Origin of the sequence: Enterobacter sp. LM3, from assembly GCF_046622475.1 — a bacterium.
Classification (GTDB): domain Bacteria; phylum Pseudomonadota; class Gammaproteobacteria; order Enterobacterales; family Enterobacteriaceae; genus Enterobacter; species Enterobacter cloacae_P.
The window spans coordinates 1-57100 of record NZ_JBJURN010000002.1; the positions used below are offsets into that span (position 1 = coordinate 1).

General features: G+C 53.8%; 55 protein-coding genes and 2 pseudogenes (1 of these 57 cut by a window edge). 25 read left to right on the forward strand and 32 right to left on the reverse strand.

The genetic code is table 11. From position 1 onward, the window contains the following. Positions 1–67: 67 nt before the first annotated feature. The 4 genes and pseudogenes from ACJ9N4_RS02095 to ACJ9N4_RS02110 form a co-directional block, all read right to left on the reverse strand. Positions 68–1159, reverse strand: a pseudogene (locus tag ACJ9N4_RS02095) (DotU family type VI secretion system protein); the annotation flags it as partial. Positions 1160–1176: 17 nt separating this feature from the next. Beyond that, positions 1177–2520 (reverse strand): type VI secretion system baseplate subunit TssK, encoded by a 1344-nt coding sequence (tssK, locus tag ACJ9N4_RS02100; RefSeq protein ID WP_182271744.1) that lies wholly within the window; start codon positions 2518–2520, stop codon positions 1177–1179. Positions 2521–2548: 28 nt separating this feature from the next. Then, positions 2549–3052 carry a type VI secretion system lipoprotein TssJ gene (tssJ, locus tag ACJ9N4_RS02105; RefSeq protein ID WP_182271745.1) on the reverse strand — a complete coding sequence of 168 codons (504 nt, stop codon included), beginning with the start codon at positions 3050–3052 and terminating at the stop codon, positions 2549–2551. A gap of 23 nt (positions 3053–3075) precedes the next feature. Beyond that, the gene (locus tag ACJ9N4_RS02110) at positions 3076–3570 is read right to left on the reverse strand and encodes an SH3 domain-containing protein (protein WP_182271746.1); all 495 of its coding nucleotides are present in this window, start codon (positions 3568–3570) and stop codon (positions 3076–3078) included. 875 nt (positions 3571–4445) lie between these two features. On the opposite strand from ACJ9N4_RS02110, the gene ACJ9N4_RS02115 reads away from it, so the two are divergent. Together ACJ9N4_RS02115 and gap are read left to right on the forward strand one after the other, a co-directional pair. After that, a complete protein-coding gene (locus ACJ9N4_RS02115) occupies positions 4446–5426 on the forward strand; it encodes a GlxA family transcriptional regulator (RefSeq protein ID WP_182271747.1) in 981 nt (326 codons plus the stop codon). A gap of 81 nt (positions 5427–5507) precedes the next feature. Continuing rightward, positions 5508–6518 carry a type I glyceraldehyde-3-phosphate dehydrogenase gene (gene gap, locus ACJ9N4_RS02120; protein WP_182919903.1) on the forward strand — a complete coding sequence of 337 codons (1011 nt, stop codon included), beginning with the start codon at positions 5508–5510 and terminating at the stop codon, positions 6516–6518. 50 nt (positions 6519–6568) lie between these two features. Here gap and ACJ9N4_RS02125 read toward each other — a convergent pair whose 3' ends face one another. Beyond that, on the reverse strand, positions 6569–7756 hold the full coding sequence (locus ACJ9N4_RS02125) for an MFS transporter (protein WP_182919902.1): 1188 nt from the start codon (positions 7754–7756) through the stop codon (positions 6569–6571). A gap of 116 nt (positions 7757–7872) precedes the next feature. Between ACJ9N4_RS02125 and ACJ9N4_RS02130 the strand changes: the two genes are divergently transcribed. After that, positions 7873–8829 (forward strand): AraC family transcriptional regulator, encoded by a 957-nt coding sequence (locus tag ACJ9N4_RS02130; RefSeq protein WP_182919901.1) that lies wholly within the window; start codon positions 7873–7875, stop codon positions 8827–8829. A 126-nt stretch (positions 8830–8955) separates the two neighbouring features. Continuing rightward, complete coding sequence (locus tag ACJ9N4_RS02135; RefSeq protein ID WP_411500211.1) at positions 8956–10638, forward strand: alpha,alpha-trehalase; 1683 nt, start codon at positions 8956–8958, stop codon at positions 10636–10638. 74 nt (positions 10639–10712) lie between these two features. On the opposite strand, the gene ACJ9N4_RS02140 is transcribed toward ACJ9N4_RS02135, so the two are convergent. After that, on the reverse strand, positions 10713–10967 hold the full coding sequence (locus ACJ9N4_RS02140; protein WP_182271751.1) for a GlsB/YeaQ/YmgE family stress response membrane protein: 255 nt from the start codon (positions 10965–10967) through the stop codon (positions 10713–10715). A 208-nt stretch (positions 10968–11175) separates the two neighbouring features. Between ACJ9N4_RS02140 and ACJ9N4_RS02145 the strand changes: the two genes are divergently transcribed. Continuing rightward, entirely contained in the window at positions 11176–11907 is a 732-nt protein-coding gene (locus ACJ9N4_RS02145; RefSeq protein WP_182271752.1) for a flagellar brake protein YcgR, read from the forward strand. A gap of 35 nt (positions 11908–11942) precedes the next feature. Here the strand turns inward: ACJ9N4_RS02145 and emtA are convergent, their stop codons facing one another. Beyond that, on the reverse strand, positions 11943–12554 hold the full coding sequence (gene emtA / locus ACJ9N4_RS02150) for a membrane-bound lytic murein transglycosylase EmtA (RefSeq protein WP_182271753.1): 612 nt from the start codon (positions 12552–12554) through the stop codon (positions 11943–11945). A gap of 107 nt (positions 12555–12661) precedes the next feature. Between emtA and ldcA the strand changes: the two genes are divergently transcribed. Beyond that, a complete protein-coding gene (ldcA, locus tag ACJ9N4_RS02155; protein WP_411500212.1) occupies positions 12662–13576 on the forward strand; it encodes a muramoyltetrapeptide carboxypeptidase in 915 nt (304 codons plus the stop codon). A gap of 97 nt (positions 13577–13673) precedes the next feature. After that, positions 13674–15407 carry a potassium/proton antiporter gene (locus tag ACJ9N4_RS02160; RefSeq protein ID WP_411500213.1) on the forward strand — a complete coding sequence of 578 codons (1734 nt, stop codon included), beginning with the start codon at positions 13674–13676 and terminating at the stop codon, positions 15405–15407. Between the two features lie 46 nt (positions 15408–15453). On the opposite strand, the gene dadX is transcribed toward ACJ9N4_RS02160, so the two are convergent. Both dadX and ACJ9N4_RS02170 read right to left on the reverse strand, forming a co-directional pair. Continuing rightward, the gene (gene dadX / locus ACJ9N4_RS02165; RefSeq protein ID WP_182919898.1) at positions 15454–16524 is read right to left on the reverse strand and encodes a catabolic alanine racemase DadX; all 1071 of its coding nucleotides are present in this window, start codon (positions 16522–16524) and stop codon (positions 15454–15456) included. 14 nt (positions 16525–16538) lie between these two features. Then, the gene (locus tag ACJ9N4_RS02170) at positions 16539–17837 is read right to left on the reverse strand and encodes a D-amino acid dehydrogenase (protein WP_182271757.1); all 1299 of its coding nucleotides are present in this window, start codon (positions 17835–17837) and stop codon (positions 16539–16541) included. Between the two features lie 320 nt (positions 17838–18157). Here ACJ9N4_RS02170 and ACJ9N4_RS02175 point away from each other — a divergent pair, with 320 nt between their 5' ends. Further along, positions 18158–19690 (forward strand): SpoVR family protein, encoded by a 1533-nt coding sequence (locus tag ACJ9N4_RS02175; RefSeq protein ID WP_182271758.1) that lies wholly within the window; start codon positions 18158–18160, stop codon positions 19688–19690. A 68-nt stretch (positions 19691–19758) separates the two neighbouring features. Here the strand turns inward: ACJ9N4_RS02175 and fadR are convergent, their stop codons facing one another. Beyond that, the gene (gene fadR, locus ACJ9N4_RS02180) at positions 19759–20478 is read right to left on the reverse strand and encodes a fatty acid metabolism transcriptional regulator FadR (protein WP_182271759.1); all 720 of its coding nucleotides are present in this window, start codon (positions 20476–20478) and stop codon (positions 19759–19761) included. Positions 20479–20678: 200 nt separating this feature from the next. Here fadR and nhaB point away from each other — a divergent pair, with 200 nt between their 5' ends. Next, positions 20679–22217, forward strand: a complete 1539-nt coding sequence (gene nhaB, locus ACJ9N4_RS02185; protein WP_182271760.1) for a sodium/proton antiporter NhaB — start codon at positions 20679–20681, stop codon at positions 22215–22217. A gap of 143 nt (positions 22218–22360) precedes the next feature. Next, positions 22361–22891, forward strand: a complete 531-nt coding sequence (gene dsbB, locus ACJ9N4_RS02190) for a disulfide bond formation protein DsbB (RefSeq protein ID WP_032641201.1) — start codon at positions 22361–22363, stop codon at positions 22889–22891. A gap of 126 nt (positions 22892–23017) precedes the next feature. Here the strand turns inward: dsbB and ACJ9N4_RS02195 are convergent, their stop codons facing one another. The 3 genes from ACJ9N4_RS02195 to ACJ9N4_RS02205 form a co-directional block, all read right to left on the reverse strand. Then, entirely contained in the window at positions 23018–23458 is a 441-nt protein-coding gene (locus tag ACJ9N4_RS02195; protein WP_182271761.1) for a YcgN family cysteine cluster protein, read from the reverse strand. 93 nt (positions 23459–23551) lie between these two features. Beyond that, the gene (locus tag ACJ9N4_RS02200) at positions 23552–24211 is read right to left on the reverse strand and encodes a fumarylacetoacetate hydrolase family protein (RefSeq protein ID WP_182271762.1); all 660 of its coding nucleotides are present in this window, start codon (positions 24209–24211) and stop codon (positions 23552–23554) included. Positions 24212–24258: 47 nt separating this feature from the next. Continuing rightward, positions 24259–24534: a YcgL domain-containing protein gene (locus tag ACJ9N4_RS02205; protein WP_182271763.1), complete on the reverse strand. Its 276-nt coding sequence runs from the start codon at positions 24532–24534 to the stop codon at positions 24259–24261. 123 nt (positions 24535–24657) lie between these two features. Here ACJ9N4_RS02205 and minC point away from each other — a divergent pair, with 123 nt between their 5' ends. Genes minC through minE form a run of 3 tightly spaced genes read left to right on the forward strand, consistent with a single transcriptional unit; the run spans position 24658 to position 26471 of the window. Then, positions 24658–25365: a septum site-determining protein MinC gene (minC, locus tag ACJ9N4_RS02210; RefSeq protein ID WP_182919895.1), complete on the forward strand. Its 708-nt coding sequence runs from the start codon at positions 24658–24660 to the stop codon at positions 25363–25365. A 23-nt stretch (positions 25366–25388) separates the two neighbouring features. Beyond that, on the forward strand, positions 25389–26201 hold the full coding sequence (minD, locus tag ACJ9N4_RS02215) for a septum site-determining protein MinD (protein WP_182271765.1): 813 nt from the start codon (positions 25389–25391) through the stop codon (positions 26199–26201). 3 nt (positions 26202–26204) lie between these two features. After that, positions 26205–26471, forward strand: coding sequence for a cell division topological specificity factor MinE (minE, locus tag ACJ9N4_RS02220; protein WP_024909868.1), 267 nt, complete (start codon positions 26205–26207; stop codon positions 26469–26471). 91 nt (positions 26472–26562) lie between these two features. On the opposite strand, the gene rnd is transcribed toward minE, so the two are convergent. The 5 genes from rnd to ACJ9N4_RS02245 form a co-directional block, all read right to left on the reverse strand. After that, positions 26563–27678: a ribonuclease D gene (gene rnd / locus ACJ9N4_RS02225; RefSeq protein ID WP_182274529.1), complete on the reverse strand. Its 1116-nt coding sequence runs from the start codon at positions 27676–27678 to the stop codon at positions 26563–26565. Between the two features lie 83 nt (positions 27679–27761). Next, positions 27762–29447, reverse strand: a complete 1686-nt coding sequence (gene fadD / locus ACJ9N4_RS02230; RefSeq protein ID WP_182271766.1) for a long-chain-fatty-acid--CoA ligase FadD — start codon at positions 29445–29447, stop codon at positions 27762–27764. A 203-nt stretch (positions 29448–29650) separates the two neighbouring features. Continuing rightward, positions 29651–30232, reverse strand: a complete 582-nt coding sequence (locus ACJ9N4_RS02235) for a Slp family lipoprotein (RefSeq protein ID WP_182271767.1) — start codon at positions 30230–30232, stop codon at positions 29651–29653. Positions 30233–30270: 38 nt separating this feature from the next. Next, on the reverse strand, positions 30271–30966 hold the full coding sequence (tsaB, locus tag ACJ9N4_RS02240) for a tRNA (adenosine(37)-N6)-threonylcarbamoyltransferase complex dimerization subunit type 1 TsaB (RefSeq protein ID WP_182919894.1): 696 nt from the start codon (positions 30964–30966) through the stop codon (positions 30271–30273). Between the two features lie 66 nt (positions 30967–31032). Then, the gene (locus ACJ9N4_RS02245; RefSeq protein WP_196390098.1) at positions 31033–32943 is read right to left on the reverse strand and encodes an ATP-dependent DNA helicase; all 1911 of its coding nucleotides are present in this window, start codon (positions 32941–32943) and stop codon (positions 31033–31035) included. Positions 32944–33074: 131 nt separating this feature from the next. On the opposite strand from ACJ9N4_RS02245, the gene ACJ9N4_RS02250 reads away from it, so the two are divergent. After that, complete coding sequence (locus ACJ9N4_RS02250) at positions 33075–33419, forward strand: RidA family protein (protein WP_182271770.1); 345 nt, start codon at positions 33075–33077, stop codon at positions 33417–33419. 151 nt (positions 33420–33570) lie between these two features. Here ACJ9N4_RS02250 and ACJ9N4_RS02255 read toward each other — a convergent pair whose 3' ends face one another. Next, positions 33571–33753, reverse strand: coding sequence for a YoaH family protein (locus ACJ9N4_RS02255; RefSeq protein ID WP_008500497.1), 183 nt, complete (start codon positions 33751–33753; stop codon positions 33571–33573). Between the two features lie 61 nt (positions 33754–33814). Between ACJ9N4_RS02255 and pabB the strand changes: the two genes are divergently transcribed. The 4 genes from pabB to ACJ9N4_RS02275 all read left to right on the forward strand — a co-directional run bounded on the left by pabB (position 33815) and on the right by ACJ9N4_RS02275 (position 39023). Further along, positions 33815–35164 (forward strand): aminodeoxychorismate synthase component 1, encoded by a 1350-nt coding sequence (gene pabB, locus ACJ9N4_RS02260; protein ID WP_395121670.1) that lies wholly within the window; start codon positions 33815–33817, stop codon positions 35162–35164. A gap of 3 nt (positions 35165–35167) precedes the next feature. Continuing rightward, entirely contained in the window at positions 35168–35746 is a 579-nt protein-coding gene (locus ACJ9N4_RS02265; RefSeq protein WP_182271772.1) for a CoA pyrophosphatase, read from the forward strand. A gap of 183 nt (positions 35747–35929) precedes the next feature. Next, on the forward strand, positions 35930–37294 hold the full coding sequence (sdaA, locus tag ACJ9N4_RS02270; protein WP_182271773.1) for an L-serine ammonia-lyase: 1365 nt from the start codon (positions 35930–35932) through the stop codon (positions 37292–37294). A 130-nt stretch (positions 37295–37424) separates the two neighbouring features. Further along, complete coding sequence (locus ACJ9N4_RS02275; protein WP_411500214.1) at positions 37425–39023, forward strand: EAL domain-containing protein; 1599 nt, start codon at positions 37425–37427, stop codon at positions 39021–39023. Between the two features lie 6 nt (positions 39024–39029). Here ACJ9N4_RS02275 and yoaE read toward each other — a convergent pair whose 3' ends face one another. Both yoaE and ACJ9N4_RS02285 read right to left on the reverse strand, forming a co-directional pair. Continuing rightward, positions 39030–40589 carry a CNNM family cation transport protein YoaE gene (gene yoaE, locus ACJ9N4_RS02280; RefSeq protein ID WP_182271775.1) on the reverse strand — a complete coding sequence of 520 codons (1560 nt, stop codon included), beginning with the start codon at positions 40587–40589 and terminating at the stop codon, positions 39030–39032. After that, positions 40577–40786, reverse strand: a complete 210-nt coding sequence (locus ACJ9N4_RS02285) for a protein YoaL (RefSeq protein WP_395121671.1) — start codon at positions 40784–40786, stop codon at positions 40577–40579. Before ACJ9N4_RS02285 ends, yoaE begins: the two co-directional genes overlap by 13 nt. Before the next feature lie 267 nt (positions 40787–41053). Here ACJ9N4_RS02285 and manX point away from each other — a divergent pair, with 267 nt between their 5' ends. The 5 genes from manX to mntP all read left to right on the forward strand — a co-directional run bounded on the left by manX (position 41054) and on the right by mntP (position 45255). Further along, complete coding sequence (gene manX / locus ACJ9N4_RS02290; protein ID WP_182271776.1) at positions 41054–42016, forward strand: PTS mannose transporter subunit IIAB; 963 nt, start codon at positions 41054–41056, stop codon at positions 42014–42016. A gap of 47 nt (positions 42017–42063) precedes the next feature. After that, positions 42064–42864: a PTS mannose/fructose/sorbose transporter subunit IIC gene (locus tag ACJ9N4_RS02295; protein ID WP_182271777.1), complete on the forward strand. Its 801-nt coding sequence runs from the start codon at positions 42064–42066 to the stop codon at positions 42862–42864. Between the two features lie 12 nt (positions 42865–42876). Then, positions 42877–43728, forward strand: coding sequence for a PTS mannose transporter subunit IID (locus tag ACJ9N4_RS02300; protein ID WP_182271778.1), 852 nt, complete (start codon positions 42877–42879; stop codon positions 43726–43728). Positions 43729–43831: 103 nt separating this feature from the next. Beyond that, positions 43832–44290 carry a DUF986 family protein gene (locus ACJ9N4_RS02305; RefSeq protein ID WP_182271779.1) on the forward strand — a complete coding sequence of 153 codons (459 nt, stop codon included), beginning with the start codon at positions 43832–43834 and terminating at the stop codon, positions 44288–44290. A gap of 398 nt (positions 44291–44688) precedes the next feature. Beyond that, a complete protein-coding gene (gene mntP, locus ACJ9N4_RS02310) occupies positions 44689–45255 on the forward strand; it encodes a manganese efflux pump MntP (RefSeq protein ID WP_182271780.1) in 567 nt (188 codons plus the stop codon). On the opposite strand, the gene rlmA is transcribed toward mntP, so the two are convergent. From rlmA to mgrB, 7 genes and pseudogenes are all read right to left on the reverse strand, one after another. After that, positions 45252–46067 (reverse strand): 23S rRNA (guanine(745)-N(1))-methyltransferase, encoded by an 816-nt coding sequence (gene rlmA / locus ACJ9N4_RS02315; protein ID WP_182271781.1) that lies wholly within the window; start codon positions 46065–46067, stop codon positions 45252–45254. The two genes, mntP and rlmA, sit on opposite strands and share 4 nt — an antisense overlap. A gap of 68 nt (positions 46068–46135) precedes the next feature. Further along, positions 46136–47854 carry a peptidoglycan glycosyltransferase FtsI gene (ftsI, locus tag ACJ9N4_RS02320; protein WP_182271782.1) on the reverse strand — a complete coding sequence of 573 codons (1719 nt, stop codon included), beginning with the start codon at positions 47852–47854 and terminating at the stop codon, positions 46136–46138. 219 nt (positions 47855–48073) lie between these two features. Further along, positions 48074–48283 carry a transcription antiterminator/RNA stability regulator CspE gene (gene cspE / locus ACJ9N4_RS02325; RefSeq protein ID WP_001062678.1) on the reverse strand — a complete coding sequence of 70 codons (210 nt, stop codon included), beginning with the start codon at positions 48281–48283 and terminating at the stop codon, positions 48074–48076. Between the two features lie 12 nt (positions 48284–48295). Beyond that, positions 48296–48440 (reverse strand): annotated as a pseudogene (locus ACJ9N4_RS02330) (DUF2627 domain-containing protein). A 526-nt stretch (positions 48441–48966) separates the two neighbouring features. Continuing rightward, complete coding sequence (locus tag ACJ9N4_RS02335; RefSeq protein WP_395121614.1) at positions 48967–49956, reverse strand: MBL fold metallo-hydrolase; 990 nt, start codon at positions 49954–49956, stop codon at positions 48967–48969. A gap of 23 nt (positions 49957–49979) precedes the next feature. Next, positions 49980–50270, reverse strand: a complete 291-nt coding sequence (locus ACJ9N4_RS02340; RefSeq protein ID WP_182271784.1) for a YebO family protein — start codon at positions 50268–50270, stop codon at positions 49980–49982. Positions 50271–50344: 74 nt separating this feature from the next. Beyond that, complete coding sequence (gene mgrB / locus ACJ9N4_RS02345; RefSeq protein WP_182271785.1) at positions 50345–50488, reverse strand: PhoP/PhoQ regulator MgrB; 144 nt, start codon at positions 50486–50488, stop codon at positions 50345–50347. Positions 50489–50648: 160 nt separating this feature from the next. Here mgrB and ACJ9N4_RS02350 point away from each other — a divergent pair, with 160 nt between their 5' ends. Continuing rightward, positions 50649–50888: a YobH family protein gene (locus ACJ9N4_RS02350; protein ID WP_182274530.1), complete on the forward strand. Its 240-nt coding sequence runs from the start codon at positions 50649–50651 to the stop codon at positions 50886–50888. A 66-nt stretch (positions 50889–50954) separates the two neighbouring features. On the opposite strand, the gene kdgR is transcribed toward ACJ9N4_RS02350, so the two are convergent. Further along, on the reverse strand, positions 50955–51746 hold the full coding sequence (gene kdgR / locus ACJ9N4_RS02355) for a DNA-binding transcriptional regulator KdgR (protein ID WP_182271786.1): 792 nt from the start codon (positions 51744–51746) through the stop codon (positions 50955–50957). Between the two features lie 178 nt (positions 51747–51924). Here kdgR and ACJ9N4_RS02360 point away from each other — a divergent pair, with 178 nt between their 5' ends. Further along, the gene (locus ACJ9N4_RS02360; RefSeq protein WP_182271787.1) at positions 51925–53298 is read left to right on the forward strand and encodes an MFS transporter; all 1374 of its coding nucleotides are present in this window, start codon (positions 51925–51927) and stop codon (positions 53296–53298) included. A gap of 50 nt (positions 53299–53348) precedes the next feature. Here ACJ9N4_RS02360 and htpX read toward each other — a convergent pair whose 3' ends face one another. The 3 genes from htpX to proQ form a co-directional block, all read right to left on the reverse strand. Continuing rightward, a complete protein-coding gene (gene htpX, locus ACJ9N4_RS02365; RefSeq protein WP_182271788.1) occupies positions 53349–54230 on the reverse strand; it encodes a protease HtpX in 882 nt (293 codons plus the stop codon). Between the two features lie 194 nt (positions 54231–54424). Beyond that, positions 54425–56473, reverse strand: coding sequence for a carboxy terminal-processing peptidase (prc, locus tag ACJ9N4_RS02370; RefSeq protein ID WP_182271789.1), 2049 nt, complete (start codon positions 56471–56473; stop codon positions 54425–54427). A 19-nt stretch (positions 56474–56492) separates the two neighbouring features. Further along, on the reverse strand, positions 56493–57100 hold the 3' portion of the coding sequence (gene proQ / locus ACJ9N4_RS02375) for an RNA chaperone ProQ (RefSeq protein WP_411500215.1). 79 nt of this gene lie beyond the right edge of the window; only the last 608 of its 687 coding nucleotides appear in the window; its start codon lies off the right edge, out of view; its stop codon occupies positions 56493–56495.

The window sequence follows — 57100 nt, forward strand, 5'->3', positions numbered from 1 at the left end:
GTGAATTCATTTTTTGCACCTCATCAGTTATTTAATTTATAACCTCTGAACGTGTCTAAAACTATTAAACCACTTCAGGTTGGGAGAGGCTTCCCTGCAGCTGTTTTTGCACAGACCGGGCACGTTCCAGAGAGAGCTCATAGTTAGAGGCAAAACGCGCGCTGCGAATGGGCACGTTGTCGCTGTAGCCAACCACCAGAATTTTGCCGCTGACGTTATTCATCGCCTGGGCAATGCGGTTGATCACCGGCTCATAGCGATCGCGCACCACCGTAGAGGCGGAAGCGAACAGGCCGTCGCCTTTCAGGATCACTACGCTGCGATCTGCTTCGTCCTTCACCGCCACCAGGCCAGCATCAATTTCAGGTTTCAGGAAGCCGCGCAGATTCAGCACAGCGGGCAATTGCCGTGTCGGTTGCTGAACTGAGGTTTCCGGGAGCTGGGACTGGTAAATCTTCGCCAGCACCGGATTGGTGTTGTCACCGAGACGCCAGTTAAGAACGATATAGAACAGACAGGCAATGAAACCGACCAGCGTGGCACAGGCCCACAGCGGCACCATCGGACGCCACAGTTTACGTAGCACAGGCCGGTCTTCCGGGTGTGGTGAGAGCGGCGGCGGATAGCTGCCGCGCACGCCACGAATCATCTGCCACAGCCGCTGCTTGATGGTTTCAAGCTGGGTGCGGCCGTTATCCAGCACCCGGTAGCGCCCTTCGAATCCAAGCAGCAGGCAGTAGTTGATCATCTCCAGCAACAGAATATGTTCGCGCGGGTTCTGCGACAGACGCGCCAGCAGCTGGAAGAACTTCTCTCCCCCCCAGGTTTCGTTGTGAAACGTCACCAGCAACCCGCTACTGGACCAGACGCCGCTGCTCCCCCACGGGGTAAGCGCAGCGGCTTCATCCAGTGCCGTACACAGGCAATAACGGGCACCGACGATCACTTCATAAGGCAGTCCCGCCTGTTGGCAACGGACTTCGAAACGGCGAATTTCGTCGATCAAGCGCTGGCGCAACGCTACCTGATCGTCATGTGATACTGAGTGACGGATTTGCGGAATCGCGTTGAGCAGCGGATTGGCGGCCGCCACCAGCTGATTGTTGCTACTGGCCCCGGTAAACACGGCATCACTGCCGGTATCCTGTCGTTCCTGCATATTTAGCGCTCGCTTTATTATTCTGTCGGGCTACGGATGGCCCAAAACTCCATATCAAGACCCGGGAACTCCCCTGCAAGATGCAGAGCGAAAGCACCGGACTTGTCCATCTCGTGCCACAGTTCACTGCCCTTCTCCAGCTCAAAATAGCTGTAACCCGCATGCCAGGGGATTTGCGGTGGCGCGACCGGCATAGCCCGCAGCATAATGCCCGGCAGTTGCAGCTGAACCAGATCGCGGATCCTGGAGACCGGAGCCACCTTCATCTGGGCAGGGAAATGGGTTTGCAGGTGATCGCCCGGCACATTGGCTTTTACCGCCAGTACAAAGCCAAACTCACGTACCATGCTGGTCTCAGGGACGGTGGCGATGTTCAGGCCATGAGAACGTTCGTTAAGCGGTAACTGGATAGCATGGTCTTCCATCACCAGCGACAGCCCCTGGCGCAGCATCAGCATCAACTTGCTGAAGCAGCCCGCGAGATCATCATGGTCATAAATTGGCAGCACGCTTTCTGCGCTACGCTGAGAGGTCCAGGTAGCAAGTTCGGTGGCAAACGGTAGCCAGCGATGCCAGAGCGCTTCCGGGTGGAGCAGCGGGAGAGTTTTTAAATGTGATACTTCGCCCAGATGGCGATTCACCAGCGAGAGCAGTGTAAATTCAATCAGCTCAGAGGTGTTAAAACGGCCAGGCTGACGCAGACGACCGCCAATCTGCTGACTACGCTGCACCAGTAAACCGTGCAGATCGTTAATCATGCTATAGAGCAGCGGGTTGTTGTTGGCATTCAGCATCGGAGGGATGTAGCTGCTGTCCAGCCGCACATGATTGTCGTTGCGCTTCTCGGTGACAAACGCCACGCCGATAGCAGTCCACTCTGCTGTCAGATCTTTTTCCAGCATCAGGGTCAGGCGCAAACGGCCAAACTGTACCGTAGCATCCCCCACCGACATGGCATTATCGTCTTCCACCTCTTGTTCGAAGGCGATAAAACGCGCGAGCGAGGCCTGCTCTTCGCTGAAGATAACCTCTTCGCGTTCACCCCGGCGAACCGGCAGTGCGAGCACCACTTTCTCATTGGTGAGGTTATCAGGGATTTTTAGCGGTACCGGGCCGTTGCGCCCGTTACGTACCTGGAAAAAGGTTCCGTCAGGCAGCAAACCGCTGCAGTAACTCAGCGCAATGCAACCCTGACGAAGCATCGCCTCGTCGAGTTCAACGTCGAGAAAGCCCCACAGATACGAGCGCTGCAGCGCCCCCCACTCACGAACGTGGTTGAGCAGGTAACTCTCTGTCCGCTGAAAATGGTGTGGACGCAGAAACATCCCTTCGGTCCAGACGACCTTTTCTGCTTTCGTCATGATGATGTGTTTCCTGTTATGAAGCGCGTTACTGGCTGATGACCCGGATGCCATTCACGTCCAGAAAGACGTTGGCCTGGAGTTCATCTGCGGACCACTTCCAGAACTGATAGACAGGGTTTTCGCCGGGAACAGGCAGCGGGAGTGAAACGCGCCATTTTTTCCCATCCAGCGCCTGGTATTCCGCCATCACACCGATATAGCGGGCGTCGGGAGAGCTTTGCCCACTCAGGGTTTTCGAAAGCTGGCCCGGCATCAGGAAGAAGACATCGCTGTTAAGCAGATTCGCGCCAAGCGTGGTTGACGCGTTGTTCTGCAGGGAATAGAAGTCGCTGGACATGAAATCCGCATCAGATTTCAGCAGCAACACTCTGACTTTAAGCGGCGCGGAATCATTGATTTGCGGATGAGCCTGAAACTGCAGATTGTAGCGGGAGGGGTCGTTGTGTGAAGAGGACGTACAACCACTGACCAGAACAAAAATCACCGCGTAAAATGCTAACCACATCCTGTGAAAATTTTTATTATTCATAAAAATACGCTCATGAAATCCGTTTAGTTCAGGATCCAGGTCCCGTTCGCGTTGTCTTTGCAGGCTTTACTGTTGCCATCCACATCAACGCAGGTCGTTTTCTTACGCGCTTTTGGACGAAGCGCTTGTTTACGCACGGCCGCGTCATACTGATCGGCCTTGATCACGGCACGCATGGGGACGTAACCAATCAGTTGTTCGCTACCCTCATCCGCAAGCGCCATCCAGTAGTGTTCAACCTGACCCAGAACCACGTAGGTTTTTCCGGTCTCAAGCGTGCTGATCGCCTTTCCGCCGTAATCAGGACGGCTCATCAATGACGCCGGATACATTGCACGATAAGGTTCATTAACCTGGGTAAATTCTGCCGGAGGGGTAACAACATGACGGTGGGTTAACGTGACGCCATTGACCTGGCTGGTAACGATCGTATCGTCGGTTATCACAGGTTTCTGCGGCGCTTTACAGCCCGCCACCGCCATTACAAACAGGAGTGAAAACAATACGCGCATTTTCATATGCTTTTCCGTAGCGATATTTAGATGATAGTAGATTGGGGGGAGATGATATTTGACTTAAATAGTATCGTTTAGAATATGACAGGTATTTTCACAGCGTGACTATTCTTAGGGTATAGCTACTCTTAGGGTATAGCTACCGCACAAGCCTTACAGAATAAGGCCCTGCTTCATCCTGACATATTTTAACAATCAGCCCACAAGTTTACATAAGCTCGTCATCAATTCAATATTGCCTTCTAATTTCCTGGTGTTTTATGAGTCACGCATGAAAATATAGGAATAATCCTACCAAAAACCCATACATAGCGTGCCAAGTTCAATTTAGCCCACCAAAACACACAACAACCATATGAATTAAAAGAGATTATCCAAAAAAGAGAATGGATCGCATTAACGCAATAAACATAGCATTACCACTACCATAATTAGTAGAATTTAAATTATTTATGACAATATGAATATATTATGCACATCATATTTGTTGCATTCACGAGATAGGTTTCATTCGAATCTTCTTTTAATGGTGAAGAAATTTCCGATAGTGCTGAAGCATATTAATTTTGCACCACGAAATAACGGCAACATTATAGCAAAAGCGCTTTCATCAGGTGTCTCGCAGCGCATGAACTATTAAGCGTGACTAAATCGGATTCGGTCCGCCATTATAGCTCCCCCCTCTTTCTCTCAGCCATATCATTGCTGTGTTCTTACCCACAGAAGGCTCCATTACGCGCCGCAAAGCGGTTCGCAAATGCCCTAATTCTGTTTAACGTTCACTACATAGTTTCCTTTTACACGTACTTTTACCAGGGCATTGGTTAATACAGAGTCTGCAGCTTGACTTATTTTGCGATAAAGGTACTTTTCAGGACATGAAGAAAATCCTGATTATCGTTCCTGACGGCGGCATGTTGTTTGAAGCCGCCGGTATCGCCGACATTCTGATGCAGGCCAACCGACTGCACCCGGAAGGCCTGAGCAATCCCTGCTACCGTATCCTCATTGCCACCACTCAGCCCCATCAGGTGATCCACGGGCAGTCTGGCTTAAATTTGCTGGCGGACTATCGCCTGCCGGAGCTGGACCCACGCGAGCCGCTCGACACCATTATCATTACCGGACGCGGCATGAACGAGCTGGAGAGCACCGCGGTGGTGGACTGGCTGCACCTTGCAGCCCCTCACGCCCGGCGTATTGCCTCCATCTGCGGTGGCGCGATGCTGCTGGCACAGACCGGATTACTCGACGGACGTCGCGCCACGACGCACTGGCGGCTTCTGGAGACAATGCAGGAAACGTATCCGGCTATCCGTGTGGAAGGTGGCCCACTCTATATTCAGGACGGCCCCATCTGGACGTCCGGCGGTGTCAGTTCCGGGTTTGACCTGACGCTGGCACTGGTTGAAGATGACTACGGTTTTACCCTCGCTCGTGACGTGGCGCAGGACATGGTGATGTATCTGCGTCGCCCGGGCGGGCAGTTGCAGTTCAGCCGTTATAACCTGCAGCAATCGGGGGCTTCCGGCCCCATTAGCGAATTACAGGCCTGGATCCTGCAAAACCTCACCGCCGACCTGTGCGTTGAAAATCTGGCGGAAAGAGTCGCCATGAGCCCACGAAATTTCACCCGCGTGTTTACCCGCGACGCAGGAGCCTCTCCGGCGCGCTACGTAACCGAAGCACGTCTTGCCGCTGCCAGACAGCTTCTTGAACAGACAAATGACTCGCTGGAGCTTATCGCCGGGAGAAGCGGATTTGGCACCAGCATCAACCTGCGTCGCGTCTTTGAGAAACAGCTTCACCTCACGCCGGGAGAGTACCGCCAGCGCTTCCACTGCCGCAAGATGGCGTAATCTGATCCTTTTTTGTCATTTACGCCATTTCGCCTGAAGCCTACAGTCACTCCAGACATCACAGATACTAAGGAGTTGATCATGGTTAAGGTCGGTATTAACGGTTTCGGCAGGATCGGGCGTAATTTTCTGCGTGCCGCGTTGGGTAACCCCGACATTCAGATTGCGGCGATTAACGATCTGACGGACAGCAAAACCCTCGCCCATCTGCTCAAGTACGATTCCCTGCTCGGTACATTACCGGTTTCCGTTGAAGCGGCAGACGGTGCGTTGCAGGTCGATGGCCAGCGGATCGTCGTGTTCAGCGAACGCGATCCGGCCAACATTCCGTGGCGCGATGTTGGGGTAGACGTGGTGATTGAAGCCACGGGTTTCTTCACCGAACGTGATAAAGCAGCGGCGCATATTCATCGCGGTGGCGCGAAACGGGTCATTATCTCCGCCCCCGGTAAAAACGACGACCTGACGGTGGTGATGGGTGTGAACCATGAGCTGTACGACCCGGCCCTGCACCAGGTGGTGAGTAACGGGAGTTGTACCACCAACGGGCTGGCTCCGGCGGCACAGGTACTGCATCAGCAGTTTGGTATTGAACACGGGCTGATGAACACCACGCATGCTTACACCAACAGCCAGGCGCTGCACGATCAGCCGGAGAAAGATCTGCGCGGTGCCCGCGCGGCCGCGCTGTCGATTGTGCCTTACTCCAGCGGGGCAGCAAAAGCGCTGGGGAAAGTGATCCCGGCTCTGGATGGCCGTCTGACCGGATACTCGCTGCGCGTGCCGGTTCCGGTAGTGTCCATCGTCGATCTGACGGTGACGCTGAGCCGGAATGTGACCGTCGAGGAGGTCAACGATGCGTTCCGTAAAGCAGCAGCAAGCGGGCCGCTGAAAGACATTCTGGGCTACAGCGATGAACCACTGGTCTCCAGCGATTATCAGGGTGACCCGCGTTCTTCCATTATCGACGGGCTTTCCACACTGGTGATCGGCGGCAATATGGTCAAAATCCTGGCGTGGTATGACAACGAATGGGGGTTCTCAAACCGTCTGGTGGATCTCGCCGTGCTGATGGATAAAAAAGGCGTGTAAGGCACGTTATGCCCGGTGACGCTACGGTTACCGGGCTTATGCATACCGTGTTATTCCGCTTTAACCCTGACGCCCATCAGCACAATCACCATGGCGGTAACCAGCAGTAAACCGCTTCCGGCAAACACGCCGCTGGCACCGTTGAGGTCAAACACGGCTCCGCCGCCTGCCGCACCCGCACTTATCGCCAGCTGGATAGAGGCCACCAGCAATCCCCCTGCGCTTTCGGCTTCATCAGGAACAGTCGTTGCAAGCCAGGTTGACCAGCCCACCGGCACCAGACCAAAGGCAAAACCCCACAGCGCAACGAGCAACCCGTCCAGCATCGCCAGATGACCAAATGCCACCATGATGAGCGCCAGTACACCCATAGCGAAAGGTACCAGCGCCAGCGTCAGGCGCAGGTTGCGCGCCAGAAGATGCCCGGCAATGGATGTCCCGACAAAGTTGGCAATACCAAAGCCCAGCAGGATCAGCGAAATGCTCTCTACGCTCACCTGGCCGACCGTTTCCAGAAACGGACGCAGATAGGTAAAGAAGGCAAAATGGCCGCTGAAGATCAGGATGGTCGCCAGCATCCCGCCGATCATCCCCGGACGTCTCAGCACGCGGAATAGCGTTCCCAGGCTGCCGCTGCTCTCCGGTTTCATGGATGGCAGTACCCAGAGCTGCCACAGCAGCGCCAGCATGCTCGGCAGAATGCAGAGGATAAAGACGTTACGCCAGCCGATCAGGCTGCCAAGATAGCTCCCCAGCGGGGCAGCCACTACTGTCGCAATCGACACGCTGGAGAAGATCACCGCCAGCGCTTTCGGCACTTTATCGGCAGGTACCAGCCGCATCGCCGTGGCGGTCGACATCGCCCAGAATCCCCCAATGGCGATACCCAACAGCAAACGCCCCATCAGCAGAACATGCAGCGTTGGCGCAAAGGCCACCAGCAGGCTGGAGATGATTTGCAGCACCGAGAAAAACATCAATACCCAGCGGCGATCGATGCTTTTGGTGGCAGAGGTAATCAGCAAACCGGTGACCAGCGCCACCAGTGCGGTTGCGGTCACCGCCTGCCCGGCCATCCCTTCGGTGACGCCCAGGCTGGCCGCCATTGGCGTCAGCAAACTGGCGGGCAAGAACTCTGCCGTTATCAGACCAAATACCCCCAGCCCCAGTGAATAGACGGCTCGCCAGGCGGGTTTTGCGGGCGCTATAGCCTCTCTCGCCGCGATACATGAATTCATCTGTTGTTCTCCCGTTATAAAAATGTGACAACTGTCGCAAAAGCATAGAGTGTTCCCCGTGGACGATCTATGACATATAATCTCCACTTATTGATTATTCGTCCGGAGTTGCGCTCATGACCGTTCAGTCACCCGATTTGATCAGCGAACTTTTACGCGGCATGCGTCTGTCGGGCGTGAAATACCGCCGGATTGAAGCCAGCGCGCCGTTTGGCGTGGCGTTTCATCAGGCGGCCGGTAAGGCACAATTTCATTTTGTCAGCCGCGGCAATGCCCTGCTGCGGATGGAAAGCGGCGCAACCTTCGCCCTGAACGGCGGTGACGCGCTCTTTATCCCCAACGGTAACGCCCATGCCCTGCTCTCAGACGAACAGGCAACAATCACCCCGGTCAGCGCATTTCCCAGCGAGCCTATCTGCAGCTCGGTCTGTGCGATTACCTGTGAGCCGTGCCCGGAGAGCGAGCACACCATCATCTTCAGCGGATGTATGGATTTCGAACTGGGCGGCATGCAACCGCTGATCAAAGCGATGCCGGAAGTGATGATGGTAAGCCGGTTGATGTCCACCTGGCCGGAGATCCATCCCCTGCTGGCGGCGATGGAACGAGAGTCAATGACGCGTCAGGTGGGGTTCGCGGGGATCCTGGCCCGGCTGGCCGATGTGGTGGCCGCGTTGATCGTCCGTGGCTGGGTAGAGGCAGGGTGTGGTAAAGCCACCGGCTGGGTACAGGTCCTGCGCGATCCGCGCCTGAGCCGGGCGATTTACGCCATGCACCAGCAGCCGGGGCTGAACTGGAGCGTGGCAGACCTGGCAAAAGAAGCGGGTACCTCCCGTTCCGTATTCGCCGAGCGTTTTCTTTCCGCTACGGGGACAACCCCGGCAAAATATCTCAGCGAGCTGAGAATGCGTCTGGCCATTCAGTACATTCGCCACGAAAATCAGCCCATCGAAACGGTGGCATTGCGTCTGGGGTACGGATCGCTGGCGGCCTTTAGCCGGGCGTTTAAGCGGATCATCGGACATGCCCCAGGCTCGCTCAGGGAATCGATCCCGGCGTCAGAAGAGGTTTAAACGGTAAATCGTCCGGATGTGCGCAAAATGGGACATGAAACACGCGCAGCCACACATATTCGTCTAAGGTTTTCAGGTGATTGACAACAGCGGTCACGCTGCTCAGCGAATACAGGAGACGAACCAATGATACGACCTCGTACATTACGCCCATCCCTTTTGCGCCTTGCATTGGGAGGTGCGCTGCTCGGTGTTACCACATTGGGTTATGCAGACTCTCTGCCAGCGCCCCAGAAAAGCCCGCCCGATATTTTGCTCGGCCCTCTCTTTAATGATGTGCAGAGCGCCAGACTCTTTCCCGATCAAAAGACCTTTGCCGATGCGATCCCGAAAAGCGATCCAATGATGATTCTGGCGGATTACCGGATGCAACACACCCAGTCCGGCTTTGACTTACGTCACTTTGTCGAAATGAACTTTACCCTGCCAGCAGAGGGGGAAAAATACGTTCCCCCGGCAGGACAAAGTTTACGTGCGCACATTGACGATCTCTGGCCCGTTCTGACCCGAACCACTGAGAAAGCCTCCAGATGGGATTCACTCCTGCCGCTGCCGAAACCGTATGTCGTGCCCGGCGGCCGTTTTCGTGAGGTTTACTACTGGGACAGTTATTTCACCATGCTGGGTCTGGCCGAAAGTGGCCACTGGGATAAAATCAGCGATATGGTGGACAATTTCGCCTGGGAAATTGATACCTGGGGGCATATCCCCAACGGTAACCGTAGCTACTACCTGAGCCGCTCTCAGCCGCCGTTTTTCTCCCTGATGGTGGAGTTGCTGGCCACGCACGACAGCGATGCGCTGAAAAAATACCGTCCGCAGATGGAGAAAGAGTACGCCTGGTGGATGGCGGGGGCTGATGCGCTACAGCCGGGGCAGGCCAACAAACGGGTGGTAAAACTGACTGACGGCGAAGTCCTCAACCGTTACTGGGATGACCGCGATACGCCACGCCCGGAGTCCTGGCTGGATGATGTGACGACCGCTAAAAGCAATCCTGACCGCCCGGCAACGGAAGTCTACCGCGATCTGCGTTCTGCCGCCGCTTCAGGCTGGGACTTTAGCTCCCGCTGGATGGACGATCCGCACAAGCTTGGTACAATTCACACCACCAGCATTGTCCCGGTAGATCTGAACTCCCTGATGTTTAAGATGGAAAAACTGCTGGCGCGGGCAAGCAAGGAGAGTGGCGATACCGCTGGTGCAGGCAAATATGAGGCGCTGGCCTCCGCGCGCCAGAAAGCAATTGAAAACCACCTGTGGAATGAAAAAGAGGGCTGGTACGCCGATTACGATCTCAGGCGTAAACAGGTGCGCAATCAGCTCACGGCCGCGGCCCTGTTCCCGCTTTACGTGAAGGCAGCAGCGCAGGATCGTGCTGATAAAGTGGCATCGGCTGCCGCTTCACACCTGCTTAAACCGGGTGGGATTTCAACGACCACCGTCACCAGTGGCCAGCAATGGGATGCGCCAAATGGCTGGGCACCGCTGCAATGGGTTGCAACGGAAGGGTTACAGAACTACGGACAAAACAAGGTTGCGATGGACGTCACGTGGCGCTTCCTGAAAAATGTTCAGCACACCTATGACCGCGAGCAAAAACTGGTGGAGAAGTATGATGTGTCTACCACTGGTACGGGGGGGGGTGGTGGCGAGTACCCGCTGCAGGATGGTTTTGGCTGGAGTAACGGCGTGACGCTGAAGATGCTGGATCTGGTGTGTCCAAAAGAGAAGCCGTGTGACACAGTGCCTGAAAATCAGCCCGCAGCGAGTCACGGGGCGGTACCGGAGAAAAGTGTGGCACAGTAGCCCTGGCGAAAAACAGCAGAGAGGGTAATGCGCACAAAAAAACGGCCCTCAGGAGAGAGCCGTTTTCAGTAATCTTATGCCCGTCTGAGCAGTCTGAACACACCCAGTACAACAATGGCTCCTGCCACGGCGACCAGAAAACTGTGCAGATCAAAACCACTTATATTGCCTCCGATGCCAAACATCGTCGCCAGCCAGCCACCAACAACCGCACCAACGACCCCGAGGACACAGGTCAAAATAAAGCCGCCGCCATCACGCCCTGGCATGATAAGTTTAGCGATAGCGCCAGCAATTAGACCAAAGATAATCCAGGCGATGATACCCATAGCAATGCCCTCTTGCAGGTTTAACCCATGCACAGAAAACCTTCCGCGCAGGTAACTTAATTATAGGTCACCACCGGAAAACCGGTTTCATCTCACCGACTTAAATTACCGCCATTATGAAAAAAAACTCACCGGTTTGTATTAAGTTCCATTTCAGACTGCCGATAACGCAAAGACAGTCTGTCATATATCTGAGGAGCCATCTGGCGTGAGAAATTACAGTGAGCAGTTCCTGAAGCAAAATCCGCTGGCTGTATTAGGGGTATTACGCGATCTGCAAAAAGGCGAGGTGCCGCTGCGCATCACCTGGTCGACCAATCAGTTTATCAGCAAGATCCTTGATGTCTCGTCGGAGCGTATGGTCATCGACCTGGGGAGCCAGGAGTATGAAAACCGCGCGGTGATGCGGGCAGAAAACATTTCCGTGATGGCTGAAACCCAGGGTGCAAAGGTAGAGTTTGTGATGCCGCGACTGGAACTGAACGAATACCAGGGTCTGCCTGCATTCGTCACGCCGCTTCCCACTAACCTCTGGTTTGTTCAGCGCCGTGAATATTTCCGTATCAGCGCCCCGCTTCACCCCGCTTATTTTTGTAAGGCCAAAATGCCGGATAAAAAAGAGCTCCGCTTCCGTCTCTTTGACCTGTCGCTGGGCGGCATGGGTGCGCTGATGGACACGCCAAAGCCCGAGGGGCTGGTGGAAGGTATGCGATTCACGCAAATCGAACTGGATATGGGCGGCTGGGGACGGTTCTATTTCGATGCACAGCTGATTGCCATCAGCGAGCGTAAAGTGGTGGACAGCAAAAACGAAACCATTACCACCCCACGCCTGAGCTTCCGCTTCCTGAACGTGGGGCCTGGCGCTGAGCGCGAACTGCAGCGCATTATTTTCTCTCTGGAGCGAGAGGCGCGGGAACGTGCCAACAAAGTGCTGTGATGCATATCGGGCAGCGTGGCCGCCCGATCACGGCATTACATGGCATCCATCGCTTTCTGCACTTTCCAGATATAGCGAGGAGCCTGTGGTGCCGGATGATTCTTCACGACATGCTCAAAGAACTCGTCTTTGTCCATGCCGTTAATCTCTTCAATCGCCTCTTTGCGGTCAGATGAGAAGGTTCTGAGCAGTGCCCCGGCACCGTTAACGTATGAAACCACCAGCGCGTACTGCATGACTTCAGGATCTTCTATTCCCTTCAGCACGCCATGCTCCAGAATGCTCAGGTACGCCGTGCCCATTGAAATGTTGCGTTCCGGGTTTTTCAGCTCGCTGGTCGACGGCTGACCGCTCCAGCCCATGTAGCGGTAGACCTCTTTCCCCGCCGTTGACGCTTTAAGCTGCATCAACCCCACCGCGTTCGATTTGCTGACAAGCGTTGGGTTGCCGCCGGATTCCACGGCAATAATCGCCGTAACCAGACGTGGGCTGACGCCCCATGCCTTCCCGGCTTGTTCACTGATCGGCATCCACTGCATGGCCCGTTTCACAGGGACTTCAGGGTTCCAGGGGGGATTTTGATAGTCATGTTTTGAACTACAGCCAGCAAGCAACACAATCAAAAAAGCAAACCATCTCAATTTCACGTCATCTATCCTTATAGCCGGTCATCGCGGTATACAGCCCCTTGAAGCAGGGAGCGTATAAGCGGCATGATATAGACAATTAGTTTCTCATTCAGCAAGGAATTGCCATGTCTCAGTTTCATCTCATCGCACCGTCGGGCTACTGCATCAACCAGGAGGCGGCACAACGGGGAGTTCAGCGCTTACTGGAATCCGGCCACCGGGTAGAAAATCAGACGATTATCCCCCGCCGCCAGCAACGCTTTGCCGGTACCGAAGCGCAGAGACTGAACGATATCAACGGTCTGGTGAACCTGAAGGGTGTGGATCAGATTGTCCTCGCGGTGCGCGGCGGCTATGGTGCGAGCCGGTTGCTGGAGAGCATCGACTGGCAAGGGCTGGCAAAACGTCAACAACAGGATCCTCTGCTGATTTGCGGACACAGCGATTTCACGGCGATCCAGCTTGGCCTGCTTGCACTGCATAACGTCATCACCTTTAGCGGCCCCATGCTGGCCGGTAATTTCGGTGCGCCGGAGCTGGACGCGTTTACGCAGGAACATTTCTGGCGCGCGCTGCAAAACCCGGTCTACCACGTAGAGTGGCAAGGTGACGGACCCCACTGGGCGTGCGAGGGGCAGCTGTGGGGCGGTAACCTGGCAATGCTGGTGTCGCTGATTGGCACGCCGTGGTTGCCACAAATTGCGGACGGTATCCTGGTGCTGGAGGATATCAATGAGCATCCGTTCCGCGTCGAACGTATGTTGTTGCAGCTTTATCATGCCGGTATTCTTGCCCGTCAGTCCGCCATCGTGCTGGGCAGCTTTAGCGGTTCTGCACCGAACGACTACGACGCAGGTTATTCCCTTGAAACGATGGTCGAGTTCATCCGCTCACGTCTTGATATCCCGGTGATTACCGGGCTGGATTTCGGCCATGAACAACAAACCGTCACCCTGGCGTTGGGTGCACAGGCCATCCTGACACACGATGATTCGGGCAGTCGGTTAACGATTAGCGGTCATCCTGTTATTAAAGGTTAAAAAATTCCTTAAACCGCCTCAATTAAACGCTGTTTGGGTCGTTAATATGTTAGGGTTTTAATAACAGCGTTAACATTGAGGTGGGAGTAAGACAACATTGGATGCCGCAGCGGTAATCAGCCTGTTTATTCTGGGTTCTGTGCTTGTAACCTGTAGTATTTTATTGAGTTCATTGTCATCACGTCTCGGCATACCTATTTTAGTTATTTTCCTTGCCATCGGCATGCTGGCCGGTATCGATGGTATCGGCGGTATCCCATTCGATAACTACCCCTTCGCCTACATGGTGAGTAACCTCGCGCTGGCGGTGATCCTGCTGGACGGCGGGATGCGCACCCAGGCGAGTTCATTTCGCGTGGCCTTAGGGCCAGCGCTGTCGCTCGCCACCGTCGGCGTGCTGATTACCTCCGGTCTGACCGGCATGATGGCCGCGTGGCTTTTCCATCTCAATATCATGGAAGGATTGCTGATTGGCGCAATTGTCGGCTCCACTGATGCAGCAGCCGTTTTCTCCCTGCTTGGTGGTAAAGGGCTGAACGAACGTGTCGGCTCAACGCTGGAAATTGAATCAGGCAGTAACGATCCGATGGCGGTGTTTCTCACCATCACGCTGATTGAGATGATCCAGCAGCATGAAAGCGGTCTGAGCTGGATGTTCGCCTTGCATATTTTGCAGCAGTTTGGCTTGGGCATTTTCATCGGCCTTGCTGGCGGTTATTTGTTGCAGCAGATGATCAACCGGATTTCGTTGCCTGCGGGGCTCTATCCGTTACTGGCTCTGAGCGGCGGGATCCTGGTTTTCGCCCTGACCACCGCAATAGGCGGTAGCGGTATTCTGGCCATTTATCTGTGCGGCTTTTTGCTGGGTAACCGCCCGATTCGTAACCGCCACGCCATTTTGCAGAACTTTGACGGTCTGGCCTGGCTGGCACAGATCGGTATGTTCCTGGTGCTTGGCCTGCTGGTCACGCCATCGGATCTGTTACCCATTGCCGTTCCGGCCCTGATGTTGTCGGCATGGATGATTTTCTTCGCCCGTCCGCTCTCGGTGTTTGCCGGTCTGCTACCGTTTCGCGGCTTCAACCTGCGCGAGCGCATCTTTATCAGCTGGGTGGGGTTACGCGGTGCAGTGCCGATTATCCTTGCCGTCTTCCCGATGATGGCGGGTCTGGATAACGCACGCCTGTTCTTTAACGTGGCCTTTTTCGTGGTGCTGGTGTCGCTGCTGTTCCAGGGAACGTCACTCGGGTGGGCGGCGAAAAAAGCCAAAGTGGTGGTGCCACCCATCGGCTGGCCGGTCCCCCGTGTGGGGCTGGATATTCACCCGGAGAACCCGTGGGAGCAGTTTGTCTATCAGCTCAGTGCTGATAAATGGTGCGTGGGGGCGTCGCTGCGCGATTTGCATATGCCGACCGAAACACGAATTGCGGCGCTGTTCCGCGATAATATCCTGCTGCATCCAACCGGCAGTACCCGCCTGCGCGAAGGTGATATTCTCTGCGTCATTGGCCGCGAACACGATTTGCCCGCACTGGGCAAACTGTTCAGCCAGTCTCCGCCTGTTGCGCTGGATCAGCGTTTCTTCGGTGATTTTATTCTGGAAGCCAGCGCAAAATTTGCCGACGTGGCGCTGATTTACGGTCTGGATGAAGGTCTGGAATACCGCGATAAACAGCAAACACTGGGCGAAATTATCCAGCAGCTGCTTGGCGCTGCACCGGTCGTCGGTGACCACGTGGAGTTTGCCGGGATGATCTGGACGGTGGCAGAGAAAGAGGATAATGCGGTACGCAAGGTCGGCGTGCGGCCGATGGAAGAAGACGCGGAGTAAGACTGGTTGCCGGGTGAGCGTTAGCGCCACCCGGCAACCAGGAAGGTTATACCGTCACAACAGGCACTCTCGGTGCCAGAGCACACATCAGCTCATAGCCGACCGTCCCCGCCGCGGCGGCCACATCGTCAATTTTCACTTCATTGCCCCACAGCTCTACCGGCGAACCAATGCCTGCCTGCGGGCACGGAGTCAGGTCAACGGCCAGCATATCCATCGACACTGTCCCCACCGTCCCCGTGCGAACACCATTTACCCACACTGGCGTGCCGGTCGGTGCGATGCGCGGATAACCGTCTGCATAGCCGCCTGCCACAATACCAATACGCTGTTCACCCGTTGCCCGGTAACGGCTGCCGTACCCTACCGTATCTCCCGCCTTCAGCGTCTGTACGCCGATAATTTCGCTCCGCAGAGTCATTACCGGCTTCAGGCCGCTGTTGGCGATATCCTGCCACTGACCAGACGGGGACGCACCGTACAAAATGATCCCAGGGCGCACCCAGTTATAGTGTGCTTCAGGATGCCAGAGCGTCGCCGCCGAATTCGACAGCGAGCGCGGACAATCCAGCCCTTCAGCCGCCTGGTCGATACGCACCAGCGCATCGGCAATACCGTCCGGTCTTTCGGCATCGGCAAAATGCGCCATCAGCGTCATTTCCCCCACGTTTTTCAGGGCGCGCAACTGCTGCCAGACCGTATGCACCCGCTCAGGCTGGAAGCCCAGACGGTTCATGCCGCTGTTCATTTTGAGATAAATATCCAGCGGGGCATGCAGCTTCGCATTCTGCAGAGCTTTAATCTGCCAGTTGCTGTGCACGCTGGTGGTCAGGCGATACTTATCCAGCAGCGGCAGATCGTCGGCGTGGAAGAACCCTTCCAGCAGCAAGACTGGCCCCTTCCAGCCGCGCTCGCGCAACAGAATAGCCTCTTCCAGATTCAGTAAGGCAAAGCCGTCGGTGGCACTGAGCGCGCTCCATATACGGTCAATGCCGTGACCGTAGGCATTCGCTTTCACCACCGACCACACGCGTGAACCTGGTGCGGCGCGGCGAACAATTTGCAGGTTATCCTTCAGAGCCTGCAAATTCAGCTGAGCCAGAACAGGACGGGACATGACGACTCCTTATGTTAATTATGCGCGCCGTGCAGGTGCTGTGGACGCGATGGGGTGAACCCTGATTGATAGCGCGCGGCACTTAAATCATCAAACGGAATGGCCGGCGTGCGCCCGGAGATCAGGTCGCTCAACAATTGTCCCGAACCACAGGCCATCGTCCAGCCGAGGGTACCGTGCCCGGTATTCGTCCACAGATTTTTAAACGGCGTGCGGCCCACAATTGGCGTACCGTCAGGTGTCATTGGACGCAGACCAGTCCAGAACGTTGCCTGCTCAACAAACCCACCGCGCGGGAAGAGATCGCCCACCACCATCTCCAGCGTTTCACGACGCGGTTGCAGCAGCTCGGTGTTAAAGCCGACGATCTCCGCCATACCGCCCACACGGATGCGGTTATCGAAACGGGTAATGGCGATTTTGTAGGTTTCATCCAGAATGGTCGATACAGGGGCACCGCTTTCCTCTTTCACCGGGATCGTCAGCGAGTAGCCTTTCAGCGGATATACCGGAATATCGAGAATGCCTTTCAGCATGGCGGTGGAGTATGAGCCAAACGCCATGACGTACGCGTCGGCTTTGATCACCTCTTCACCGCACTTCACGCCGTAGAGGTTTTCCCCTTCCGACAGCAACTTGTCGACAGAGGTGTTAAACCGGAATTTCACCCCCGCCTGTTCGCACATGTGCGCCAGACGCTGAGTAAAGAGCTGGCAGTCGCCGGTTTCATCGTTAGGTAAACGCAGCCCCCCGGTCAGCTTATGCGCCACTTCCGCCAGTGCAGGCTCTACCTGCCCCAGTTGGCTGGCTTCCAGCAGTTGATACGGTACGCCAGCATCTTCAAGTACGGCAATATCGCGGGTGGCGTTTTCATACTGTTGTGCCGTACGGAACAACTGCAGTGTTCCCCCCTGACGGCCTTCATACTCAATACCGGTCGAGGCGCGCAAGGCTTTCAGGCAGTCACGACTGTATTCCGCCAGACGCACCATGCGCCCTTTGTTTTCCATGTAATGCCGGGTATCGCAGTTGCGCAGCATCTGCCACATCCACTTAAGCTGGAACTGCGTGCCGTCCAGGCTGATCGCCAGCGGTGCATGACGCTGGAACATCCACTTGATCGCCTTCAACGGGACGCCGGGAGCCGCCCACGGTGCCGCATAGCCCGGTGAGATTTGCCCGGCATTCGCCGCGCTGGTTTCCAGCGCCGGGCCGGGTTCCCTGTCGATAACGGTAACCTCATGTCCCGCCTGACTTAAATACCAGGCGCTGGTTACGCCAACGACACCACTTCCCAGTATGACAACACGCATAGCTACCCCATATGTGCAAAAGAACAATCATCTAATTACAGATTGATAACCTAGTTGAAAATATTATTCAACATATGACTTTTTTATGGTGACTTACCTCACATCTTCCCCTGCATACGGGGATAGCGCTTATTTGGCATCTCCTGCTGCGCGTTATTTTTAACCAGCATAAAATACTGTTGATACCGGTTTTTTTGCCGTATCAAAAACGGGAAATCGCAAAGAAAAAATTTCTGCGCCAGCACGCTTTTTAACACGTTGTTCTATGCTTGAAAGGAGGCTCTCCAGACAGAGAGAGCACCAACAACGAGGGCGCGCTAATGGCTACTATTGATTCCATATCCAAGGACAACACACGTCTGAGCGATGGACCCGACTGGACCTTCGAGCTGCTGGATGTCTACCTCGCCGAGATCGACCGGGTAGCAAAGTTGTATCGCCTGGATACCTATCCCCATCAAATTGAAGTCATTACGTCCGAACAGATGATGGATGCCTACTCCAGCGTCGGGATGCCGATTAACTATCCACACTGGTCGTTTGGTAAAAAATTCATTGAAACCGAGCGCTTGTATAAACACGGCCAGCAGGGACTGGCGTATGAGATTGTCATCAACTCCAATCCGTGTATTGCTTATCTGATGGAAGAGAACACCATTACCATGCAGGCGCTGGTGATGGCGCATGCCTGCTACGGGCACAACTCGTTCTTCAAAAATAACTATCTGTTCCGTAGCTGGACGGATGCCAGCTCAATCGTTGATTACCTGATCTTCGCCCGCAAATACATTACCGACTGCGAAGAACGCTACGGCGTGGATGAAGTGGAGAAACTGCTCGACTCCTGTCACGCGCTGATGAACTACGGCGTCGACCGTTACAAACGGCCACAGAAAATCTCCCTGCAGGAGGAGAAAGCCCGGCAGAAAAGCCGCGAAGAGTATCTGCAAAGCCAGGTGAATATGCTGTGGCGTACCCTGCCGAAGCGTGAAGAGGAAAAAGCGGTCGCCGAGGCGCGGCGCTATCCGTCTGAGCCACAGGAAAACCTGCTTTACTTTATGGAGAAAAACGCCCCATTGCTGGAGTCATGGCAGCGTGAGATCCTGCGCATCGTGCGCAAGGTGAGCCAGTACTTCTACCCGCAGAAACAGACGCAGGTGATGAACGAAGGCTGGGCGACGTTCTGGCACTACACCATCCTTAATCACCTCTATGACGAAGGGAAAGTCACCGAGCGGTTCATGATGGAATTCCTGCACAGCCACACCAATGTGGTGTTCCAGCCCCCTTACAACAGCCCGTGGTACAGCGGTATTAACCCATATGCGCTTGGCTTTGCCATGTTCCAGGATATTAAACGCATCTGCCAGTCGCCAACGGACGAAGACAAATACTGGTTCCCGGATATTGCCGGTTCGGACTGGCTGGAAACGCTGCATTTTGCGATGCGCGACTTTAAGGATGAGAGCTTCATCAGCCAGTTTATGTCGCCGAAAATCATGCGTGATTTCCGCTTCTTCACCGTGCTGGATGATGACCGCAATAACTACCTGGAGATTTCGGCAATTCATAACGAAGAGGGATACCGTGAGATCCGCTCTCGCCTCTCTTCCCAGTACAACCTGAGCAACCTTGAGCCAAACATTCAGGTATGGAATGTGGATCTGCGCGGTGACCGCTCTCTGACGTTACGCTACATTCCGCACAACCGCGCGCCGCTGGATAAAGGGCGCAAAGAGGTGCTGAAGCATGTGCATCGCCTGTGGGGGTTTGATGTACTGCTGGAGCAGCAGAATGAGGATGGCAGCGTAGAGCTGCTGGAACGCTGCCCGGCGCGGTTGAATACGCTTTAACGCTGTTTGCCCGGTGGCACTCTGCTTACCGGGCGAAAAAAAACCTCTCAGACGAGAGGTTTTTTCTTTTAGCGACCCTGAATCGCTAAATCACCCGGCAGCGTTTTCTGCATACGATGCCAGATTTCACCGGAGTCGTGACCGTAGCGACGCACCGTTTCGTAAACCTGGTCGTGCAGACCAGAGGAACACAGTTCGCCCAGCTTGTGATAGAACCCCAGCGCCAGGCTACGGGCTTCCGGGTTGGCGAAATAGTGACGCCCAATGCGGGTGTACAACCCTTTCATTCCATTCAGGATGAGACCGTAAATCGGGTTGCCGGAGGCAAACGCTAACCCACGGAATACATTGTAATCGAGGGTGGCAAAGGCATCGGCATGATCTTCTATTGCATTCGCGCTGGCCAGAACCGCAAGCGCATCTTCCGGGTGCTGACGAAATGCAGTACGAATAAAGATTGTCGCGATATTGGTACGCACAGAGAGCAGGTTATCGATCAGCTGTGGCACACTTTCGTGGTCAAGACGTGCCAGCGTTTCAAGAATATTCAGCCCGGAGGTTTCCCAGAAGTTATTCACTTTTGTTGGCTTACCGTGCTGGATCGTCAACCAGCCATCACGCGCCAGTCGCTGGAGCACTTCTCGCAGCGTGGTGCGAGTGACGCCAATCAGTTCAGAGAGTTCGCGTTCAGCCGGAAGAATGGATCCTGCAGGGAAACGATTATTCCAGATGCTTTCAATGATGTACTCTTCCGCGAAACCCGCCGGGCTCTGCGCCTTAATAACCATAGTGAGATTTCCATTACACAGCTTTAGCAAATTGCACTCATCATACCAGAGGCATGCAGAGGCAGATAGCGCAGGAAAGCGAGAAAAGAGGGATCGCCGTTTAATTTTGATGAAATTTACAGACCGCTTTGTCGCCCTCCCGGAGACGATTTTTGCGTATACTTGTGCTTTGTCTTATTTGACGGGGAAGATAGTCTGTCGTGGAAATGTCATTCGGGCGCGCGCTGTGGCGCAACTTTTTAGGCCAGTCTCCCGACTGGTACAAACTGATACTGCTGGTATTCCTGGTTGTTAATCCTGTTATTTTCGTTGTGAACCCGTTTATTGCCGGATGGCTACTGGTCGCTGAATTTATCTTCACGCTGGCGATGGCGCTGACATGTTATCCGTTGCTCTCCGGTGGACTGCTGGCGTTCGAGGCCGTCGTGATTGGCATGACCAGCGCAGAACATGTGAAAGAGGAGCTGGCGTCAAATCTTGAAGTCCTGCTGTTGCTGATGTTTATGGTCGCCGGGATCTACTTTATGAAGCAGCTCCTGCTGTTTATTTTTACCCGGTTGTTATTAAGCATCTCCTCCAAAACGTTATTATCGCTGGCCTTCTGCCTGGCAGCCGCGTTCCTTTCAGCCTTCCTGGATGCACTGACGGTGGTTGCCGTCGTGATCAGCGTCGCCGTGGGGTTTTACGGGATTTATCACCGGGTGGCTTCCTCGCGCCCCGGGGATGACCTGCTGGACGACAGTCAGGTTGATACCTGGCACCGGGAAGTGCTGGAGCAGTTCCGCGCATTCCTGCGCAGTCTGATGATGCATGCCGGCGTGGGTACCGCACTGGGTGGCGTGATGACAATGGTGGGTGAGCCGCAAAACCTGATCATTGCCAAAGCCGCAGGCTGGCATTTCGGTGAATTTTTCCTGCGGATGGCCCCGGTTAGCGTACCGGTGCTGATTTGTGGTTTGCTCACCTGTGTGCTGCTGGAGAAATTCCGGGTCTTTGGCTATGGTGCAACCCTCCCGGAACCGGTACGCCAGGAACTCCAGAAATTCGATCTGCAAAGCCGCAGCCAGCGCACGCGTCAGGAGACGCTGCGTTTAGTCGCGCAGGGTATTATCGGCATCTGGCTGATTGCCGCGCTGGCTTTTCATCTTGCTGAAGTTGGCTTAATCGGCCTGTCGGTCATTATCCTGGCCACCACCTTTACCGGCGTGACGGACGAGCATGCCATTGGCAAAGCCTTCACGGAAGCCCTGCCGTTTACCGCGCTGCTGGCGGTGTTTTTTGCGGTTGTGGCGGTAATTATCGACCAACAGCTGTTCTCTCCACTGATCGCTTTCGTACTGAAAGCCGCGCCCGATGCCCAGCTATCGCTCTTTTACCTGTTCAACGGCCTGCTCTCATCAATTTCCGACAACGTGTTCGTCGGGACGGTGTATATCAATGAGGCCAAAGCGGCGATGGCGAACGGGGGTATCAGCGCCGGGCAATTTGAATTGCTCGCAGTGGCAATCAACACCGGGACGAACCTGCCCTCGGTGGCGACGCCAAACGGACAAGCTGCATTCCTGTTCCTGCTGACCTCAGCCCTTGCGCCACTCATTCGCCTCTCTTATGGCCGTATGGTGTGGATGGCGCTGCCCTATACGCTGGTGCTGACTGTCACAGGATTGCTGTGCATCAAAATTACCCTCATTCCTTATACGCAATGGTTGATACAAGCGGGTATACTTGCGGCGCAGTAAAATATGAATCCCGGGCAGCACGCTGCCCGTTTGCCTTTTCGCATGATAAACATCCAATTACGTTTTAATTCGTCAGGTACAGGTGGCGTGAAAAACGAATTCGTTTACACTGCGCTTTCTAAGCATGTTCCAGGGAAATGATTATGTTGAGATTTTTGAACCAGTGCTCCCGCGGTCGCGGAGCGTGGTTGTTAATGGCCCTGACCGCCTTTGCGCTGGAAATGGTCGCGCTGTGGTTCCAGCATGTGATGGGGCTAAAACCTTGCGTGCTGTGTATCTACGAGCGTTGCGCACTGTTCGGCATTATGGGTGCCGGTCTGGTGGGTGCGATTGCCCCAAAATCGCCGTTGCGCTATGCCGGGATTGCAATCTGGCTTTACAGCGCCTGGAAAGGCATCGAACTTTCCTGGCAGCACACCATGATGCAGCTGCATCCGTCACCGTTTATGACCTGTGATTTCGCCGCCCGCTTCCCGAGCTGGCTGCCACTGGATAAATGGCTGCCGCAGGTGTTTGTGGCGTCCGGTGACTGCTCCGTTCGTCAGTGGGAATTCCTGACACTGGAGATGCCACAGTGGCTGGTGGGTATTTTTGTTGCTTACTTCGTTGTGGCACTGCTGGTGCTGATTGCTCAGCCGTTCAAACCGAAGAAACGCGATCTTTTCGGCAGGTAAACGTAAAACGGTCACTTCGGTTGCCGTTTTTAGTGTTTTCGCCCTCTCCCGCAGGAGAAGGTTGGGTTGAAGGCATCGGAACAGACATACCCCATAAAAAAACCCGCTTCGGCGGGTTTTTTATAATCAGCGGTTGGGGTGATTCATGATGTGATCTTCCCAGTCCCGCACGTCAGACTCTTTCACTGCAATATGGCGTACGGAGATCCGCTCCCCGTGCATCGCCACCTTCGAGCCTGTCAGCAGCGGATGCCATGCCGGGAGATCCTTTCCTTCCGCCAGCAGGCGATAGGCGCAGGTATGCGGCAGCCACTCGAAGGTAGGCAGGTTCTCACGGGTTAACTTGATGCAGTCCGGCTCATATTCGAAACGGCGCTCATAGTTGCGGCACTGACAGGTTTTGATATTCAGCTGTTTGCAGGCAACGTTGGTAAAATAGATTTCGTCAGTGTCTTCATCCATCAGCTTATGCAGGCAACACTGCCCGCAGCCGTCACATAACGATTCCCACTCCACATCGGTCATGTCGTCGAGAGTTTTGCTTTGCCAGAAAGGAATGTCGTTCATCAGGATGTCCACACGTCAAAAGAAAGCGCACCTTATAGCGAGTCTGGCACGTTGATGCAAGTTTTGCCGCCCTCTTAAGACGGCAAGATGCTTTTACAGCACGCGGGTTTTCAGCGACAGACCGTTAAAACTCACGTCCAGCTCGTCGCCGCTGGTCAGCGGGCCAACGCCTTCTGGCGTACCGGTCAGGATCACATCGCCCGGCTTCAGGGTGAAGAAACGGCTCATGTAGGCAATCAGCGGTACAATTTTGTGGATCATGTCTGCCGTCGTGCCCTGCTGACGGATCTCACCGTTGACCTTAAGGCTGAGCGTGGTGTCCTGCGGATCGCCCGTAAACTCACTCACGGGAACAAAACCAGAGATTGGGCAGGCGTTATCAAACCCTTTGGCTTTTTCCCACGGTTGTCCGGCTTTCTTCATTTTACCCTGTACATCTCGCAGGGTCAGATCCAGCGCCACGCCATAACCGGCAATCGCTTTTTGCACATGCGCTTCCGGAGCCTGGCGCAGGGTCGCGCCAATCAGCACGGCCAGCTCCACTTCATGATGAACGGCTCCCAGCCCCTGCGGCAGCGCCAGCGGCTGGCGGATATCGCAAAGTGCCGTTTCCGGTTTGATGAACAGCACCGGCTCTTCTGGCGTCGCGCTGCCCATCTCCTGAATGTGTTTGGCATAATTGCTGCCAACGCAGACCACTTTGCTGACGGGATAATCCAGTAATGCACCTTGCCAGTTATGATGTTGATACATGGTCGACCCCTAAACGGTTGATATGTTGTGCCCGGAAGCGTTCGGGACTATTTTTTTCCGTTCACCTCAAGATGCTGTTTTAATAAATTCTCGGGTGGTGGTGGAAGCTGTAAATAATAGCCTTGCCCGGCTAATGCCGTTTTCACTTTTTCCAGATCGGCATTCACCAGTTTCTTACGCCCGTCGAGCGGCAGCAACATCGCCAGCTGAGGACGGCCAAAGCTCTTCATTAATTCTTCAGGCACGCGGGAAAAGTCGTCTTTCTTTTCGACATAAAGATAAGTCTGGTCACGGCTTGTACTTCTGTAGATCACACAAAACATGTTTTTACTCTGAATTAATGGGTGGTTGCTTGCCTCAATATACTCCTGACTATAACATGCCTGATACTCTTCGGAATATCGCAGCGAGTTGTTGCGGTTAATAGCAAATTGAGTAAGGCCAGGATGTCAAACACGCCCATCGAGCTTAAAGGCAGTAGCTTCACCTTATCAGTGGTACATTTGCATGATGCAAAACCCGAGGTTATTCGTCAGGCGTTAGAAGACAAAATCGCTCAGGCTCCCGCCTTTCTGAAGCACGCGCCTGTCGTTATCAATGTCAGTGGTCTGGATACCCCGGTTAACTGGACACGTCTCCAGCAGGCCGTCTCCTCAACCGGATTGCGCATTGTGGGCATCAGTGGCTGTAAAGATGCGGAACTGAAAGCAGAGATTGACCGTGCGGGACTGCCGCTGTTGACCGAGGGCAAAGAAAAAGCCCCTCGCCCGGCTCCTGCCGCAGCGCAAACGCCCCCTCCTCCGGTGCAAAGCGTTACACCCGTCACAAAAACACGAATGATTGATGTGCCGGTTCGTTCCGGTCAGCGTATTTATGCACCAAACTGTGATCTGATTGTTACAAGCCACGTCAGCGCTGGCGCAGAACTGATTGCGGATGGCAACATTCACGTCTACGGTATGATGCGTGGGCGTGCGCTCGCAGGTGCAAGTGGTGACCGGGATGCACAAATATTTTGTACTCACCTGACGGCGGAACTGGTGTCCATCGCAGGTGAATATTGGCTGAGCGACAAGATCCCAGCCGAATTTTATGGCAAAGCGGCTCGTCTGCGACTGGCAGATGACGCGTTGACCGTTCAACCGTTGAATTGATCCCTTTTTAACAAGGAATTTCTATGGCACGCATTATTGTTGTTACTTCGGGTAAAGGAGGCGTTGGCAAGACCACCTCCAGCGCGGCCATCGCTACTGGTTTGGCCCAGAAGGGAAAGAAAACCGTCGTTATTGATTTCGATATCGGCCTGCGTAACCTCGACCTGATCATGGGTTGTGAACGTCGCGTTGTGTATGATTTCGTTAACGTCATTCAGGGCGATGCAACGCTTAACCAGGCGCTGATTAAAGACAAGCGCACCGAGAATCTCTACATCCTCCCGGCCTCTCAGACGCGTGACAAAGACGCGCTGACCCGTGAAGGCGTGGAAACCGTACTCGGTGAACTGAAAAAAATGGAGTTCGACTTTGTGGTCTGCGACTCCCCTGCCGGTATCGAAACCGGTGCGCTGATGGCGCTCTACTTCGCTGATGAAGCGATCATCACCACTAACCCTGAAGTCTCATCCGTTCGTGACTCTGACCGAATTCTGGGTATTCTCGCCTCTAAATCCCGACGTGCGGAAAATGGCGAAGACCCGATTAAAGAGCACCTGCTGTTGACCCGCTATAACCCGGGCCGCGTGAACAAAGGTGACATGCTGAGCATGGAAGACGTGCTGGAGATCCTGCGCATCAAACTGGTCGGCGTGATCCCGGAAGACCAATCCGTGTTACGTGCCTCTAACCAGGGTGAGCCTGTTATCCTGGATACGCTGGCAGATGCGGGTAAAGCTTACGCGGATACCGTTGACCGCCTGCTGGGAGAAGAACGTCCTTTCCGCTTCATTGAAGAAGAGAAGAAAGGTTTCCTCAAACGCCTGTTCGGAGGATAAATTATGGCATTACTGGACTTTTTTCTCTCGCGGAAAAAGAACACCGCCAACATCGCAAAAGAACGTCTGCAAATCATCGTTGCGGAGCGTCGTCGTAGTGACGCCGAGCCACACTACCTGCCACAGCTGCGTAAGGACATCCTGGAAGTGATCTGTAAGTATGTGCAGATTGACCCGGAGATGGTCACCGTGCAACTGGAGCAAAAAGACGGGGATATTTCGATTCTGGAGCTGAACGTGACGCTACCAGAAGCGGAAGAGTCGCGTTAGTCGCATGTGTTGATTGTGTAGGCCGGGCACGCAACGCGTCGCCCGGTAATTCCCCCGGCGGCGCGTTGCGCTTACCGGGGCTACAGGTTTATCAGCGTGGGTACCCTTCCAGCAGCGTATTGAGGCGATCGGCCATCAATTCGCCACGCCAGCCTGCCATCAGTTCCGGCAATCCATTCTGTAGCTTCAGCTTCCAGTGCCAGTTCAGTAGCTGGTTAATCTGACGACGTGATGCCAGTAATTCAGCCCCCAGCTTGCTTTCCGTTGCAACCTCCTGCACCAGCGCTTTGATCTCTTTAAACGCCTTGCGATAGCCCGGCATATCCATCAGATTCAGCAGTGGTTCCGGCAGTTCCTCATCCGGCGTTTGCTGCGCTTTTGCCACCAGCGCAAGCAGGGTTTTACCGTGGAAACGAATTTCGCTGCCCGAAAGTCCGATGCTGTCGAGCTCACCCATGCTGCCCGGCATATAGCGCGCAACGGCCCAGAGGTGTTCTTCGCGGACCACGAAGTTGACGGCCAGATCGCGTTCACGCGCTTTACGCAGACGCCAGTCAGCCAGTAATTGCAGGCAGGCCAGCTGACGCGTACGTAACTGCCACGCGTTGCTGATATCACGCCAGGCCTCTTTCGGATCAACCACATCCTGACGACGCAACTGCGTCATACGGCACTCATCCAGGGCCGCAGGTAACCAACCTGAAGCTTCCGCCTCTTTCATCAACTGCCCGGCAATTGGCAGCAGGTAAAACACGTCTGCCGCGGCGTAATCAAGCTGACGCTCCGTCAGCGGGCGTGCCAGCCAGTCGGTACGGGATTCACTCTTATCCAGCGTCAGGCCGGTATACTCCTCAACCATTGCGGCAAATCCCCATGAAAGCGGGCGATTGCTGAACGCAGCAAGGATCTGCGTATCAATTAACGGTTGCGGCATGATGCCAAAGGTATTCAGGAACACTTCCAGATCTTCACTGCCTGCATGCAGGTATTTCGTCACGGCAGGATCGAGCAGCAATTCACGCATTGGCGTCCAGTCGGTGATACCAAGAGGGTCGATCAGCGAGACGCGTTTGCCGTCGAACATCTGAATCAGACCCAACTGCGGATAATACGTCCGGGTACGAACAAACTCGGTATCCAGGGCAATGGCAGGAAAGTCGCGCGTAACCTCGCACAGCGAAGCCAGCTCGTCATTGGTAGTGATCATCTGGTAATTCAAAACGGTTTCTCTTTTGTTTGCGCCCATAAAAAACGCCGGCTTAACCGGCGTCTGGGCGATTAGCGTGAAGCTCAGGCCTTATTGTCTACTTTGCCACGGGCTTCGTCACGTAATTCTCGTCGTAATATCTTCCCGACATTCGATTTCGGCAGCTCATCGCGGAACTCAACCAGCTTCGGCACCTTGTAACCGGTCAATTGACGGCGGCAGAACGTTATCAGTTCTTCCTCATTCAGCGAAGGATCTTTCTTGACCACAAAAATCTTCACCGCCTCACCGCTGCTGCCAGAAGGGACGCCAACGGCCGCCACTTCCCGTACACCGTTGTGCTGCATGACCACGTCTTCGATTTCATTCGGATAGACGTTGAAACCAGAGACAAGGATCATGTCTTTTTTACGGTCGACAATACGCAGGAAGCCTTCATCGTCCATCACAGCGATATCACCCGTATGCAGCCAGCCGTTTTTGATTATCTCATCAGTGGCATCCGGACGCTGCCAGTAACCCAGCATCACCTGCGGGCCTCTGACACACAGCTCACCGGGTTCACCCGGAGCTACTTCGTTATCGTCGTCATCCACCAGTTTGGCTTCCGTCGACGGTACCGGCAGGCCAATGCTTCCGCTGTGGTAGTCGATATCATGCGGGTTCACACTGACCAACGGCGCACACTCTGTCAGCCCATAGCCTTCCAGCAAATACTGGCCGGTGAGCTTCACCCAGCGCTCCGCCACCGCCTGCTGAACAGGCATCCCACCGCCCGCAGAGAGGTGCAGCGTGGAAAAATCAAGCTGCTGGAACTCTTTGTTGTTAAGCAGTGCGTTAAACAGGGTATTCACCCCCGTCATGGCCGTGAACGGATATTTCGCCAGCTCTTTGACCAGCCCCGGGATATCACGCGGGTTGGTGATAAGCAGGTTCTGACCACCCAGCTCGATAAACAGCAAGCAGTTCATGGTCAGGGCGAAAATGTGATACAGCGGAAGCGCCGTGACCACCAGCTCTTTACCACGGTGCAGCAACGGCCCATAGGTTGCGTTGACCTGCTCCAGGTTTGCCAGCATGTTGCGGTGGGTCAACATCGCGCCTTTGGCAACACCGGTGGTGCCCCCGGTGTATTGCAGGAAGGCGAGATCTTCCGGCACCACCTCCGGCTTCACGTATTGCATACGATAACCCGCATGCAGTGCGCGACGGAATGAGATGGCATCCGGCAGATGGTATTTCGGTACCAGTCGTTTGATGTATTTTACGACGAAGTTAACCAGCGTCCCTTTAGCGGTAGAGAGCTGATCGCCCATTCGCGTCAGAATGACGTGTTTGACCTGGGTTTTGTCGACGACTTTTTCCAGCGTATGGGCGAAGTTAGAAACAATGACGATCGCGGCCGCACCGCTGTCATTCAGCTGATGCTCCAGCTCACGCGGGGTATACAGAGGGTTAACGTTCACAACGATCATCCCGGCTCGCAGGATGCCAAACAACGCCACCGGGTATTGCAGCAAGTTCGGCATCATTAATGCGACGCGGTCCCCCTTCTGTAGCCCCAGCCCTTCCTGCAGGTAAGCAGCAAAGGCGCGGCTGCGCTCTTCCAGCTTGCGAAACGTCATTACCTCGCCCATGTTTACGAACGCAGGCTGATCGGCGTAACGCGTGACTGAATTTTCAAATAATTCAACCAGGGATTGATAACGGTCAGGATTGATCTCCGCCGGAACATCTGCGGGATAACGGTTAAGCCAAACCTTCTTCAATGCATCACCTCTGAAATGAGTGTTCGTCGTCATCACAACCCCGATAATAAACAGTTTGTTAACATTATATTAACTCAGCGTACCAGTTTATTAATTGTTCAGATTTAAGGTTGCGAAGCGCGTCACTCTTTTTTTTCGTTTTGTCCGTAAAAAAACAGAGACAGCGGCCGAGCCGCTGTCTCTTTCCTAACAATAACAGTAAGTTACTCGGTTACAATCGTTTGAACCTGTGCGGGACCCGGGTTGTACCAGCCCCAGCCAGGGTAACCATAGCGGTATGGGTGCGGCCCCCACATCCACGGATCCATAGGCTGTGGCGGCATCACAATCTGTTGTTCAATCCGCCAGCGCTTGTAGCCGTTTACCTGCATGGTCATGAATTTGTACGGCGTATTGCCGATTTTGCCTTGTACCGTTCCGGTAATAGGCCCAACGACAGTGACCAGCTGACCGCGAAAATCGACCGGATCGAGGAACCCGCTGACATCCGCATAAATGCGCCCGCGAGACGCCTCACCCAGTACTGGCCGCGCGCCGCTATCCAGCGGTACGGTGGCGATCTCCAGACGGGTTTTCCCCTGCTGGTTTAACACCTCAACCACCTTGCCGCCGAAGCGGGCTTCCTGACCAACATACAGTTCAGGCGCATTCATTACGCGCACCAGATCCTGTTGTGGTGTAGGACTACTTCCCTTTATCGCGTCAGGAACGGTGACACATCCGCTCAGTGTAATGGCCACCACGCCAGCCATAATAAGGCGTACTACTGTAGTCTGAACCGCCATGATGCGACTCCTTATTTCTCAGTTCCTGTTACTGAGATTCACTCGCGGCCCGGAAGTTTCTTCCACGCGACGGTGTTTCGCAAATAAACCGGTTCAGCATGTTCAACTGCAACGGTTTTTCCTGCTGCAAGCAGCTGACAGGCAATAGGAAGCATATCTTCGGCGGCTGGCAGCAACATGTTGCCTTCCACCAGCGTTAACCCGGTGTCATTCGCCATGTCAGGCCATGCCGGCCAGCCCGTGCCAACCATCGCCCACTCGCCGGACAGCTGTTTCAGCCGTTCGGTCACCGCTTCAGGCTTAAGTACCGCTTCGGTCTCTTCACCGTGCCACACGCCCTGCTCATCGCGGGTGTATTCAGCCCAGTAGACTTCGCCCATGCGGGCATCAATTGCCGCCAGCACACGTGTTGCGCCGGTCATGCGCCATGCGCCCTGCGCCATTGTTGCCAGCGTGGAGACGCCAATCATGGGCAACTCAGCGCCCAGCGCCAGCCCCTGTGCAATCCCAATCCCGATGCGTACGCCCGTAAAGCTGCCGGGGCCCCGGCCATAGGCCAGTGCATCAAGGTCGGTTAAGGAGGTATCGCCCGTAGTCAAAATCGCTTTGACCAGGGGCAGAATACGTTGGGTATGTTCCCGTGGGCACTCTTCGAAATGAGCAGAGATAACACCGTCGTTCCACAGGGCAACAGAACAGGCCTCTGTAGCGGTATCAATAGCCAGAATTCGCATCAGTTGTCGCGCTCTCGCAATGGTCAGTCACAAAATGGCGCGCATCTTAGCACACTCCGGGGCAAATTACTCCGCCGTTGGGTTTGCCAGGAAACGAACCGCGCGCTTAATGTCCCGCGTGCGGGGGGCAGGCGGCAGGCTTGCCAGGAACGTCGCTCCGTATGGACGCATCACCAGCCGGTTATCGCAAATGACCAGCACACCCCGGTCATCTACGTCACGGATCAGACGCCCTACCCCTTGTTTAAGGGTGATCACCGCATCCGGCAGTTGAACTTCATCGAAAGGATCGCCCCCACGCAGACGGCAGTCCTCCATTCGCGCTTTCAGCAGCGGATCGTCCGGGGAGGTAAACGGCAGTTTATCGATGATCACCAGAGAGAGCGTATCGCCGCGCACGTCCACCCCTTCCCAGAAACTACTGGTTGCTACCAGCAGGGCATTACCCGCGCTGACAAACTGCTGAAGCAGTTGCCCTTTGCTGGTTTCACCCTGAAGCAGTACCGGCAGCGTCATGGTGGCACGGAACTGTTCGGCCAGGTCACGCATCATGGCGTGAGAGGTGCAGAGCATAAAACAGCGACCGTTGTTGGCCTCAATCATGGGTTTCAGCATCGCCGCCAGCAGGCGCGCTGCGCCCGGCTGGTTAGGTAACGGCAGATTGCGTGGAACACAGAGCAACGCCTGTTTTTCATAATCAAACGGGCTTGGCAGGAGCAGTGATTCTGCCTGCTCAATCCCCAGACGTTCAGTAAAGTGGTGCAGATCGTCATTGACCGACAGCGTAGCGGAGGTGAATATCCAGCTCCCCGGCTTTTGCGTCATCACCTCTTTGAATTTATCTGCTACGGTCAGCGGCGTCAGGGCCAGCGTAAAATGGCGAGAGGTACATTCATACCAGTAGCTAAAGCCCGGCTGGTTGATCTCTTTTAGCCTTTTGAGCCGCCCCCGGTAGAGCGTGGCGCGCTCAAAGGCGGCATCCAGCAACGCTGAACGGCCAAGTGACAGTTTCGCCACGTCGTAGCAAAGTTCCAGAGCATCATCCAGCAATAACAACGCACGCTGGATATTGCTGTCTGCCAGTAGCTCGCGCAGATTACCCCGGTAGCCCGGTTCCCCAAGCTGCAGGCGGAAATCCTGCGCACTCTGCGCCAGGCGGTCGGCACATTTTTGCAGTTGCTGGGTGTCTTTTAATTCAGTGCGATAGGCAATGGTGAAATCTTTCGCCAGATCCTGCAACTGACGGCTGGAAAGTGACTGACCAAAATACTGGCTGGCGATATCCGGTAGCTGGTGGGCTTCGTCAAAGATCATCACTTCCGCTTCCGGTATGAGCTCACCAAAGCCGCTGTCTTTGACCACCATATCCGCGAGGAACAGATGATGGTTAACCACCACGACATCCGCATCCATCGCGGTTTTACGTGCTTTTACCACAAAACAGTCTTTATACAGTGGGCAGTCGCTGCCAAGGCAGTTGTCGTTGGTGCTGGTGACCAGCGGCCAGGCGGGAGAATCTTCCGGCACGCTCGCGCAGGTGCTGATATCGCCCTCTTCGGTCTGATTGGCCCAGGCACGAAGAATAATGACATCGCTCAGGGTTTGCACCGGCAGGTCACCGCCCGCCAGCGCCTGCTGTTCAAGACGCTCCAGGCAGATATAGTTAGAACGCCCCTTCAACAACGCCAGGCGACCTTTGTATTTCAGCGCTTTTGCCACCGTGGGCAAATCGCGACTGTAGAGCTGGTCCTGAAGCGCCTTTGACCCCGTAGAGATGATCACTTTCTTTTTTGCACGCAGCGCCGGGGCAAGGTATGCATAGGTTTTACCTGTACCGGTTCCGGCTTCCACCACCAGCGGCTGTGCTTTGTCGATGGCATGCGCCACGGCATGCGCCATCTGACGCTGTGGTTCACGCGGCTTAAAGCCGGGAATGGCCTGTGCTAACTGACCCTCAGGGGAAAAATCGTCTGCCACGGTGCTCTCTCACTGTATTTTTGCACAGGGATTATGTCAGCCCATCCGTCACAGTGCCACCCCAAATAGTGACGACGGGAGAACAATATGGCAGTCTTGCCGCCTGATATGAAAATAACGAGGAAACGTTTATGACGATTGTGCGCATTGATGCGGAAGCCCGCTGGTCTGATGTCGTAATTCATAACCAGACGCTCTATTACACCGGCGTGCCGGAAAATCTGGACGCAGACGCGTTCGAGCAGACGGCGAACACCCTTGCACAGATTGATAAGGTACTGGAAAAACAGGGTAGCAATAAGTCCCGCATTCTGGATGCCACCCTTTTTCTGGCTGACAAAGCGGATTTTGCGGCGATGAACAAAGCCTGGGATGCGTGGGTGGTGGCGGGTCACGCGCCTGTACGCTGCACCGTACAGGCGACGCTGATGAAACCGGAATATAAGGTAGAGATTAAGATTATCGCGGCAGTTTAAGCCTGACCCATTAGGGCTATTTGGCTTGCCATTTTGAACCTGGGCAGTGCTCGAAATCCTCACGTACTACGTGTACGCTCCGGTTTCTCCGCGCAGTCCGTGTTCAAACTGCCTGCGTTAATAACCCTACTGGGCCAAGCTCTAAGCCCGATTATTCTTCGTCTTCATCCTCGAAACGCGCCACGATCCGCTCACCGGTATGAGTGGCGCGAAGTTCTTCCGCCACCTGGGAAATTGCCTGCCCGCTGCTCATCCCCTGGGACATCAGCTCCTGGATCCGCTCAACTGCTTTCTGCTGCTGCTCGTGGCTCAGAGAAGGTAAACCTGCAAACATTGTCAACTCCTGCTAAATTGTCTGCGCTAATTATTTCACGCTGCCCGGTAGTATGCCACACATGAACATGCGCTTCCCCACTGTTATGACCTTGCCCTGGCGTGTTGACGCCGCTGAGTTCTGGTTTGCTCGCCTGAGCCACCTTCCTTTCGCGATGCTGTTGCACTCCGGTCATGCCGACCATCCCTACAGCCGTTTTGATATTCTGGTTGCCGATCCGGTAGAAACCCTGATAACCCACGGCGGGGTGACGTCTGTTGGGACGCGTCAGTCAACGGACGATCCGCTGATGTTGCTTCAGCAGTCCATTGACGCACTGGGCTTATCCGTAAACCCGGATCCCGATCTTCCCTTCCAGGGCGGCGCTCTGGGGTTGTTCGGCTATGATTTAGGCCGTCGTTTTGAAACACTTCCCGATAATGCGCAGGACGATATCCCGCTGCCGGATATGGCAGTAGGTCTGTACGACTGGGCGTTAATTGTTGACCACCACCGGCAGGTGGTTTCCCTGCTTAGCCACTCGGATGTAAATGCACGTCTGGCCTGGCTGGAATCACAACAACCGGCTTCAGCAACAGACTTCAGCCTGACCTCGAACTGGCGTTCGAACATGACCGCGCAGGAATATGCGCAAAAGTTCTCACGCGTTCAGGCGTATCTGCAAAGCGGTGATTGCTATCAGGTCAACCTCGCCCAGCGCTTTCAGGCGACGTATCAGGGTGATGAATGGCAGGCCTTTACCCGCCTGAACGCCAGTAACAAGGCACCGTTTAGCGCGTTTTTACGTCTGGAACAGGGCGCAATCCTTAGCCTCTCGCCAGAGCGATTTATTCATCTCGCTGAAGGTACCATTCAGACCCGCCCGATCAAAGGTACGCTTCCGCGTCTGGCAGACCCTGAAGCCGATCGTCTGCAGGCGAAAAAGCTGGCCGCATCACCAAAAGACCGCGCCGAAAACCTGATGATTGTGGATCTGATGCGCAACGATATTGGCCGGGTGGCCGTGCCGGGAAGCGTGCGGGTGCCTGAACTGTTCGTGGTCGAGCCTTTCCCGGCGGTGCATCATCTGGTCAGCACCATTACCGCACAGTTGCCTGCGTCGCGTACGGCCTGCGATCTCCTGCGCGCCGCGTTTCCGGGAGGCTCCATCACCGGCGCACCCAAAGTGCGGGCGATGGAGATTATCGATGAACTCGAGCCACACCGCCGCAACGCCTGGTGCGGCAGCATTGGCTATGTCAGCCTCTGCGGTACGCTGGATACCAGCATTACCATTCGCACCCTGACCGCCTGCGCGGGCAATATTTACTGTTCTGCCGGTGGCGGAATTGTGGCGGATAGCGAAGTTCAGGCGGAATATCAGGAAACCTTTGATAAAGTTAACCGTATCCTTCAACAACTGGAGACATAACGGGTGGAGAAAGAGAACCTGACGCTGGATGATTTTCTGTCGCGTTTCCAGCTTTTGCGCCCACAGGTGAGCCGAGAAACCCTGAATCGCCGTCAGGCCGCGGTGCTTATCCCGGTGGTGCGCCGCGAACAGCCCGGTTTACTGCTGACACAGCGTTCACCGCACTTGCGCAAACACGCCGGTCAGGTTGCTTTCCCGGGGGGGGCTGTCGACAGTACCGACGCTTCGTTGATTGCTGCCGCACTGCGTGAAGCACAGGAAGAGGTCGCGATCCCACCGGAGGTCGTCGAGATCATTGGTGTTCTGCCGCCAGTCGACAGTGTCACCGGTTTTCAGGTCACGCCGGTCGTCGGCATTATCCCCCCTGATCTTCAGTATCATGCCAGCGTCGATGAAGTCTCTGCGGTGTTTGAAATGCCGCTGGAAGAGGCTCTTCGTCTCGGGCGCTATCACCCTCTGGACATTCAGCGACGAGGTCATGCACACCGGGTCTGGTTGTCCTGGTATCAGCATTATTTTGTCTGGGGCATGACGGCAGGCATCATTCGTGAACTGGCGCTGCAAATCGGCCTGAAGCCTTGACTATACTTTACATTCGCGAATTTAACGTAAGTTTGCGAGGTGCGTCTCAGCATTAGTAAATCAGGGGTTATCCATTAGTTTAATTCATGTGAATAGTCAAGCCGAGGTCGATGTTCCCTCTTACACTATGCGCAGTTATAACATCGTTACTGGAAACCCGGTAACCCTGTCAGGAGTGTGAAAGTGATTAGTATATTCGACATGTTCAAAGTGGGAATTGGCCCTTCGTCTTCCCATACTGTAGGCCCGATGAAGGCCGGTAAACAGTTCGTCGATGATCTGGTCGAAAAAGGATTACTGGAAAGCGTTACCCGTGTTGCCGTGGATGTTTACGGCTCGCTGTCATTAACGGGTAAAGGCCACCACACCGATATCGCCATTATTATGGGTCTGGCGGGCAACATGCCGGACACCGTTGATATTGATGCCATTCCGGCATTCATCCGCGACGTGGAAACGCGCGGTCGCCTGCTGCTGGCAAACGGCCAGCGCGAAGTGGATTTCCCGCAGGATGATGGCATGCGTTTTCGCAGCGACAACCTGCCGCTGCACGAAAACGGGATGACCATCCACGCGTTTAACGGCGAAAAAGAGATTTACAGCAAAACCTACTACTCCATTGGCGGTGGCTTCATTGTTGATGAAGAGCACTTTGGCAAAGAGAGCGTGGGCGACGTCAGCGTGCCGTATCCGTTTAAATCGGCCACCGAGATGCTGGGTTATTGCAAAGAGAGCGGCCTGTCGCTTTCCGGCATGGTGATGCAAAACGAACTGGCACTGCACAGCAAAAAAGAAATTGAAGACTATTTTGCTAACGTGTGGCAGACCATGCGAGCCTGTATCGACCGCGGTATGAACACCGAAGGTGTGTTACCTGGGCCACTGCGCGTGCCGCGTCGTGCCTCTGCGCTGCGTCGTATGCTGGTGACAACGGACAAATTCTCCAACGACCCTATGAACGTGGTCGACTGGGTGAACATGTTTGCCCTTGCGGTTAACGAAGAAAACGCCGCCGGTGGCCGTGTGGTAACTGCGCCTACCAACGGCGCATGCGGTATCGTTCCGGCGGTACTGGCCTATTACGATCACTTTATTGAGCCTGTCAGCCCGGATATTTACATCCGTTACTTCCTGGCAGCGGGTGCGATTGGCGCGCTGTACAAAATGAACGCATCCATCTCTGGCGCAGAAGTCGGCTGCCAGGGCGAAGTGGGCGTGGCGTGTTCTATGGCAGCAGCTGGCCTTGCAGAACTGCTGGGTGCAAGCCCGGAGCAGGTCTGTGTGGCGGCGGAAATCGGTATGGAACATAACCTCGGTCTGACCTGCGACCCGGTTGCAGGCCAGGTACAGGTACCGTGTATTGAGCGTAACGCTATTGCCTCAGTGAAAGCGATCAACGCCTCTCGTATGGCAATGCGCCGTACCAGCGAACCTCGCGTATCGCTGGATAAGGTTATCGAAACCATGTACGAAACCGGCAAGGACATGAACGCGAAGTACCGCGAAACGTCACGCGGTGGTCTGGCCATTAAGGTGCAGTGCGACTAATACTTCCTTTCGCCCATCTGCAACGGATGGGCGATATTACCTCTCACGTCTCGTCTCCTTCCTCTTTCCCCACTACACTTTCTCTATTGCTTCCGGCTTTTGGGGCTGGTAGCGCATAGAGCGACCGTTCATGCAAAATGCACAAACGATCATTAAAAACTATCGCCGAAAACGCGTTATCGTCTGTGTGACGGTTGCGCTCCTTACGCTCATCCTGACGTTAGGTATTCGTTTTGTTTCACAGCGTAATGCCAATCAGGAGCGGATCCTCGATTTTGCCAGCTATACCGTTCGCTCTCTCGATAACGTGCTGCTTTCATTAGAACGCCGCCGGAATCTTCTGCAAACGCTGGTGGGTGAACCTTGCCCGCAGGTGCATCTGGTTTTGCGAAAACAGGCCGCCATTTTGCAGACCGTTCGCTCCATCGCGCTGATTAAAGACGGGATCCTGTACTGCTCCAGTATTTTCGGCAGCCGTAATGTCCTCGTGCGTGATTTTCAACCGGTCTTACCTGCCAGTAAGCCAAAACTGATTTTGTCGACCGACCAGTGGCTGCTCAAAGGCAGCCCCATTCTGATTCAGTGGACCCCGATTTCCCCGAGCGGTGAAGATGGCGTGATGGAGATCGTCAATATTGATCTCATCACCAGAATGATACTCGAGCCACAGACCCCGCTGATTACCGACGTGGTGCTGACCGTGGGCGATCATTATCTGCGCTATGGTCAACAGGTCACGGAAACCCTGAGCTTTGATGACGGAGATTCGCTTCTGGAGAAGGCGTCGACACACTATCCCTTCTCCATTACGGTCAGCGGGCCAGGCCCTGGTGAAATGGCGTTAATCAACCTGCCAACGCAGTTACCGCTGGGGTTAATGCTGAGCCTGCTGCTGGGCTATATCGCCTGGCTGGCAACCGCGCGCCGCATGAGCTTCACGTGGGAAATTAACATGGGGATCGCGGCACGGGAATTTGAACTTTTTTGCCAGCCGCTGGTGAATGCCCGTACCCAGGACTGCATCGGCGTCGAGATCCTGTTGCGCTGGCATAACCCGCGACAGGGCTGGATCTCACCGGAAGTGTTTATTCCCCTGGCAGAAGAACATAACCTGATTGTTCCTCTGACACGCTACGTCATCATGGAGACCGTGCGTCAGATTGGTTATTTTCCGGCCTCAAACAGTTTTCAGATCGGGATAAACGTGGCTGCCAGCCACTTCCGCCGCGCCACCCTGTTGCAGGATCTGAACCGCGCCTGGTTCAGCGCAAAACCCACTCAACAGCTGGTTATTGAACTGACCGAACGCGACGACCTGCTCGACGTCGATTACCGCATTGTTCGGGAGTTGCATCGCGAAGGCGTGAAACTGGCGATTGATGATTTTGGTACCGGGAACAGTTCACTTTCCTGGCTCGAAAAACTCCATCCTGACGTGTTGAAAATTGACAAATCATTCACCACGGCAATTGGTACCGATGCCGTGAACTCGACGGTAACGGACATTATTATTGCGCTGGGTCAGCGGTTGAATATTGAGCTGGTTGCGGAAGGGGTCGAAACAGAGGAACAGTCGCGGTATTTACGCCGACACGGCGTGCATAACCTGCAGGGATTTTTTTATGCGCGACCAATGCCGCTACGGGAATTTCCAAAATGGCTGGCGGAGAGTTCCCCCCCGCCAGCGCACCACAATGGACACATCGTGCCCTTAATGCCGTTGCGTTAAGAAGACTTACTCGTCTTCGTCGTGTGCCGATTGCTCTTTAACAATACGCACCATATCAACGCGATAATCGTTCGCTTCAACAATGGTAATGTGCAAAGGTGGCAGTTCGATCACGTCACCGGTACGCGGGATTTGCCCGTTAACGGAAATCACCAGCCCTGCAACGGTGGCAATGTCTTCATCATCATTGATGACGTTTTCCAGCCCCAGCGTATGCGAGAGCGCGTGCAGGTCGGTCGTTCCCTTCACCAGCCAGCCTTCGCCGTCGGCCACAATTTCTGGCGTTTCGTCTGCATCCGGGAATTCACCGGCAATCGCTTCAAGCACGTCCAGCGGCGTGACCAGCCCCTGCACCACACCAAACTCGTTGGTGACGATGACGAAGCTCCCGCGAGCGCGGCGCAGTACGCCCAGCAGATTGATCGGATCCAGCGTTTCCGGCACCACAATTGCAGGTGATGCGGCCGCGATGGCTTCCACGTTGACGCCCTCTTCCAGCGCCACCAGCAGCTCTTTCGCACGCACCACGCCGATTATCTCATCCAGCTCACCACGACACACCGGGAACAGACTGTGCGGTGAAGAGAGCAGTTGCTGACGGATTTCACTGACGCTCAGGTTGGCATCTACCCAGCTGATTTCACCGCGCGGGGTCATGATACCGCGCAGCGAACGGGAGGCCAGTGAGAGCACGCCGTTGATCATGTAGCGTTCTTCTTCAACGAACGCCCCTTCAGGGACCGGAACCGGGTTACGGCTTTCGTTATCGGACTGTACGGTCACCTGACGACGGCCCCCCATCAGGCGCAGAATGGCATCCGCCGTACGGGCACGCAGCGGCTGATTCGATTGCTGCTTAATGAAGTTACGGCGCGCAATCTGGTTAAACAGCTCGATAAGGATCGAGAAGCCAATCGCGGCATACAGGTAACCTTTCGGAATATGGAAGCCAAAACCTTCCGCGACCAGGCTCAGACCAATCATCAGCAGGAAGCTCAGACACAGCACCACGACCGTTGGATGTTGGTTCACGAAACGCGTCAGCGGCTTCGAGGCCAGCAACATCATCGCCATCGCAATCACTACGGCTGCCATCATCACTGGCAGGTGGTTCACCATACCCACCGCCGTGATCACCGCATCCAGCGAGAAGACGGCATCAAGCACCACGATCTGCAATACAACCACCCAGAAGCTGGCATACCCCTTACCGTGACCATCATCGTGCTGTCTGTTTTCCAGCCGTTCGTGCAGTTCGGTTGTGGCCTTGAACAGCAGGAATATCCCCCCCAGCAGCATGATCAAATCGCGGCCAGAGAAGGTGAAATCCATGACGGAAAAAAGCGGTTTCGTCAGCGTCACCATCCACGAGATGACGGACAACAGTGCCAGTCGCATGAACAGTGCCAGCGAGAGACCGATCAGACGCGCTTTATCACGTTGTTTTGGCGGAAGTTTATCCGCAAGGATGGCAATGAACACCAGGTTATCGATGCCGAGAACAATCTCCAGCACCACCAGCGTGAGCAATCCTACCCAGATTGACGGGTCCATTAAGAATTCCATGACAAGCTCCTGCTAAAGGAATGACAAAACGGTGCACCAATCGGCATGGGCAAATCAATGGTAGACAGCGTTGAAACGTGGCGAGGATCGCCGGTGAAAGAGGCGCAGAACGGCCTGAAAGATGACTGACGTCGGTGACGGTCCATATAGTGGGCTGCTGCCCTATACTCCTGAATAGATAAACGGAGGCTAAACATATCAGAGACAATAATCTTTTGGCAAAGATTTACTTTTTTTTGCAAGAACGCGTCAAAAGACTAAATTTTCGTCGCGTATTTTCTGTGTTTCGAAAGCTAAATTACGGATCTTCATCACATAAATTATTCTTTCACTGTCTAAAATAATTCGCGGAAGTCTTAGTTTATTTAACGATAACCCTTATCTGAATCGATTCGGTTCGCCAGATGCGATTCTCAGTACGACTGCCTGGCAGACGTATTAATGATAATAAAAGGAGGTAGCAAGTGACCATTGCTATTGTCATAGGCACACATGGTTGGGCTGCAGAGCAGTTAATCAAGACGGCAGAGATGCTGTTGGGCGAGCAGGAAAACGTCGGCTGGATCGATTTCGTTCCGGGTGAAAATGCCGAAACGTTGATTGTGAAGTACACCGCTCAACTTGAGAAGCTGGATACCAGCAAAGGCGTGCTGTTTCTCGTTGATACATGGGGCGGCAGTCCGTTTAACGCTGCCAGCCGCATTGTCGTCGATAAAGAGCATTACGAAGTCGTCGCCGGGGTGAACATTCCTATGCTGGTGGAAACCTTCATGGCGCGTGACGATAACCCGAGCTTCGATGAGCTGGTCGCACTGGCTGTCGAGACGGGTCGCGAAGGCGTGAAAGCGCTGAAAGCACAACCGGTTGAAAAACCTGCACCTGCTGCCGTGGCACCAAAGGCCGCAGAACCTGCAAAACCAATGGGCCCGAACGATTATATGGTCATTGGCCTTGCACGTATCGATGACCGTCTGATCCACGGCCAGGTCGCTACGCGCTGGACCAAAGAAACCAACGTTCGCCGCATTATCGTCGTCAGCGACGAAGTGGCCGCCGACACCGTACGTAAAACCCTTCTGACCCAGGTTGCACCACCGGGCGTGACCGCGCACGTTGTGGATGTCGCTAAAATGATCCGCGTTTATAACAACCCGAAATATGCGGGTGAGCGCGTGATGCTTCTGTTCACAAACCCGACAGACGTCGAGCGCATTGTTGAAGGCGGCGTGAAAATCACCTCCGTTAACATTGGTGGTATGGCTTTCCGTCAGGGCAAAACGCAGGTCAACAACGCGATTTCAGTCGATGAAAAAGATATCGAAGCATTCAACAAGCTGAATGCACGCGGTATTGAGCTGGAAGCCCGTAAGGTTTCCACAGATCAGAAACTGAAAATGATGGATTTGATCGGCAAAGTGGGGAAATAAGCCCGCGCCGGTTTTTCACATAAAGATTATGCAATAGGAGAAGTACAATGGAGATTACCACTCTTCAGATTGTGCTGGTGTTCGTCGTCGCATGTATTGCGGGTATGGAATCCGTACTTGATGAATTTCAGTTCCACCGTCCGCTGGTGGCCTGTACGTTGATTGGTGCCGTACTCGGTGATATGAAAACCGGTATCATCATCGGTGGTACCCTGGAAATGATCGCCCTCGGCTGGATGAACATCGGTGCGGCAGTTGCGCCAGATGCTGCTCTGGCATCCATTATTTCAACCGTTCTGGTTATTGCCGGTCACCAAAGTATCGGTGCGGGTATTGCGCTGGCAATCCCACTGGCTGCTGCAGGCCAGGTATTGACCATCATCGTTCGTACTATCACCGTTGCCTTCCAGCACGCGGCAGATAAGGCGGCCGAAAATGGCAACCTCACGGCACTTTCCTGGATCCACGTCTCGTCCCTGTTCCTGCAGGCGATGCGTATCGCCATTCCGGCGGTTATCGTTGCCATCTCTGTCGGCACCAGTGAAGTACAGAGCATGCTGAACGCCATTCCAGAAGTCGTCACCGGCGGTCTGAACATTGCGGGCGGCATGATTGTGGTAGTTGGTTACGCAATGGTCATCAACATGATGCGTGCAGGCTACCTGATGCCATTCTTCTACCTTGGCTTCGTTACCGCTGCGTTCACCAACTTCAACCTGGTTGCTCTGGGTGTGATTGGTGCGGTTATGGCGATTCTCTACATCCAGCTCAGCCCGAAATATAACCGCGTTGCGGGTGCCCCAGCGCAGGCTGCTGGTAATAACTCCCTCGATAACGAACTGGACTAGCAGGTGAGCGAAATGGTTGATATGACAAAAAATACCACTGAGAAAAAACTCACTCCGGGTGATATTCGTGGCGTGTTCATCCGTTCTAACCTGTTTCAGGGTTCATGGAACTTCGAACGTATGCAGGCACTGGGCTTCTGTTTCTCTATGGTACCGGCCATCAAACGCCTGTATCCAGAGAACAACGAAGCACGTCGTCAGGCGATTAAGCGTCACCTGGAATTCTTCAACACCCACCCTTACGTTGCAGCCCCGGTTTTAGGCGTAACGCTGGCAATGGAAGAGCAGCGTGCAAACGGCGCAGAGATTGACGATGGTGCGATAAACGGTATCAAAGTTGGTCTGATGGGGCCGCTGGCAGGCGTCGGTGACCCTATCTTCTGGGGTACGGTTCGTCCGGTATTTGCGGCACTGGGTGCCGGTATCGCGATGAGCGGCAGCCTGCTCGGCCCTCTGCTGTTCTTCATCCTGTTCAACGCAGTTCGTCTGCTGACCCGTTACTACGGCGTAGCTTATGGCTACCGTAAAGGTGTGGACATCGTTAAGGACATGGGCGGTGGCTTCCTGCAAAAACTGACTGAGGGGGCGTCAATCCTCGGCCTGTTTGTCATGGGGGCACTGGTTAACAAATGGACGCACGTGAACATCCCGCTGGTGGTGTCGACCATTACCGGTCAGGATGGACAAACCCGCGTGACCACCGTGCAGACCATCCTGGATCAGTTGATGCCGGGTCTGGTGCCGCTGCTGCTGACCTTCGCCTGCATGTGGTTACTGCGTAAGAAAGTTAACCCACTGTGGATCATCGTTGGCTTCTTCATCATCGGTATCGTAGGCTACGCTGTCGGCCTGCTGGGTCTGTAAGACAACCCTAAATAATTCGAGTTGCAGCCAACGCACATGCAACCTGAAGTATGACGGGCTATACACCGGGGGCTTGCCCCCGGTCTTTTTATCTGGAGGATGAATGACTGTCACGGACATCGTACTGGTTTTGTTTATTGTTGCCCTTCTGGCTTACGCTATCTATGACGAGTTCATCATGCCCCACCGCCACGGCGAAACGCTGCTCTCCCTGCCCCTTTTACGCCGCGGACGCGTTGATGCGTTTATCTTCGCGGGTCTGATAGTCATTCTGATTTACAATAATGTCACCAGCCACGGTGCAATATTAACCACATGGTTATTATGTGCGCTGGCATTAATGGCGATTTATCTGTTCTGGATCCGCACACCCAAAGTCATTTTTAAAAGCCGTGGCTTTTTCTTCGCCAATGTATGGGTAGAATATAACCGCATCAGCGAGATGAATTTATCGGAAGATGGTGTGCTGGTAATGCAATTAGAACAACGCCGCCTGCTTATCCGGGTCAAAAACATTGACGACCTGGAAAAAATATACAAATTACTCGTTAAAACTCAATGAGTTGAATTCATAGCACTGGCTATATATTGTGTTTATTCCACGCAAAAAAAATATAGCCAAAGCTATATTTTGTCATTTTAAAACTCATATTTGTTAACGATATTCTCACGCTTAAATCTAAATGAAAACCGTTATCAATAAGAGAGCGGAATAATACCCTCCGGTTGTTGTTTTATATTCTCAAAATATGTTAAGGTTGCGCCCGTCGTTGGGGAGTAGCTGATTTCCTGTCCGCAGGAAATGTACGTGTCAACATACTCGTTGAAAAACGTGGCGCGTACGGATCGCTTTCAGTGCATTTATGTGCAAAGCGGTCAGGCGAGACCATAGATACATCAACTGCTGTTTACTGGGGGCAGTGATGTGTCATATGGATATCTCCCGGTCTGGACGCTTTTATGAATATCTCTGCAACTGTTCTTCTTGCCTTCGGCATGTCTATGGATGCATTTGCTGCTTCCATCGGTAAAGGTGCCACACTCCACAAACCTAAATTTTCTGAAGCCCTGCGTACTGGCCTGATCTTTGGTGCCATTGAAACGCTGACGCCGCTTATCGGTTGGGGGCTTGGCATGCTGGCCAGTCAGTTTGTGCTGGAGTGGAACCACTGGATCGCCTTTGTGCTGCTGGTATTCCTCGGCGGTCGAATGATCATCGAAGGTTTGCGCGGTAACAGTGATGACGATGAGGAGCCACTGCACCGCCACGGTTTCTGGCTACTGGTGACCACGGCGATTGCCACCAGCCTTGACGCAATGGCCGTGGGTGTCGGTCTGGCGTTCCTGCAGGTGAATATCATCGCCACCGCGTTGGCCATTGGCTGCGCGACGCTGATCATGTCGACGTTGGGAATAATGGTGGGTCGGTTTATCGGCCCGCTGCTGGGTAAGCGAGCCGAGATCCTGGGCGGTATTGTGTTGATTGGTATTGGTGCCCAAATTCTCTGGGCACACTTCGCAGGTTAAACTTCGCGCTGCCAGCAATGGATACTGAAATCCGTCTGGCAGCGAAACTCTGTCTGTTGTGCCAACGTTTCCCACACCTCGGGTTTGGCCCGCCACGCAAACGGCGTCATTTGCAACAACGCCACGGCCTCATCCCCTTTCAGGTTCATTTCATACGCCACAGACTGTTCCTGTTTCAGCGTAAAGCCCGCCAGTTGCTCTGAGTGAGGCGCATGCAGGCGCACTTCATCGTAGATCAACCCTTTCAGTTCCATCAGATGACGTGGGCCAGGCGTGACGGTGATAACCCATCCACCGGGTTTCACGACGCGTGCCAGCTCCTCTGCCTTACAGGGTGCATAGATACGCACAACCGCATCCATGCTGGTATCGTCAAACGGCAACCGGTGGCTGGATGCCACACAGAACGTCACCGCAGAATAGCGCTTTGCCGCTGCGCGAATAGCCACTTTCGACACATCCAGACCGTATGTTTCGGCTCCCTTTTCACCCGCAACCTCTGCAAACGTTGCCGTGTAGTAACCTTCGCCACAGCCGATATCCAGCACAGCACAGGCATTGTCAGCCAGGTTATCACCCAGCATCTGCGCAACGGTATCCCTGAGCGGCTGATAGTGCCCGGCATCCAGAAACGCGCGACGCGCCTGCATCATGTCAGCGCTGTCTCCCGGGTCGCGGGAGCGTTTATGTTGCACGGGCAGAAGATTCACGTACCCTTCTTTCGCCATATCAAACTGGTGCCCCTGTGGACAGGTAAAACTTTTCTCAGAGCGCGTCAACCGCGCGTGGCAAAGGGGACAGCTGAAAGACATGGTGACTCCGGGGCATTCATCAAAGGGCGAAAGTGTACCGCTATTCGCCCCGGTTATAAACGCCTGGGTTAACGCATAACGATAAGGTGATCTGAGTCCGCCGCTAAGCCGTCAGGTTTAACATTTTCCAGACGCAGAACGTTACCCATAATCTCGCTGAAAACGGGTGCGGAAACGGCACCACCGTAGTAATCCCCGTTTTTCGGATCGTTGATCACCACCACCAGTGCAAAATGTGGATCGCTGGCTGGCGCAACGCCGGCAGTATAGGCGACATACTTATCAACATACTTGCCGTCATCACCAATTTTTTTCGCCGTACCGGTTTTAACCGCGACACGATAGTCGCGAACAGCCGCCTTTATGCCGCCGCCGCCAGGTAGCGCAACGCTCTCCATCATGTGTTCCACTTCATGAGCAATCTCTTCCGGCATCACTCTGTGCCCGATAACCGGTGGATCGATGCGGGTGATCGAGAGGGGACGCTCAAGGCCATAGCTGCCGATGGTCGCGTAGACATGCGCCAGCTGAAGCGGTGTCACCATTAAGCCGTAGCCAAAAGCGAAGGTAGCCCTGTCAAGCTGGCTCCAGAACTTGCGCTGTGGTAATAGCCCTGAGCTTTCTCCCGTCAGACCCAGTCCGGTATTGGTGCCAAATCCAAAATTTCTGTAGGTATCAAGCAGATGCTGAATTGGCATGGCGAGAGAGAGGCGAGATACGCCGGTATCGCTCGATTTTTGCAGGATCCCGGTCATTGTCAGTTCGGGATAGTAGCCGACGTCGCGGATACGGTGACCATCAAGCGTATACGGATGAGTGTCGATTACGCTGTCCGGCTGCACCAGCCCCTGCTGTAATGCGGTCATGAGCACGAGCGGCTTGACGGTCGAGCCAGGTTCGAAGGTATCGCTAATCGCACGATTGCGAAAATCGTTTAACGTCGCCCCTTCACGATTATTCGGGTTAAAATCCGGGTAGCTCGCCATCGCGAGAATTTCACCCGTCTGGATATTAATTAAAACCGATGCGCCCGACTCAGCTTTATTCCATGCCACTGCATTATCGAGTGCATCTTCAGTGATGGTTTGCAGGCGTTCATCAATACTCAGCTGGATAGTATGTGCAGGGACGGGTGAAATTTCGGTCAGGTTCTCAACCACCCGTCCGTAACGGTCTTCCCTTACCTGTCTCACCCCCGCCTTACCCATAAGTTGAGTGTTAAAACTTTTCTCTACACCTTCAATACCCTGCCCATCAATATTGGTGAAACCAATAAGGTTCGCCGCAATGTGTCCGGCCGGATAAAAACGACGGGACTCATCGCGTAAATTAATACCCGGTAAATTCAGCTTATCTATCCACTGTGCCTGAGAAGGATCGACCTGGCGCGCGAGGTAGATAAATCGCCCCTGCGGGTTGTTGTTAATCCGCGATGAAAGCGTGCCAAGAGAGAGATGCAACGCATTCGCCAGAGCCTGCCAGCGATCATCAAAACCTACACCGCCTTTTGCCAGCACCGTTTTTGGGTCAGCCCATACGGCCCTGACCGGCACACTCACCGCCAGTGGTCGCCCCTCGCGATCGACAATCATCCCACGCGGGGCGTCGATCTCGACTTCACGCAGCGAACGCATGTCTTCCTGCTTAACCAGATTGTCTGGTTTAACAATTTGTAGCCAGGCAACACGTCCCAGCAAAAACGCCAGACTACAAAAAATGGCAAAACACAGCAGAGCAAAACGCACCGGGGTAAAATTTCCGGTGGTCGGTATCGTTTTCTTTTTCACCTGAACCCCAGGACTGTTAAACAACGCCCTGATTTAACGGGAAAAGCGGATATAAAGGAGGGAAAACAGTGCTACTAATCTCGCAGCTTTGCAACAAGTTGCTAACAAGAGAGGCGTTCGTAATATTTTGAAAAATAACGTTATAAAAAAGCCCCGCAGGATGCGAGGCTTTATATCTGAAAATGAAGTGCAAAAGCACTTCCGTCAGCAGTGGTTCGATCAGATAGCAGTTACGTTAACTGCAGCTGGGCCTTTCTGGCCGTCCTGAATTTCGAACTCAACGTTCTGGCCTTCAGCCAGAGTTTTGAAGCCGTTACCCTGGATTGCAGAGAAGTGTACGAACACGTCTTTGCTGCCGTCAGCAGGAGTAATGAAACCAAAACCTTTAGACTCGTTGAACCACTTAACTTGACCTTTAATCTTTGCCATTTGCAAAATTCCTTAGAGTGTTTTCTTAGCCCGCAGGCATTGACTGAGATAAAACTGAGACATTACTGCTTGAGGCACTAATATAAGGTTCGGCAGAGAAGCGGTATTCAACGACAACGTTTTTACTCAGGACTTCTTTACTGAAAATGCCACACATAAACAGAACTGTACCTCGTTTGACCCAAAACGTGTTATCACACACAACGTTTAATATGGCAAGCCATTTTTAAACGTGTCTCGATCTGCCGCACAAATTCAAACACTGCCCTGCAAGTACCTGCACAATTATGCGCAATGCTCATGGACAGTGTGACGCCTCTACACAGACTTCGCGTTACGTTCATAACCGCTGTAATCTGAGACTTTTTTACCATAGCTCAATCACTTCAGTGCGTCCAGAGCCGAAGAGAAGAATCCTTGCTACAAGCATTGAGTTAGAACAATTTGTGAAAAGTTATGCTGAAACATTACAACGCACCTGCAATGTTACAATGAAAAAAAGATGCTAATAGATACCGTTTAACTGTATTAAAAACCACCAATTAATAAGCAGGGTTATGCACCAAAATAATGAAATTTTTATGACCCTGCCTCAAAAGAAGGCAAGCAAAACGTTTCGATAAAAATAAAATATTCACCAATGGGTTCAAATGCAGAATATATGCAACAAAACAGCGAGGTGTTTACAAGGATAAATATTCACCAATTTTCAGTATCATGAATGAATTATTAACTGGTGCTAAATTAACAAGCGCCCGGGTCAACTCCTGAACCGGTTCATCGAGGGACTCGTCTGCCAGTTCAAACACGCCCCAGTGAATGGGAAATGCCAGAGGGCAGTCAAGTTGTTGCCACAACGCAACAGCAGACTGTGGATCCATGTGATGCACAGCCATGAACCATTCTGGAGCATACGCGCCTATCGGCAACGCTGCTGCGTCAATTTTGCCAAGCCGTTCCGGTATCAATAACAGCTCAGGCGAATAACCTGTGTCACCGCTAAACCAGAAGCGGTGCTGTCGCCCTTCAAAGACCCAACCGCACCACAGGGAACGGTTTCGGTTCCACGGCGTCCGCATACTCCAGTGCTGTGCGGGCACGGCGGTCAGGGTTATCCCCTGCCAGGTGATGCTCTGCCACCAGTCGAGTTCAACAATGCGTCGGGCTCCCCGACGACGAAACCAGTCCGCCAGACCTAAAGGGACAAACAGGCTCACGTCAGGAAAGCGTTTCAGGATACGGCGAATCGTCGCGTTATCGAGATGATCGTAATGGTTATGAGAGATCACCACCGCATCAAGTTGCGAAAGGTGTTCAACAGAAATAGCGGGAGGTGTTTTGCGCTGTGGCCCTAAAAACGGAAGCGGTGAAGCGCGCTGTGAAAAAACCGGATCGGTGAGGAGGGTATTGCCATCCATCTGCAGCAGCAAACTCGCGTGCCCCAGCCACCATACCCCGTCGCCTTGCGGTTGATTCAGTTCGGCAGGCTGCCACCACTGACGAATGAATGCGTCATAACCGAGCGCAGGAGGCTTAGGCAAGCCCGCAACTTTGCGCGCCTTACGCCAGCGGTCAACGTCACCAGCCTGGTGCCCTACCGGATAGGTATTACGAAAACCATCTGGTGTGTGATGCTTCAGGGAGGGGTCATACCAGGGATTTTTCCAGACCATAACCACCTCCCGGGACAGACAGATTAACGTTCAGCCACCAGGCGGATAAAATCGTCTTCGCCTTCTTTGTCTTCAGCTACCGCTTCTTGCGGGGCTGCTTTCTCTTCAGGTTCATTCGCTTCGCACAGACGACGTAGCAGCGCATTCTGACGCTTTTGCTGATCGAGCAGCGCTTCCAGCAGTTCGATCTGCTCGTTAGTACGAGAACTGACGCGGTTCACGAAAAACCAAATAACCAGACCCGCAACCAGAACAACCAAAGAGATCACCAGGGACGCCATATTCAGCAGCCCTGAATTCAGTAACTCACCCATTTCACCACCTCAATAAAAACGTTCATTTTACCACTGGCGCGAAGGAAGGAAATCACCTTTAGAAAAAATGCGTGCTACCACGGAATAAACTTATTGATTGCGCAAACGCCACTAAAAAACTGTACATCCTGATCGCACATCACATTGATAGTCTGCGTCCACAGCACTACACATGCTATCAGCACAATAATCAGAATTATCCAGCGTATTTTTTTCACTCCACACTCCGTCTTAAGGCCTGAAGTTACCAGGTTATCACGCTTATCTTAAACAGGGACTAACTGTAACTTCATCAAGCTCTTTTCAGAATCATGTACTTGTTTCATTACGTAAACAGGTTACGCTTAAGAGCATGACAACGAAGAAAAAGAGGCAATGATGCGTTTAATCATTCGAACCCTTATTGCGCTGGCCGTGCTATGGACTGGCCTTCTGCTAACCGGTTACGGTGTCCTTGTGGGCAGCACCGAAAACGCGGCTGGGTTAGGTATCCAGTGCAAATACCTGACAGCCCAAGGTGTAAGCACAGCACAGTATCTGCATTCTGACAGCGGTATTTTCGGGTTATCGAATTGTCCGGTGTTCCGTAAAATGACCGTCGTGGTCGATAACGGGTAACACTCTGCCAGACGTAACCATAAAAAACGCCGCAAAAAATGCGGCGTTTTTTATTCTCAACGACGGTTAAAACGGATAGTCGTTGTAACCCATCTGCTCAGAAATTTTGCGCGCAGCGGTATGAAGAATAGCAACATATTCACGCAGACGCTCTTCCGAGAAACGCAGCGTCGGGAAGGAGATACTCAGCCCCGCAATGACAACGCCAAAACGGTCGAATACAGGAACACCGATACAGCGCAGCCCTTCTTCCTGCTCTTCATTATCTTCGCCATAACCCTGCTCACGCACTTTATCGAGCACGACCATTAGCTCATCAGTATTAGTAATGGTTCGCTCAGTGCTGCGCTTGTATTCCACGCCTTCGAGGATCTGTTTCACCTCTTCACGGTCACGCCATGCCAGCAGAACTTTACCAATTGCAGTGCTATACAGTGGGTTACGGCGGCCAATGCGCGAATACATGCGCAGGCTGTACATGGAGTCAATTTTATGGATGTAAACAATGCTGTCTTCATCCATCGCCCCCAGGTGGATGGTCTCTTTCGTCAGGCGGGAAATTTCACGCATCTGAATATCTGCGCTACGGATCAGATCAACGTTTTGCAGCGCGCGGGCACCTAATTCGAACAGTTTTAGCGTCAGAGAATACTTTTCAGATTCGCCTTCCTGTGCAACATATCCCAGGGACTTCATGGTTTGTAAAAAGCGATAAACAGTGCTTTTCGACATCATTACACGCTGTGATAACTCTGTAATACCTATTTCACGCTCTTCTCCGAGCGCCTGTAAGATGCCGAACACCTTCAACACGGAAGAAACAGAATCTGGCTGCTTATCCAAATCTGCGATTGCCATTTATCACCTCATAGAGAGTGTTTTATAAAAATCAGAACCTGTTTTTATTATAAATTCCCGTCATGTTACCTGCAATCAATCCCCGTTTGCTTCGTTACAAATCTGCTGCATAAAGAGGCATTAATAATGCTAAAATAGTTACCATGAGAATAATTTCACACTGAGCTTTTCACTCGTAATGGAAAAAAACCTTTCCGATGGTCTGCCTTTGCCCCAGCGATACGGCGCTATTGCGACAATTATCATCGGTATTTCGATGGCCGTCCTTGACGGTGCAATTGCCAACGTTGCCCTGCCAACCATTGCCAGCGACCTTCATGCTTCTCCCGCCAGCTCCATCTGGATCGTCAACGCCTACCAGATGGCGATTGTTGTTTCCCTGCTCTCACTCTCTTTTCTGGGTGATATGTTCGGTTATCGCCGGATCTACCAGTGCGGGTTGGCTGTATTTACGCTAACCTCGCTTTTCTGCGCCCTTTCAGATTCACTGCATACCCTGACGCTCGCCCGAATTGCGCAAGGGTTTGGCGGCGCAGCGTTGATGAGTGTAAACACCGCATTGATTCGTTTAATCTATCCGTCACACCAGTTGGGCCGCGGTATGGGGATCAACTCATTCATCGTGGCCGTATCGTCAGCCGCCGGGCCGACAATTGCGGCCGCAATTCTCTCTGTCGCCTCATGGCAATGGCTGTTTGCGATTAACGTACCGCTGGGCATCGTGGCACTCTTCTTTGCGCTGCGCTATCTCCCGGCGAACGGCTCTAAAAACACAACCACACGCTTTGACCTGCCGGGTGCAGTAATGAATGCGCTGACATTTGGCCTGCTTATTACCGCTCTTGGCGGTTTTGCGCAAGGCCAGTCACTCATGCTTACCGGGGCAGAGCTCGTCGCCCTGCTGGTGATCGGTTTCTTCTTTGTACGACGCCAGTTGGCTTTACCGGTGCCGCTATTACCGGTGGATCTGCTACGAATTCCGTTGTTTTCGCTGTCTATCTGTACCTCAGTCTGCTCGTTTTGCGCCCAGATGCTGGCACTGGTCTCCCTGCCCTTCTTCCTGCAAAGCGTGGTTGGACGTTCAGAAGTTGAGACCGGGCTGCTGTTAACACCATGGCCGCTGGCGACAATGGTGATGGCTCCGCTGGCGGGGTATTTGATTGAGCGCGTGCATGCCGGATTGCTTGGCGCACTGGGGTTGATTGTGATGGCGACAGGACTTTTCGCGCTGGCGCTGCTCCCGTCGTCACCCTCCGATCTGGATATTATCTGGCGTATGATCCTGTGCGGCGCGGGTTTTGGCCTGTTCCAGTCACCTAATAACCACACCATTATTACTTCAGCACCACGCCATCGCAGTGGTGGAGCCAGCGGTATGCTGGGAACCGCGCGCCTGCTGGGGCAAAGCACCGGTGCGGCCCTGGTCGCCCTGATGTTTAATCTTGCCGGACAAAATGGTAACCACATTGCACTCCTTACCGCAGGAACCCTTGCCACCATCGCCGCTATCATCAGTGGGCTCCGCATCACTCAGCCCAGAGTACAGGCATAAAAAAACCGGGCGGAGTGTTCTCCTGCCCGGTTCATTGCAACTCTTCAGCGTTACTTCAGGTATTCCCCGCTGCGCAGCGCTTCAATGCGTTTATCCAGCGGCGGGTGAGACATAAACATTTCGCTCAGCGATTTCGATTTACCGTTAATGCAGAATGCCATCATGCTGGTGGCTTCCTGTGGCTCGTAACTGGTTTTCAGACGCTGCAACGCTGCAATCATCTTCTCACGCCCTACCAGTTTTGCAGAGCCGGCATCCGCGTGGAATTCACGGTGGCGGGAGAACCACATGGTAATGATGCTTGCCAGAATACCGAATACCAGCTCCAGCACCATCGAAACAGCGAAATAGATCAGCGGGTTGCCGTTGCTCTCTTCACCGTCGTCGCGGTTGCCACCCATGAATCCAGCGGCAATTTGCGCCAGAATACGGGAAATGAAGATAACGAAGGTGTTCACTACGCCCTGAATCAGGGTCATGGTCACCATGTCACCGTTCGCGATATGGCTGATTTCGTGAGCGATGACCGCTTCAGCTTCATCACGGCTCATGTTCTGCAACAGACCGGTGCTGACAGCAACCAGTGACGCATCGCGACGGGCACCCGTGGCAAAGGCGTTGATATCCGGTGCATGATAAATCGCCACTTGCGGCATAGCGATCCCGGCCTGCTGGGATTGCTGTGCAACCGTATTCATCAGCCACTGCTCCATATCGTTGCGCGGCTGTTCAATAACCTCACCACCTACCGATTTCAGTGCCATCCATTTCGACATGAGAAGCGAAACGAAAGAGCCCCCGAAACCAAACAGCAGCGCCATAATCAACAGACCCTGAACGCTGCTCGACCGAATTCCTGTCAGGCTTAGCACCAGCCCGAAAACCACCATAACCGCCAGGTTGGTGAGCAGGAAGAGCGCGATTCGCATCATAATTTTCTTTTAACCTCAGTTTAACAAAACGCACTATGCGATTACCCACATCGTATGGGTATTGTGGCTATTTTCAAGGATCCAGCATGTGTAAGTCACCAGAAAGACACAACTTTACACAATTGAAAATCTGATTGACGGGAGGATGCAGAACTTAAAAAAAACAGGCACAATTTCTTGTGCCTGTCGGGAGATTATTTTGCCGGAGCAGGTTGCACGGCAGGTTTGTCTTTTTCCTGATTCGCCAGGTCGAGAGCGATATGAACCGTCTCGTCCAGATACGGATCGGGCTCCTGGTAATCTTTAGGCAGATCGTCCAGTTTCTTGAGCAAAGGCTTACCTTCACGTTTGAAACGATCGTTGATACGCGCCAGACGCGTTGCATCGTCTTCCGCGTTCTCTTTCTCACGCTGAGCGTAGTTAAGAGACACAATATTCCGTTTATCTTTCATGGCATTGAAACGAGCAATGTCTTTCATGATGTACTGGAATTCCGGATCTTTCGCGATACGATCGTTATGATCTTTCAGCAATTCAGGGCCAAACTGCGTCATATCACCTGATTTCACGTAAGTCGCGGCATTGATGCTATCCCACGGCAACGCGTTATCTTCAAACTTCTCGCCGGTTTCAGTCTCTTCCGTGCCTGTCGGCATCATGATGTCCGGCGTTACGCCTTTACGCTGCGTACTGCCGCCGTTCACGCGGTAGAACTTCTGAATGGTGTACTGTACAGAACCCAGTGCCGGCCATTCCGGACGCAGCATCTGATCGTAGATACGATTCAGAGAGCGATACTGCTGAACGGTACCTTTACCGAACGTCGGCTCACCCACGATCAGCGCACGACCATAGTCCTGCATTGCCGCGGCAAAGATTTCAGATGCAGAAGCACTGAAGCGGTCGACCAGAACCACCAGCGGGCCTTTATAGTAGACCACACCATCGTTGTCGGCATCTTCGCGTACTTTACCGTTGTTATCACGCACCTGAACCACCGGGCCAGACGGGATAAACAGGCCTGACAGAGAAACCGCTTCGGTCAGTGCCCCGCCGCCATTGCTGCGCAGGTCAATGATCACGCTGCTGACATTCTGCTTCTCAAGCTTCTGCAGTTGCACTTTCACATCGTCGGTCAGACCAACGTAGAAGCCAGGGATATCAAGAACACCCACCTTCTCTTTACCCACGGTTTTCACCGACATTTTCACCGCGCGATCTTCCAGGCGGATACGCTCACGCGTCAGGGTAACGATACGGGTTTTGGTGCCTTTGCCTGCAGGCAACACTTCCAGGCGAACTTTGCTACCTTTCGGACCTTTAATCAGCGCAACCACATCATCCAGACGCCAGCCGATCACGTCGACCATGTTCTGGCCGGTTTGCCCGACACCCACAATGCGGTCACCAACGCTAATCGCTTTGCTTTTCGACGCCGGGCCACCAGCAACCATCGAGTTGATCACGGTGTAATCATCGTCCATCTGCAGCACCGCACCAATACCTTCCAGAGACAAGCTCATTTCGGTATTGAACTGTTCGGTATTACGCGGGGAGAGATAGTTGGTGTGCGGGTCGATTTCGTGAGCAAAAGCGGTCATCGCCAGTGAGAACACATCTTCACTGTTGGTTTGCGCCAGACGACGAATGGCCGATTTATAACGACGCGTCAGCGTGTCACGGATCTCTTTTTCGTCTTTGCCAGCGAGCTTAAGGCTCAGCTCGTCATATTTTACCTTTCCGTCCCACAGCGCATTCAGTTCGGCTTCATCTTTCGGCCACGGTGCTTTACTGCGGTCCAGATTAAAGGTGTCGTTGCCGGTGAAGTCCATCGGACGTTCCAGCACTTTCAGCGCATACTGGTAACGCTCAAAGCGACGCTTTTGCGACAGGTTATACAGATCGTAGAACAGGTCCAGTTTGCCGGAGCGCAGCTCGTCACCCACGTCGGATTTGCGTTTTGCGAACTGCTCGACATCGCTGGCAAGCAGTACGTTATGGCTGTAATCCAGCAAGTTCAGATAGCGGTCAAAGATTTTGGCCGAAAAGGCCTGATCGAGATCGAACTGACGATAGTGCGAACGAGTGAAGCGTGACGTCACACGCTCACTCACCGTCGCGTGCTGCGTCTCTTCCTTCAATACCGGAATTTGATCAACACGCGTGATATCGTCCACTGCGAAAGCATGGCCTGTTATGGCAAACAGACCCGCCAGCGCGGTGAGCTTAAAAAAAGTGTTCATGCCAGGCTTGGCCTCCGTTTCAGAACAACAAGTGTTCTGCGCGTACAATCATTGACATACCAGAAGTCAGCTGTACACGAACGCCATCTTTGGTGATTTCCAGTACGGTGGCGTCCATCGCATTGTTACCCGCTTTTACCTTCAGCGCCTGACCTACGCTCAGTGCGTTAATGTCAGAAACCGGGGTATGGCGCTGCTCTTCACGAGGCGCACGCGGGGCTCTCGCTGCTGGTTTGTCAGCACGCGGTTTGCGATCGTTATTCTCATTGCGACGCGGTGCAGGACGCGGTTTACGCTCACGACGAGGTGCGTCTTCCTGACCGTTTGCCGCTGCTGCTTCACGCTTTTTCGCTTGCTGTTCAGCACGTTGTGCCTGAACGCGTGCTTTGGCTTCTTCCAACTGCTTACGCGCGTGCTCAACGTGCTGCTCATCCAGCTCACCGCAAGGGTTGCCGTCGAGATCAACACGGGTCGCGCCCGCTTTGATACCGTACAGGTAACGCCAGCTCGAAGTATAAAGACGTAAGGCGGAACGAAGCTGAGTTTTGCTGAGGTTCATTTCCCCCTCAACACGTGCCACCAGATCCTGAAAAATACCGACTTTCAGGGGACGAGCTTCACCTTCAG

Bases quoted from the DNA above. Each gene is read 5' to 3' on its own strand.
- gap (WP_182919903.1), top strand. From the start codon at position 5,508: ATGGTTAAGGTCGGTATTAACGGTTTCGGCAGGATCGGGCGTAATTTT.
- ACJ9N4_RS02110 (WP_182271746.1), bottom strand. From the start codon at position 3,570: ATGAAAATGCGCGTATTGTTTTCACTCCTGTTTGTAATGGCGGTGGCG.
- ACJ9N4_RS02135 (WP_411500211.1), top strand. From the start codon at position 8,956: ATGATACGACCTCGTACATTACGCCCATCCCTTTTGCGCCTTGCATTG.
- ACJ9N4_RS02140 (WP_182271751.1), bottom strand. From the start codon at position 10,967: ATGGGTATCATCGCCTGGATTATCTTTGGTCTAATTGCTGGCGCTATC.
- ACJ9N4_RS02175 (WP_182271758.1), top strand. From the start codon at position 18,158: ATGGCTACTATTGATTCCATATCCAAGGACAACACACGTCTGAGCGAT.
- kdgR (WP_182271786.1), bottom strand. From the start codon at position 51,746: ATGGCAATCGCAGATTTGGATAAGCAGCCAGATTCTGTTTCTTCCGTG.
- ACJ9N4_RS02205 (WP_182271763.1), bottom strand. From the start codon at position 24,534: ATGTTTTGTGTGATCTACAGAAGTACAAGCCGTGACCAGACTTATCTT.
- ACJ9N4_RS02170 (WP_182271757.1), bottom strand. From the start codon at position 17,837: ATGCGTGTTGTCATACTGGGAAGTGGTGTCGTTGGCGTAACCAGCGCC.
- minD (WP_182271765.1), top strand. From the start codon at position 25,389: ATGGCACGCATTATTGTTGTTACTTCGGGTAAAGGAGGCGTTGGCAAG.
- yoaE (WP_182271775.1), bottom strand. From the start codon at position 40,589: ATGGAATTCTTAATGGACCCGTCAATCTGGGTAGGATTGCTCACGCTG.
- minE (WP_024909868.1), top strand. From the start codon at position 26,205: ATGGCATTACTGGACTTTTTTCTCTCGCGGAAAAAGAACACCGCCAAC.
- rnd (WP_182274529.1), bottom strand. From the start codon at position 27,678: ATGATCACTACCAATGACGAGCTGGCTTCGCTGTGCGAGGTTACGCGC.
- ACJ9N4_RS02195 (WP_182271761.1), bottom strand. From the start codon at position 23,458: ATGAACGACATTCCTTTCTGGCAAAGCAAAACTCTCGACGACATGACC.
- ACJ9N4_RS02235 (WP_182271767.1), bottom strand. From the start codon at position 30,232: ATGGCGGTTCAGACTACAGTAGTACGCCTTATTATGGCTGGCGTGGTG.
- ACJ9N4_RS02255 (WP_008500497.1), bottom strand. From the start codon at position 33,753: ATGTTTGCAGGTTTACCTTCTCTGAGCCACGAGCAGCAGCAGAAAGCA.
- fadR (WP_182271759.1), bottom strand. From the start codon at position 20,478: ATGGTTATTAAGGCGCAGAGCCCGGCGGGTTTCGCGGAAGAGTACATC.
- htpX (WP_182271788.1), bottom strand. From the start codon at position 54,230: ATGATGCGAATCGCGCTCTTCCTGCTCACCAACCTGGCGGTTATGGTG.
- tssJ (WP_182271745.1), bottom strand. From the start codon at position 3,052: ATGAATAATAAAAATTTTCACAGGATGTGGTTAGCATTTTACGCGGTG.
- ACJ9N4_RS02285 (WP_395121671.1), bottom strand. From the start codon at position 40,786: ATGTTTAGCCTCCGTTTATCTATTCAGGAGTATAGGGCAGCAGCCCAC.
- ACJ9N4_RS02335 (WP_395121614.1), bottom strand. From the start codon at position 49,956: ATGGTCTGGAAAAATCCCTGGTATGACCCCTCCCTGAAGCATCACACA.
- ldcA (WP_411500212.1), top strand. From the start codon at position 12,662: ATGTCTCAGTTTCATCTCATCGCACCGTCGGGCTACTGCATCAACCAG.
- ACJ9N4_RS02130 (WP_182919901.1), top strand. From the start codon at position 7,873: ATGACCGTTCAGTCACCCGATTTGATCAGCGAACTTTTACGCGGCATG.
- ACJ9N4_RS02200 (WP_182271762.1), bottom strand. From the start codon at position 24,211: ATGTATCAACATCATAACTGGCAAGGTGCATTACTGGATTATCCCGTC.
- minC (WP_182919895.1), top strand. From the start codon at position 24,658: ATGTCAAACACGCCCATCGAGCTTAAAGGCAGTAGCTTCACCTTATCA.
- tsaB (WP_182919894.1), bottom strand. From the start codon at position 30,966: ATGCGAATTCTGGCTATTGATACCGCTACAGAGGCCTGTTCTGTTGCC.
- prc (WP_182271789.1), bottom strand. From the start codon at position 56,473: ATGAACACTTTTTTTAAGCTCACCGCGCTGGCGGGTCTGTTTGCCATA.
- ACJ9N4_RS02300 (WP_182271778.1), top strand. From the start codon at position 42,877: ATGGTTGATATGACAAAAAATACCACTGAGAAAAAACTCACTCCGGGT.
- tssK (WP_182271744.1), bottom strand. From the start codon at position 2,520: ATGACGAAAGCAGAAAAGGTCGTCTGGACCGAAGGGATGTTTCTGCGT.
- rlmA (WP_182271781.1), bottom strand. From the start codon at position 46,067: ATGTCTTTCAGCTGTCCCCTTTGCCACGCGCGGTTGACGCGCTCTGAG.
- ACJ9N4_RS02340 (WP_182271784.1), bottom strand. From the start codon at position 50,270: ATGGGTGAGTTACTGAATTCAGGGCTGCTGAATATGGCGTCCCTGGTG.
- mntP (WP_182271780.1), top strand. From the start codon at position 44,689: ATGAATATCTCTGCAACTGTTCTTCTTGCCTTCGGCATGTCTATGGAT.
- ACJ9N4_RS02305 (WP_182271779.1), top strand. From the start codon at position 43,832: ATGACTGTCACGGACATCGTACTGGTTTTGTTTATTGTTGCCCTTCTG.
- pabB (WP_395121670.1), top strand. From the start codon at position 33,815: ATGAACATGCGCTTCCCCACTGTTATGACCTTGCCCTGGCGTGTTGAC.
- ACJ9N4_RS02125 (WP_182919902.1), bottom strand. From the start codon at position 7,756: ATGAATTCATGTATCGCGGCGAGAGAGGCTATAGCGCCCGCAAAACCC.
- ACJ9N4_RS02250 (WP_182271770.1), top strand. From the start codon at position 33,075: ATGACGATTGTGCGCATTGATGCGGAAGCCCGCTGGTCTGATGTCGTA.
- ACJ9N4_RS02115 (WP_182271747.1), top strand. From the start codon at position 4,446: ATGAAGAAAATCCTGATTATCGTTCCTGACGGCGGCATGTTGTTTGAA.
- ACJ9N4_RS02360 (WP_182271787.1), top strand. From the start codon at position 51,925: ATGGAAAAAAACCTTTCCGATGGTCTGCCTTTGCCCCAGCGATACGGC.
- dsbB (WP_032641201.1), top strand. From the start codon at position 22,361: ATGTTGAGATTTTTGAACCAGTGCTCCCGCGGTCGCGGAGCGTGGTTG.
- ACJ9N4_RS02295 (WP_182271777.1), top strand. From the start codon at position 42,064: ATGGAGATTACCACTCTTCAGATTGTGCTGGTGTTCGTCGTCGCATGT.
- dadX (WP_182919898.1), bottom strand. From the start codon at position 16,524: ATGTCCCGTCCTGTTCTGGCTCAGCTGAATTTGCAGGCTCTGAAGGAT.
- cspE (WP_001062678.1), bottom strand. From the start codon at position 48,283: ATGGCAAAGATTAAAGGTCAAGTTAAGTGGTTCAACGAGTCTAAAGGT.
- ACJ9N4_RS02275 (WP_411500214.1), top strand. From the start codon at position 37,425: ATGCAAAATGCACAAACGATCATTAAAAACTATCGCCGAAAACGCGTT.
- ACJ9N4_RS02350 (WP_182274530.1), top strand. From the start codon at position 50,649: ATGCGTTTAATCATTCGAACCCTTATTGCGCTGGCCGTGCTATGGACT.